At 72.3% G+C, this 54,847-nt stretch carries 63 protein-coding genes, 1 tRNA gene and 1 riboswitch (2 of these 65 running past the window's edge); of the genes, 45 read left to right on the top strand and 19 right to left on the bottom strand.

All coding sequences use genetic code 11. The features are described from left to right. The 39 genes from ACF1BN_RS15945 to ACF1BN_RS15755 form a co-directional block, all read left to right on the top strand. Positions 1 to 989, top strand: the 3' portion of a protein-coding gene (locus ACF1BN_RS15945; RefSeq protein ID WP_392332213.1) for a hypothetical protein. It extends 79 nt beyond the left edge of the window; only the last 989 of its 1,068 coding nucleotides appear in the window; the start codon falls outside the window, past its left edge; the stop codon is at positions 987 to 989. A gap of 34 nt (positions 990 to 1,023) precedes the next feature. Further along, entirely contained in the window at positions 1,024 to 1,344 is a 321-nt protein-coding gene (locus tag ACF1BN_RS15940) for a hypothetical protein (protein ID WP_392332212.1), read from the top strand. Next, entirely contained in the window at positions 1,344 to 1,982 is a 639-nt protein-coding gene (locus ACF1BN_RS15935) for a hypothetical protein (protein WP_392332211.1), read from the top strand. Before ACF1BN_RS15940 ends, ACF1BN_RS15935 begins: the two co-directional genes overlap by 1 nt. A gap of 17 nt (positions 1,983 to 1,999) precedes the next feature. Further along, positions 2,000 to 2,524, top strand: coding sequence for a hypothetical protein (locus tag ACF1BN_RS15930; RefSeq protein WP_392332210.1), 525 nt, complete (start codon positions 2,000 to 2,002; stop codon positions 2,522 to 2,524). Next, positions 2,521 to 3,036: a hypothetical protein gene (locus tag ACF1BN_RS15925; protein WP_392332209.1), complete on the top strand. Its 516-nt coding sequence runs from the start codon at positions 2,521 to 2,523 to the stop codon at positions 3,034 to 3,036. The genes ACF1BN_RS15930 and ACF1BN_RS15925 overlap by 4 nt, the downstream gene beginning before the upstream one ends. Then, positions 3,033 to 3,788, top strand: a complete 756-nt coding sequence (locus ACF1BN_RS15920) for a hypothetical protein (protein WP_392332208.1) — start codon at positions 3,033 to 3,035, stop codon at positions 3,786 to 3,788. Before ACF1BN_RS15925 ends, ACF1BN_RS15920 begins: the two co-directional genes overlap by 4 nt. After that, a complete protein-coding gene (locus tag ACF1BN_RS15915; protein WP_392332207.1) occupies positions 3,785 to 4,267 on the top strand; it encodes a helix-turn-helix domain-containing protein in 483 nt (160 codons plus the stop codon). The genes ACF1BN_RS15920 and ACF1BN_RS15915 overlap by 4 nt, the downstream gene beginning before the upstream one ends. 135 nt (positions 4,268 to 4,402) lie before the next feature. Continuing rightward, on the top strand, positions 4,403 to 4,651 hold the full coding sequence (locus ACF1BN_RS15910; RefSeq protein ID WP_392332206.1) for a MerR family transcriptional regulator: 249 nt from the start codon (positions 4,403 to 4,405) through the stop codon (positions 4,649 to 4,651). Between the two features lie 16 nt (positions 4,652 to 4,667). Continuing rightward, positions 4,668 to 4,823 (top strand): hypothetical protein, encoded by a 156-nt coding sequence (locus tag ACF1BN_RS15905; RefSeq protein ID WP_392332205.1) that lies wholly within the window; start codon positions 4,668 to 4,670, stop codon positions 4,821 to 4,823. Positions 4,824 to 4,825: 2 nt separating this feature from the next. Further along, a complete protein-coding gene (locus ACF1BN_RS15900; protein ID WP_392332204.1) occupies positions 4,826 to 5,107 on the top strand; it encodes a hypothetical protein in 282 nt (93 codons plus the stop codon). A 2-nt stretch (positions 5,108 to 5,109) separates the two neighbouring features. After that, on the top strand, positions 5,110 to 5,364 hold the full coding sequence (locus ACF1BN_RS15895) for a hypothetical protein (RefSeq protein ID WP_392332203.1): 255 nt from the start codon (positions 5,110 to 5,112) through the stop codon (positions 5,362 to 5,364). Positions 5,365 to 5,414: 50 nt separating this feature from the next. Next, entirely contained in the window at positions 5,415 to 5,735 is a 321-nt protein-coding gene (locus ACF1BN_RS15890) for a holin (RefSeq protein WP_392332202.1), read from the top strand. A gap of 160 nt (positions 5,736 to 5,895) precedes the next feature. After that, positions 5,896 to 6,378: a phage terminase small subunit P27 family gene (locus ACF1BN_RS15885; RefSeq protein WP_392332201.1), complete on the top strand. Its 483-nt coding sequence runs from the start codon at positions 5,896 to 5,898 to the stop codon at positions 6,376 to 6,378. 18 nt (positions 6,379 to 6,396) lie between these two features. After that, positions 6,397 to 8,208 carry a terminase large subunit gene (locus ACF1BN_RS15880; protein WP_392332200.1) on the top strand — a complete coding sequence of 604 codons (1,812 nt, stop codon included), beginning with the start codon at positions 6,397 to 6,399 and terminating at the stop codon, positions 8,206 to 8,208. A 10-nt stretch (positions 8,209 to 8,218) separates the two neighbouring features. Then, positions 8,219 to 8,404: a hypothetical protein gene (locus ACF1BN_RS15875; RefSeq protein WP_392332199.1), complete on the top strand. Its 186-nt coding sequence runs from the start codon at positions 8,219 to 8,221 to the stop codon at positions 8,402 to 8,404. Between the two features lie 2 nt (positions 8,405 to 8,406). Continuing rightward, positions 8,407 to 10,425 carry a phage portal protein gene (locus ACF1BN_RS15870; RefSeq protein ID WP_392332198.1) on the top strand — a complete coding sequence of 673 codons (2,019 nt, stop codon included), beginning with the start codon at positions 8,407 to 8,409 and terminating at the stop codon, positions 10,423 to 10,425. A gap of 12 nt (positions 10,426 to 10,437) precedes the next feature. After that, entirely contained in the window at positions 10,438 to 11,163 is a 726-nt protein-coding gene (locus ACF1BN_RS15865) for a hypothetical protein (protein ID WP_392332197.1), read from the top strand. Positions 11,164 to 11,216: 53 nt separating this feature from the next. Next, positions 11,217 to 12,449, top strand: a complete 1,233-nt coding sequence (locus ACF1BN_RS15860; protein WP_392332196.1) for a phage major capsid protein — start codon at positions 11,217 to 11,219, stop codon at positions 12,447 to 12,449. 15 nt (positions 12,450 to 12,464) lie between these two features. Further along, the gene (locus ACF1BN_RS15855) at positions 12,465 to 12,842 is read left to right on the top strand and encodes a hypothetical protein (RefSeq protein ID WP_392332195.1); all 378 of its coding nucleotides are present in this window, start codon (positions 12,465 to 12,467) and stop codon (positions 12,840 to 12,842) included. A 74-nt stretch (positions 12,843 to 12,916) separates the two neighbouring features. Continuing rightward, positions 12,917 to 13,270, top strand: coding sequence for a hypothetical protein (locus ACF1BN_RS15850; protein ID WP_392332194.1), 354 nt, complete (start codon positions 12,917 to 12,919; stop codon positions 13,268 to 13,270). Positions 13,271 to 13,273: 3 nt separating this feature from the next. Further along, positions 13,274 to 13,867, top strand: a complete 594-nt coding sequence (locus ACF1BN_RS15845; RefSeq protein ID WP_392332193.1) for a hypothetical protein — start codon at positions 13,274 to 13,276, stop codon at positions 13,865 to 13,867. Continuing rightward, on the top strand, positions 13,864 to 14,196 hold the full coding sequence (locus ACF1BN_RS15840) for a phage head closure protein (protein ID WP_392332192.1): 333 nt from the start codon (positions 13,864 to 13,866) through the stop codon (positions 14,194 to 14,196). Before ACF1BN_RS15845 ends, ACF1BN_RS15840 begins: the two co-directional genes overlap by 4 nt. 3 nt (positions 14,197 to 14,199) lie before the next feature. After that, entirely contained in the window at positions 14,200 to 14,544 is a 345-nt protein-coding gene (locus tag ACF1BN_RS15835) for a hypothetical protein (RefSeq protein ID WP_392332191.1), read from the top strand. Further along, positions 14,544 to 14,765 carry a hypothetical protein gene (locus tag ACF1BN_RS15830; protein WP_392332190.1) on the top strand — a complete coding sequence of 74 codons (222 nt, stop codon included), beginning with the start codon at positions 14,544 to 14,546 and terminating at the stop codon, positions 14,763 to 14,765. Before ACF1BN_RS15835 ends, ACF1BN_RS15830 begins: the two co-directional genes overlap by 1 nt. Position 14,766: 1 nt before the next feature. Next, complete coding sequence (locus ACF1BN_RS15825; protein WP_392332189.1) at positions 14,767 to 15,159, top strand: HK97-gp10 family putative phage morphogenesis protein; 393 nt, start codon at positions 14,767 to 14,769, stop codon at positions 15,157 to 15,159. Continuing rightward, positions 15,156 to 15,578, top strand: a complete 423-nt coding sequence (locus ACF1BN_RS15820; RefSeq protein WP_392332188.1) for a DUF3168 domain-containing protein — start codon at positions 15,156 to 15,158, stop codon at positions 15,576 to 15,578. The genes ACF1BN_RS15825 and ACF1BN_RS15820 overlap by 4 nt, the downstream gene beginning before the upstream one ends. A 64-nt stretch (positions 15,579 to 15,642) precedes the next feature. Continuing rightward, the gene (locus tag ACF1BN_RS15815) at positions 15,643 to 16,056 is read left to right on the top strand and encodes a phage tail tube protein (RefSeq protein ID WP_392332187.1); all 414 of its coding nucleotides are present in this window, start codon (positions 15,643 to 15,645) and stop codon (positions 16,054 to 16,056) included. 14 nt (positions 16,057 to 16,070) lie between these two features. Further along, positions 16,071 to 16,472, top strand: coding sequence for a hypothetical protein (locus ACF1BN_RS15810; protein WP_392332186.1), 402 nt, complete (start codon positions 16,071 to 16,073; stop codon positions 16,470 to 16,472). 14 nt (positions 16,473 to 16,486) lie between these two features. Then, the gene (locus ACF1BN_RS15805) at positions 16,487 to 16,792 is read left to right on the top strand and encodes a hypothetical protein (RefSeq protein WP_392332185.1); all 306 of its coding nucleotides are present in this window, start codon (positions 16,487 to 16,489) and stop codon (positions 16,790 to 16,792) included. Then, positions 16,776 to 19,040, top strand: coding sequence for a phage tail tape measure protein (locus ACF1BN_RS15800; protein WP_392332184.1), 2,265 nt, complete (start codon positions 16,776 to 16,778; stop codon positions 19,038 to 19,040). The genes ACF1BN_RS15805 and ACF1BN_RS15800 overlap by 17 nt, the downstream gene beginning before the upstream one ends. A 4-nt stretch (positions 19,041 to 19,044) precedes the next feature. Beyond that, positions 19,045 to 22,404 carry a hypothetical protein gene (locus tag ACF1BN_RS15795; RefSeq protein WP_392332183.1) on the top strand — a complete coding sequence of 1,120 codons (3,360 nt, stop codon included), beginning with the start codon at positions 19,045 to 19,047 and terminating at the stop codon, positions 22,402 to 22,404. A gap of 12 nt (positions 22,405 to 22,416) precedes the next feature. Further along, positions 22,417 to 22,857, top strand: coding sequence for a hypothetical protein (locus ACF1BN_RS15790; protein ID WP_392332182.1), 441 nt, complete (start codon positions 22,417 to 22,419; stop codon positions 22,855 to 22,857). Between the two features lie 64 nt (positions 22,858 to 22,921). Next, on the top strand, positions 22,922 to 23,803 hold the full coding sequence (locus ACF1BN_RS15785; protein ID WP_392332181.1) for a peptidoglycan-binding protein: 882 nt from the start codon (positions 22,922 to 22,924) through the stop codon (positions 23,801 to 23,803). 11 nt (positions 23,804 to 23,814) lie between these two features. Further along, a complete protein-coding gene (locus ACF1BN_RS15780; protein WP_392332180.1) occupies positions 23,815 to 24,177 on the top strand; it encodes a hypothetical protein in 363 nt (120 codons plus the stop codon). Next, positions 24,174 to 24,518, top strand: a complete 345-nt coding sequence (locus tag ACF1BN_RS15775; protein WP_392332179.1) for a hypothetical protein — start codon at positions 24,174 to 24,176, stop codon at positions 24,516 to 24,518. Before ACF1BN_RS15780 ends, ACF1BN_RS15775 begins: the two co-directional genes overlap by 4 nt. Before the next feature lie 112 nt (positions 24,519 to 24,630). Beyond that, entirely contained in the window at positions 24,631 to 25,884 is a 1,254-nt protein-coding gene (locus ACF1BN_RS15770) for a helix-turn-helix domain-containing protein (protein WP_392332178.1), read from the top strand. Between the two features lie 87 nt (positions 25,885 to 25,971). Further along, complete coding sequence (locus tag ACF1BN_RS15765) at positions 25,972 to 26,433, top strand: hypothetical protein (RefSeq protein ID WP_392332177.1); 462 nt, start codon at positions 25,972 to 25,974, stop codon at positions 26,431 to 26,433. Positions 26,434 to 26,573: 140 nt separating this feature from the next. After that, the gene (locus tag ACF1BN_RS15760) at positions 26,574 to 27,119 is read left to right on the top strand and encodes a glycine-rich domain-containing protein (RefSeq protein ID WP_392332176.1); all 546 of its coding nucleotides are present in this window, start codon (positions 26,574 to 26,576) and stop codon (positions 27,117 to 27,119) included. 31 nt (positions 27,120 to 27,150) lie between these two features. Further along, positions 27,151 to 27,369 carry a hypothetical protein gene (locus ACF1BN_RS15755; protein WP_392332175.1) on the top strand — a complete coding sequence of 73 codons (219 nt, stop codon included), beginning with the start codon at positions 27,151 to 27,153 and terminating at the stop codon, positions 27,367 to 27,369. Between the two features lie 57 nt (positions 27,370 to 27,426). Here the strand turns inward: ACF1BN_RS15755 and ACF1BN_RS15750 are convergent, their stop codons facing one another. After that, entirely contained in the window at positions 27,427 to 27,669 is a 243-nt protein-coding gene (locus tag ACF1BN_RS15750; protein ID WP_392332174.1) for a helix-turn-helix domain-containing protein, read from the bottom strand. Positions 27,670 to 27,776: 107 nt separating this feature from the next. Next, positions 27,777 to 28,700 (bottom strand): hypothetical protein, encoded by a 924-nt coding sequence (locus ACF1BN_RS15745; RefSeq protein ID WP_392332173.1) that lies wholly within the window; start codon positions 28,698 to 28,700, stop codon positions 27,777 to 27,779. A 178-nt stretch (positions 28,701 to 28,878) separates the two neighbouring features. Between ACF1BN_RS15745 and ACF1BN_RS15740 the strand changes: the two genes are divergently transcribed. Together ACF1BN_RS15740 and ACF1BN_RS15735 are read left to right on the top strand one after the other, a co-directional pair. After that, positions 28,879 to 29,064 (top strand): hypothetical protein, encoded by a 186-nt coding sequence (locus tag ACF1BN_RS15740; protein WP_392332172.1) that lies wholly within the window; start codon positions 28,879 to 28,881, stop codon positions 29,062 to 29,064. A 117-nt stretch (positions 29,065 to 29,181) separates the two neighbouring features. After that, positions 29,182 to 29,442, top strand: a complete 261-nt coding sequence (locus ACF1BN_RS15735; protein ID WP_392332171.1) for a hypothetical protein — start codon at positions 29,182 to 29,184, stop codon at positions 29,440 to 29,442. Between the two features lie 66 nt (positions 29,443 to 29,508). On the opposite strand, the gene ACF1BN_RS15730 is transcribed toward ACF1BN_RS15735, so the two are convergent. Beyond that, positions 29,509 to 30,789 (bottom strand): tyrosine-type recombinase/integrase, encoded by a 1,281-nt coding sequence (locus tag ACF1BN_RS15730; RefSeq protein WP_392332170.1) that lies wholly within the window; start codon positions 30,787 to 30,789, stop codon positions 29,509 to 29,511. A gap of 98 nt (positions 30,790 to 30,887) precedes the next feature. Further along, a tRNA-Leu gene (locus ACF1BN_RS15725) sits at positions 30,888 to 30,973 on the bottom strand. A gap of 381 nt (positions 30,974 to 31,354) precedes the next feature. Here ACF1BN_RS15725 and ACF1BN_RS15720 point away from each other — a divergent pair. Both ACF1BN_RS15720 and ACF1BN_RS15715 read left to right on the top strand, forming a co-directional pair. Next, positions 31,355 to 32,125, top strand: a complete 771-nt coding sequence (locus ACF1BN_RS15720; protein WP_376604375.1) for an ABC transporter ATP-binding protein — start codon at positions 31,355 to 31,357, stop codon at positions 32,123 to 32,125. Between the two features lie 69 nt (positions 32,126 to 32,194). Further along, positions 32,195 to 34,726 (top strand): ABC transporter permease, encoded by a 2,532-nt coding sequence (locus ACF1BN_RS15715; protein ID WP_392332169.1) that lies wholly within the window; start codon positions 32,195 to 32,197, stop codon positions 34,724 to 34,726. Between the two features lie 72 nt (positions 34,727 to 34,798). Here the strand turns inward: ACF1BN_RS15715 and ACF1BN_RS15710 are convergent, their stop codons facing one another. The 9 genes from ACF1BN_RS15710 to ACF1BN_RS15670 form a co-directional block, all read right to left on the bottom strand. Continuing rightward, positions 34,799 to 36,094 carry a class I SAM-dependent methyltransferase gene (locus ACF1BN_RS15710; RefSeq protein ID WP_392332168.1) on the bottom strand — a complete coding sequence of 432 codons (1,296 nt, stop codon included), beginning with the start codon at positions 36,092 to 36,094 and terminating at the stop codon, positions 34,799 to 34,801. Positions 36,095 to 36,278: 184 nt separating this feature from the next. Further along, positions 36,279 to 37,670: an NAD(P)/FAD-dependent oxidoreductase gene (locus tag ACF1BN_RS15705; protein ID WP_392332167.1), complete on the bottom strand. Its 1,392-nt coding sequence runs from the start codon at positions 37,668 to 37,670 to the stop codon at positions 36,279 to 36,281. Between the two features lie 370 nt (positions 37,671 to 38,040). Then, entirely contained in the window at positions 38,041 to 38,955 is a 915-nt protein-coding gene (locus ACF1BN_RS15700; protein ID WP_392332166.1) for an exopolyphosphatase, read from the bottom strand. Next, on the bottom strand, positions 38,952 to 39,494 hold the full coding sequence (locus ACF1BN_RS15695; protein ID WP_392332165.1) for a DUF501 domain-containing protein: 543 nt from the start codon (positions 39,492 to 39,494) through the stop codon (positions 38,952 to 38,954). The genes ACF1BN_RS15700 and ACF1BN_RS15695 overlap by 4 nt, the downstream gene beginning before the upstream one ends. A 22-nt stretch (positions 39,495 to 39,516) precedes the next feature. After that, positions 39,517 to 39,987 carry a septum formation initiator family protein gene (locus ACF1BN_RS15690; protein ID WP_392332164.1) on the bottom strand — a complete coding sequence of 157 codons (471 nt, stop codon included), beginning with the start codon at positions 39,985 to 39,987 and terminating at the stop codon, positions 39,517 to 39,519. A gap of 116 nt (positions 39,988 to 40,103) precedes the next feature. Beyond that, positions 40,104 to 41,390: a phosphopyruvate hydratase gene (gene eno, locus ACF1BN_RS15685; RefSeq protein ID WP_043229812.1), complete on the bottom strand. Its 1,287-nt coding sequence runs from the start codon at positions 41,388 to 41,390 to the stop codon at positions 40,104 to 40,106. 289 nt (positions 41,391 to 41,679) lie between these two features. After that, the gene (locus ACF1BN_RS15680; protein WP_392332163.1) at positions 41,680 to 42,411 is read right to left on the bottom strand and encodes a transglycosylase family protein; all 732 of its coding nucleotides are present in this window, start codon (positions 42,409 to 42,411) and stop codon (positions 41,680 to 41,682) included. A 4-nt stretch (positions 42,412 to 42,415) separates the two neighbouring features. Then, positions 42,416 to 42,592: riboswitch (cyclic di-AMP (ydaO/yuaA leader) on the bottom strand. Positions 42,593 to 42,856: 264 nt separating this feature from the next. After that, positions 42,857 to 43,963 carry a transglycosylase family protein gene (locus tag ACF1BN_RS15675; RefSeq protein WP_392332162.1) on the bottom strand — a complete coding sequence of 369 codons (1,107 nt, stop codon included), beginning with the start codon at positions 43,961 to 43,963 and terminating at the stop codon, positions 42,857 to 42,859. Between the two features lie 208 nt (positions 43,964 to 44,171). After that, positions 44,172 to 45,500 (bottom strand): cytochrome P450, encoded by a 1,329-nt coding sequence (locus ACF1BN_RS15670; protein ID WP_392332161.1) that lies wholly within the window; start codon positions 45,498 to 45,500, stop codon positions 44,172 to 44,174. A 122-nt stretch (positions 45,501 to 45,622) separates the two neighbouring features. Here ACF1BN_RS15670 and ACF1BN_RS15665 point away from each other — a divergent pair, with 122 nt between their 5' ends. Further along, the gene (locus tag ACF1BN_RS15665; RefSeq protein ID WP_392332160.1) at positions 45,623 to 46,879 is read left to right on the top strand and encodes a globin domain-containing protein; all 1,257 of its coding nucleotides are present in this window, start codon (positions 45,623 to 45,625) and stop codon (positions 46,877 to 46,879) included. On the opposite strand, the gene ACF1BN_RS15660 is transcribed toward ACF1BN_RS15665, so the two are convergent. From ACF1BN_RS15660 to ACF1BN_RS15645, 4 genes are all read right to left on the bottom strand, one after another. After that, positions 46,876 to 47,094 carry a hypothetical protein gene (locus ACF1BN_RS15660; RefSeq protein WP_392332159.1) on the bottom strand — a complete coding sequence of 73 codons (219 nt, stop codon included), beginning with the start codon at positions 47,092 to 47,094 and terminating at the stop codon, positions 46,876 to 46,878. The genes ACF1BN_RS15665 and ACF1BN_RS15660 overlap by 4 nt on opposite strands. Continuing rightward, the gene (locus tag ACF1BN_RS15655) at positions 47,091 to 48,050 is read right to left on the bottom strand and encodes a nucleoside triphosphate pyrophosphohydrolase (protein WP_392332158.1); all 960 of its coding nucleotides are present in this window, start codon (positions 48,048 to 48,050) and stop codon (positions 47,091 to 47,093) included. The genes ACF1BN_RS15660 and ACF1BN_RS15655 overlap by 4 nt, the downstream gene beginning before the upstream one ends. 26 nt (positions 48,051 to 48,076) lie before the next feature. Then, a complete protein-coding gene (locus ACF1BN_RS15650) occupies positions 48,077 to 48,769 on the bottom strand; it encodes a SurA N-terminal domain-containing protein (RefSeq protein ID WP_392332157.1) in 693 nt (230 codons plus the stop codon). A 122-nt stretch (positions 48,770 to 48,891) separates the two neighbouring features. After that, the gene (locus ACF1BN_RS15645; RefSeq protein WP_392332156.1) at positions 48,892 to 49,887 is read right to left on the bottom strand and encodes a glycosyltransferase family 2 protein; all 996 of its coding nucleotides are present in this window, start codon (positions 49,885 to 49,887) and stop codon (positions 48,892 to 48,894) included. Between the two features lie 126 nt (positions 49,888 to 50,013). Between ACF1BN_RS15645 and ACF1BN_RS15640 the strand changes: the two genes are divergently transcribed. Then, positions 50,014 to 52,452 (top strand): YfhO family protein, encoded by a 2,439-nt coding sequence (locus ACF1BN_RS15640; protein WP_392332155.1) that lies wholly within the window; start codon positions 50,014 to 50,016, stop codon positions 52,450 to 52,452. On the opposite strand, the gene ACF1BN_RS15635 is transcribed toward ACF1BN_RS15640, so the two are convergent. Together ACF1BN_RS15635 and ACF1BN_RS15630 are read right to left on the bottom strand one after the other, a co-directional pair. Then, positions 52,377 to 53,768, bottom strand: a complete 1,392-nt coding sequence (locus ACF1BN_RS15635) for a collagen-binding domain-containing protein (RefSeq protein ID WP_392332154.1) — start codon at positions 53,766 to 53,768, stop codon at positions 52,377 to 52,379. The genes ACF1BN_RS15640 and ACF1BN_RS15635 overlap by 76 nt on opposite strands. Positions 53,769 to 53,848: 80 nt before the next feature. Continuing rightward, positions 53,849 to 54,847 carry the 3' portion of a hypothetical protein gene (locus ACF1BN_RS15630; protein ID WP_392332153.1) on the bottom strand. The gene runs 189 nt beyond the window's last position, so the window shows 999 of its 1,188 coding nt (coding positions 190–1,188); the start codon falls outside the window, past its right edge; it ends in the stop codon at positions 53,849 to 53,851.

Genomic DNA, 54,847 nt, shown 5'->3' with positions numbered 1-54,847 from the left:
CGCTGCCCCGGCCGCTCACGGGCGGGTTCCTCACGGTCCTCTACGCCCTGAGGGTGCTCGCGAGCGCCGACGGCCGCCTGCGGTACGAGCGCGACGGCAAGGCCATCACGCTCACGCAAATCGCCAAGGCCGCCCGCAGCGATCAGAAGGACGTACGCGACTACCTCGAGGCCGCCGTGGCCGCCGGAGTCGTGGCCATCCTCGACGACGGCCACGGCCGGGGAGGGAAGCGGGGCCGCGCGGTCATGTACTCGCTCGTCCTGTGCCCCGCGCCGGACTGGGAGCGTGCCGCCGGCCTCGTGTGGATCGCTCAGCAGAAGAAGAAGGAGCAGCGCGCGGCCGCCGCCGCCCGCAAGGCGGCGAAGGAGGCCGAGGCGGCCCAGGCCTCGGGGGACAGTGCCCCTACCTCCACCGGGGAGACCTCGGGGGACAGTCCCCCGACCTCACAGGGGGCTACCTCGGGGGACAGTGCCCCGAGGTCCGCCGAAGAGGGGTCGGGGGACAGTGCCCCTACCCGGGTCGGGGGACAGTCCCCCGAGGGGGTCGGGGGACAGTGCCCCGACCACCCAGGAAGTACCCATGTAGTAACCCACGAGATGGCTGAGGTTGTACCTCAGCCACAGGACGCGCAGGGGCGCGCGAGCGAGAAGACGATCCCCCGACAGCAGGACATGCACCGCCGCTGTGCGGCTGGCTGCGGCCAGCGGATCATCCGGCTCGACCGCCTCGTGTGCAGCGGCTGCGAGCGCCGAGCGCAGAAGCCTCCGCCCGCCGCCCCTGGGCCCGTCCAGGGGGCGTTCATGATCGCCGTGCCGTCTGGGAGTCTCCCCGGCCCCCGGGGCGCCACACGGCCCCATCAGGCCCCGCCGGACGCGTTCACGCCGCTGCGCCTGTGCGACTGCGGCCGCGAGTACCACGCCAACACCCCCGGCCGCTGCCCCGACTGCCTCGCCGCCGCCGCTGACGAGCGCGCCGCCGGCACCGGCTGACCCCCTACCCAACCCGCCCCAACCGGAGACCCTCATGCCCGCTGCCCCGTCCGGATCGGCCCCGTGCCCGTCCTGCGGTGAGCCCATCCGCTGGGCCGTCACCGCCGCCGGCAACCGCCAGGCCGTCAACGCCCACCCCGACCCCGCTGGCAACCTCGGCGTCTACGCCGACGGCACCGGCCGCCTGCGCGTCCGCGTCCTCACCACCGAGCGCCCGGCCCTGGAGCACGCCGAGTGGCAGGCCATGCCCCACGCCGCCACCTGCCCCCGCCCCCGGCCCCGCCGCACCGCGCCCCGCCGCGACCGCGAGCGCACCGGCACCCGCCCGGCCCCCTGGCGGGGGTGGACCCGCTGATGCGCCGCGCCCACATCGCCCCGGCCGTCGCGGCCGTCGTCGCCGCTCAGGCCCTCACCCGTCTCGGCCACCGCATCACCACCCAAGAGGCCAGCACCCTCGGGGCCGCGACCGTCGAGGCCCTCACGGCCGAGGGCTGGTCCATCACCGCCGGCACCGTCGGCACCACCCGCCTGTCCTCCGTCGCCCCGGAGTTGTGGAAGCACGACCTGCCGCTCCTCGCCGGCCTCGCCCGCGGCCGGACGTACCGAGAGATCGCCGCCGAGACGCACACCCCCGAGGGCACCACCCGCCACCGCGCCGCCCGCCTCATCAGCCGCGTCGGCGCGGCCAACGCTCCCGAACTGGTCGCCATCGCGTACCGGGCCGGATGGATGAACAGCCTGGCGCCTGAGCCGCGCGGCCGCCTCACCCTCGCCGAGGACGAACAGCGCGCCCTCTACTGCCTCGCCGACGGCCTGGACACCGCCGCTGTCGCCGACGCATTCGGCATCACCCACACGGCCGCCGCCCGGCTCCTGAGCCGCCTGTACGCCGCGCTCGACGCCACCCGCCCCAGCACCCCAGACCGCTCGTCCCGCTGCCGCGCCGTCGCCCTCGGCTACCAGCACGGCCTCCTCCCCCTGCCCGCCAACTGACCTCCTGGAGCAGCCCCATGGACATCCCCGACCGCGTCGACGTCGCCTCGATGCGCACCCACCGCCTGGTCCTCGCTGTCGCCCTCGACGGCACCGCGCACCTCGACACCCGTCTCGGGCCGGAGGGCACCGCCCGGCTCCTGCGCTCCACCGCCGACCACCTGACCGACCGCCCCGGCGAGTGCGTGCATGACCTGCTCACCGGCGGCGCGCCCTGCCCGGTTCACCACACCCCGCCGGCCCCCGCCGCCGAGCCGACCGACGGCGGCCTGTCCGCGCACGTCACGGAGTACCGCGTGCCCGTGCCCGAGGCCGGCGGCATGGTCCTCCTGGTCCGCCGTCAGTCCCCCACCAGCGGCGTCGGATGGGCCGTGAGCACCACCGCCTACGGCGGCGGCCGGGCCTGGACGACCGAGGGATGGCAGAACGCCGTCAGCGCCCTGTCCGTCGGCCGGCTCTTCTGCTGGCCCGACGCCCACACCGCCGTCACCGAAGCCCGCCGTGCGCTCGCCGCTCAGACCGTCCAGGGGAGCGACCAGTGACCGACCGCCGCGCCCTCGCGTTCAACTCCCTGTCCCGCGCTCTCAGGGCCGCGGGTCACTGGGTGCCGCTCAGCGCCCGCCGTACCGCCTCCGATGCCGTACTGGACGCCGTGGACGCCGACAGCCGGACCGCGGAGCACTGCGGCCACCAGCCCCCGCCCCGCATCGGCAGCCGACCCACCGAGTGTGTCCTGCGCCCGGGCCACTGCGGCAGCCACGCCAACCACGACGGCATGCGCTGGTGGAGGTGCGAACTCACCCAGGGCCCTGCCGCCCCGCCCCGGCACACCGCCGACTCCATCACCAGCGACGCCCTGGACGCGCTGTACGCCGAGCGGGACCAGGCGCGCGAGGCCGTCGGCAAGGCCGAATGGCAGCGCGACCGGCTCGCCCAGTTCCTGATCTCCGCGTGCCGCGCGGCCGGAGCCGCCACCTACGCCGACCTGCCCGAGACCGTCCGCGCCCTCGCCACGGAGGCCGCCGCCACCCGCCCGGGAGGGACCCCGTCATGACCCGCTGCGCCGCCTGCCACATCCCGCTCCCTGCCGGCACCGATCTGCACGCCTGCGCCCCCTGCCTCGACCGGCTCCGCGGCATGCTCGCTGAGATTCCCCAGCACCTGCCGCTCCTCGCCCTCCTCCTGGCCCCCACCGCCGCGCAGCGCACGCCCGGAGCCTCCGCCCCGACCGGCCGCGCACACTCCCCCCTGCCGCTGCGCCTCGACGTCGTGAACCTGCTCGGCCCCGGCCACGCCGTGCAGCTGCCCGACCCCCACGGCGACCAGGACACCACCGTGCCCATCCGGTCCCTGCTCCACGGCTGGGCCGCCTACGTCGCGAGCCAGTACCCCACCATCCACTACGACGCGCACGGCACCGTCCACATCACCCTCGGCACCACCGCCCGCAGCCGCTTCGGCACCGGCCCGGCCGCCTGGTGCCACTGGCTCACCGCCTACCTCCCGTTCGCCGCCGGCCACGACTGGATCGGCGACCTGTACCAGCAGATCGACCACGCCGTCCGGCTCCTGCGGTCCAAGACCGACCGACAGCCGCGCCGCGTCCCCCGCTCCGCGCCCTGCCCGGCCTGCGACGTGTTCGGCCTCGTCTCCACCGAGGGTGAGCAGCTGATCGCATGCGAGGCGTGCGGACACCGGCTCACCGCCGACCAGTACCGCGCCCACTCCGCCGCCGTCCTGCCCGCCCTCACCCGCCTCGCCGTCCTCCTCCGCGACGACCGCGACACCACCCGGAAGGCGTCATGACCACCGCCGCCCCTACCGCCGTCGATGTCGCGGCCCGTCGCGCCCGTGTCGCGCAGCTGCTCCGCGAGGGCCGCTCCCAGCGGGCCATAGCCACCGCCCTCGGGGTGAGCAAGGACGTCATCTTCCGCGACGTCCAGGCCCTCGCGCGCGGCACCGCGACGACCCCCGACCAGGACGGCCCGCCGCCGGCCGCGCCTCGGGACCACACCGTCGCGGACGATGCCGCGACCGTGCCCGCGCCCCAGAGCGCGACGAGCGCGACGCCCGCCGCGCCGTGTCTCATGGTGCCGCTCGACGACGCGCTCCTGGCCGACCTCGCCGACCTCACCCGCCCCGGCGTCGCGCCCGAGGCCGCGATCCGCCACGCCGTCGCCCTCGTCGCCTCCACCTACCGCCAGGCATGGGACGCCGGCCTCTACCCCCGCGACCGCTGCCCCGTCGTCGGGCGGCACCAGTTCGTCCCCTACCAGCCCACCTGAGCGGCACTCCCACCCCATCCGACTGGACATGATCGCTACTTAGCGCAACACTGGTGCCAACGCCACACGTGCGTCCACACACCACAACGGCCCCCGCCGACACCGCGGGGGCCGTCGCCGTTCCCGGAGGTGACCGTGGCCGCACCGCTCCTCTACACAGCAACCCAGGCCGCCGAGGCCGCTACCGGGTGGCGCCGCCTCCTCTCCGCCGGCGCCGCCGCCGTCACCCCCGCCACCGTCCGCTCCTGGGCCACCCGAGGACACCTCACCCCCGCTGGCCTCGACACCCGCGGCCGCCCCCTCTACGCCCGCGCCGACGTCGCCCGCGCCGAAGCAGCCACCCGCCGCCGCGCCCTTCGTCTCGTCGGCATCCCCGAGTCCTGACCCACCGGAGGCCGCCATGGACCAGCCCCACACCACCCCGTCCCCGTTCACCAAGCTGGCCGCCGGCGCCATCCAGATTCATGAGCTGTACGTCTCGCTCGTGCACGCCGGCTTCACCGAGGCCCAGGCCCTCGACCTCATCAAGCACATCCTCGTCAACGCGAAGAAGTAGACGTGCACGAGGACGAGGCACCGCGCCCCGACGACTACCCGACCCCCGAGGCGTACGAGCACGCCTGGTTCGCCTGGCGCGCCCAGCAGCGGGACGGCCGGCTCAACCCGCAGGAGTCGGCCGCGCAGTTCGAGGTCATCGAGGAGCGCATCCGCGTGACCTGCCGCAGATACCCGCCCACCCCCGACGGTCCCCCGGCAGACCCGTGCCAGGTCGCGCTCCCGCTCCGTATCTGCCCCATGCCCACCGCCATGGCGGCGTGCACCACCGGCCCCGGAAGGTGACCATGCAGACCGACCACACCGCTGCGCCCCTTCTCCACGACCCCCACCCCGAGACCGATGAGCACCACCTGAGCTGGGAGCAGTCCGCCCGGCGCCTGGACGTGACCTGTGACCCCGGATGGGTGCAGTACCGGACGGAGAGAACCATGCGCATTCGGTGCTGCTGCGGACTCGACACGGACTGGACAGACCGGGACGCTGCCCTGCGCCTCTACAAGGAGCACCTCGCGCCACAGCCGACGTGGCAGGGAGGCTGACCATGCCGAGCCGCGCCCCGCGCCGCTGTACCACCCCCGGGTGCCCTGAGATGGCCCCTCCCCCCGCCTCCAAGTGCGCTGCGCACGACAAGCGCCGGCCCCGCCGCTCGGCCTCGTCCAAGGGCTACAACGCCGAGCACGTGCGCCGCTTCCGCGCCGGCGTCCTGGAACGCGACCGGGTGTGCGTGGTCTGCCGTACGGCCGCAGCCACCCAGGCGGACCACTGGCCGCTGTCCAAGAGGGAGTTGCAGGCGCGCGGACTGGACGAGCACGACCCCCGGCGCGGCCGCGGCCTGTGCGCCTCGTGCCACTCGCGCGAGACCGCCCGCCACCAGCCCGGAGGGTGGAACGCTCCGGGCCCGCGCTACTGACCGTGAGCACCCTCCCGGGGGGAGGGGGCCTCGAATCCCTGGCCCGGGGACCCGCGGAACGCGGGGGGGAGCCCATCAGCGTCTCGCCAGGTTTCGGGATCCGCCGTACCGGGCCGCCCGCCGTAACACACCGTGACTGCAACTGTGACCGGAGGTGATCATGGGGAGGCGTGGACCCGCACCCAAGCCGACCGCGCTGCGCGTGCTGCACGGCGACCGCAAGGACCGGATCAACACCGACGAGCCGCACCCCGACGCCAGCGACGTCGAGCCGCCGGAGTGGCTGAGCGAGGCCGCCCTGGAGGTATGGCACACCCTCGCCGGGCAGCTGACCGTCAAGGGCGTGCTCACCGCGTGGGACGTCGAGGCATACGCGAACTGGTGCGACGCCGTCGCCCGCCGGCGCGAGGCCGCCGAGCACGTCGCCGCCGAGGGCGCCGTCGTCGAGCACCCCGTCTACAACAAGAACGGCGACTTGACCGGCCACCGGCTCGGGAAAAACGCCTGGCTCCTCGCGCTGGACGCCGCTGACGCCCAGGTCCAGCGGTACGGCGCCCGGTTCGGGCTGACGCCGAGCGACCGGGCCCAGCTCAAGATCGGCGGCGAGGAGAGGCCCGGAGGCGCCGAGCGGCTGCTGTCCTGACCGTACGGGGGGTGCACCATGGCCGCCGGGACCACCACGCGACGCCCGGCCCGCAGCAAGGCCAGCACCCGACCGCGCGGCCGGGCCAAGCCCATCACCTTCAACCCGCGCGCCTGGTGGCGGCCCAAGTCGCGCAAGGGCCCCGCCTGTGGGTACACCCTCGACGGCAAGACGTGCACCAGCTCGGGCACGCACTACTGCGAGCCGCGCGCGGACCGGGTCGTAGCGTTCTTCGCCGAGCTGCTCGTCCACCCGGCCGGCGCGCTCGCGGGCACCCGGTTCGTCCTGGCGCCGTGGCAGGAACACGAGATCATCCGGCCGCTCTTCGGAGAGGTCACATGGTCCGAGCAGTGGGGCCGGTACGTCCGCCGCTACTCGCGCGCCACCATCGTGATGGCCCGCAAGAACGGCAAGTCCGCGCTGCTGTCGGGCATCGCCCTGTACATGCTGTGCGGCGACGGCGAGGAGTCCGCCGAGGTCTACGGCGCGGCCGCCATCAAGCGGCAGGCCGGCAAGGTCTTCGAGCCCTGCGTGAAGATGCAGCGCCGCTCACCGATCCTGGCCAAGCGGCTCACGCACGTAAAAGCCGCGATGCGCCTGGTCGACGAGCAGACCGGCAGTCACTACGAGGTCATCGCCTCCGACGCCGACAACGAGTTGGGCCACTCGCCGCACTGCTTCATCCTCGACGAGGTCCTCTCCCAGCCGGACGACACGCTGTGGACAGCGATGCGAACCGGCGCGGGCGCCCGTACGCAGCCGCTCATGCTGGCGATCACCACCGAGACCAGCCAGCAATACAGCTTCGGCGCCGACTTCATCGACGAGGCCGACCGGGTCATGGAGGACCCGGCCCGGGCCCCGCACCACTTCGTGTTCGTACGCAAGATGCCGCGCACGCCCGATGAACTGGAGCGGCTGCACCGGCTGTTCCCCGGCCGGGCCGACCTCCCGGTGTCCCTCGACCCGTGGGACGAGGCGAACTGGCTGTGGCCGAACCCCGCCCTAGGGAGCTTCCTTGCGATCCAGTCCCTGCGGGACGAGGCACACGAGGCCAAGGGAGACCGCAAGGGCGAGAACGCGTTCAGGCAGTTCCGCCTCAACCAGCGAGTCTCGGAGGTTAGCCGCTGGATCGCGATGGACCTGTGGGACATGAACGCGCGCGAGATCGCACCGAGCCCAGGATGGATCGCCGGCCGTCTGGAGGGGCAGCGCTGCTGGGGCGGCCTCGACCTGTCCTCCAAGCTGGACCTCACCGCCTGGGCGCTCTTCTTCCCGAGCGGGGAGATCCTGTGGCGGTTCTGGGCGCCCGAGTCGGTCCGGCCCCTGCTTGACGAGCACACCAACGGCGCGTTCGGGGAGTGGGCCGACGAGGGCTGGGTGACGCTCACCGAGGGCGACACCATCGACTACGACACGATCTACGACGACATCGAGGCTGACCACCACCTCTACAAGATCGTCAACGTCACCTACGACAAGTGGTGCGGCGAGCCGGTCCGGCAGGCCATCGTCAAGCGGACCCGGCTCACCATGGTCGAGTCCGACACCACGTTCACCCGCATGACCCCGCCGATGCAGGAGTTCATGCGCGGCCTCAAGGCGCGGGAGTACGCGCACTTCGGGAACCCGGTCGCCCGCTGGATGGCGGACAACCTGGAGTGCAAGTCCCCGCGCGACGACCCCGACCGCATCCGCCCGGTGAAGCCGGACCGTGGCAAGACCGGCAAGCGGATCGACGGCATGCCCGCAGTCCTGTTCGCCATCGACGGCGGCCTGCGCGGCATGCCCGCCGCGTCCATCTACGAGTCCCAGGGCATGGCCCTCTGACCCTCAGGAGGTGACCGTGGCGGACCTGTGGGACGTCCTCGCGCTGCTCGGCATCGTGCTCCTCGGCATCGGCCTCGGCATGCTCGCGCCCTGGCTCGGCGTCGCATCCGCCGGCCTCGCGCTCCTGGCCCTCGGCCTCGGCGGCGCCCTCGCCACCGAACGCCGCGCCCGGGCCACCGAGCAGAAGGGGGGCTGACCGTGGGGTACCTGCGCAGCGCCCTGTCCGGGCTGGCCACCCCGGAGAAGTGGGTGGAGGACTGGATGCGCGGCGGGTCGACCAACTCGGCCGGCATTCGCGTGGACCAGGACACCGCCCTGACCTACTCGCCGTTCTTCGCCGGCGTGCGTGTGCTCAGCGAGGACACCGCCAGTCTGCCGCTGTTCCTGTACGAACGGATGCGGCCCCGCGGGAAGCAGCGCGCCACCGAGCACCCGCTGTACCGCCTCCTGCACGACCAGCCCAACGACATGATGTCCGCCGCCTGGCTCAAGGAGGTGTTGACGAGCCACGCCGTCACCTGGGGGAACGGTGTCGCCCACGTCATCACCCACCCGCGCACGGGGGTGATCGAGGAAATCTGGCCCTTGCGACCCGACCGGCTCACCATCGGCGTGAAGCGCCTCGGGGCGGGCAAGTTCGTGCGGCTGTACCGGTACGACGACGACGTCAACGGCATCCACACCGTCCTCCTCCCGCACGAGGTGCTGCACATCGCCGGCCTCGGGTTCGACGGCGTGTGCGGGTACCCGGTCGTCGAGCTGGCCGCCAACAGCATCGGCCTCGGCCTGGCGACTGAGCACCACGGCGCCAAGGTGTTCTCCAACGGGGCCGCTCCCGGCGGAGCCTTGAGCCACCCCGGGAACCTCTCCCCCGAGGCCCGGCGGCGCATGGCCGACGACTGGGAGAACATCCACCGCGGCATCGACCGCGCACACCGCGTCGCGATCCTGGAGGAGGGCGTCACCTTCCAACAGGTCGGCCTGCCCAACGACAGCGCCCAGTTCCTGGAGACCCGAAAACTGCAAGTCTCGGAGATGGCCCGGTGGCTGCGGCTCCCGCCCCACAAAGTCGGCGACCTCGACCGGGCCACGTTCTCGAACATCGAGCAGCAGCAACTCGACTACGTCGGCAGTGCTTTGAACGTGTGGCTGGTCCGGTGGGAGCAGGCGGTGCTCACGCAACTGCTGCTGCCCTCGGAGCGACAGCGGTACTACGCGGAGTTCCTCGTCGACAGCCTCCTGCGCGGCGACACCCTCACCCGGTACCAGGCGTACGCGGTCGGGCGTCAGTGGGGCTGGCTTTCCGCCAACGATGTGAGGGACAAGGAGAACATGAACCCCGTGGAGGGCGGCGACGACTACCTCGTCCCGCTCAACATGGTGCCCGCCGGCCGGGCCCGGGACCGGGCGCTGCCCGGCCTGGAGCCCGCGGCCGCCGTCCGGGCCGAGCGCCGCGCGCGGCTCCTCGCCGGACGTGCCGCGGTGCGTGAGTCGACCGCCGAGGTGTGGGCCCGGCGCATCGAGGAGTCGGACCAGGAGGTCGCCGACCTTGAGGCCGAGCAGCTCGGCGCCCTCGTCGACGAGCACCTGCGCCCTGCCCGCGGCCGCCGGTCGCTCGCCGCGTTCCTCGCCGCCCTGTCCGTCCTGTACGCCGACGACGGTCCGATCATGGACCGGCTCGCCGGTCTGTGGGTGCCGCTCATGACCGCGTTCGCCGGCGACGTCGCCGAGGCCGCGGCCGAGGAGGTCGCCTACGAGGAACCGGTGGATCTCACCGTGTGGGCCGCCGCGTACGCCCGCTCCCATGCGGCGTATCAGGTCGCCTCGTCGTACGGACAGATCCGGGCCGTCGTCGACAAGACCGAGGGCACGCCGGAGGACATCGCCGAGGCGGTCGTCGAGCGGTTCACGAAGTGGCAGGAGGAGCGGCCCGTGCAGACCGCCCGGTGGGAGACGTCCCAGTTGCCAAACGCCGCGGCGCGCGAGACGTGGAAAGAGGCCGGCGTGCAGAAGGTGCAGTGGGTCGCGCGCGGCTCGGAGACCTGCCCGTACTGCCGACGCCTCGACGGCGCCGTCCGCGAGATCGAGACCCCGTTCGTCGCCAAGGGCGACGAGGTCGAGGGCGCCGACGGCGAGGCACTCACCGCCAAGCGCAACACCTTCCACCCGCCCGTCCACCCCGGCTGTGACTGCCAGGTCGTGCCGGTCGTCGACTGAGAAGAGGAGCACGTGAAGACACAGCGCCACTACGCGCGCGGCTACGTCCAGCGCGCAGACGGCGACGACGAGGCGGGCAAGCCGCTGTCGATCATCGCCGCGACCGAGGGCCGCAAGGGCGACGGCCTCAACCTGACCATGGCCGGCGCCCGCCTGGAACGCTTCGAGTCCAACCCCGTCGTCGGGTACGGACACTCCTACTGGGGCCGTGACGGCCTGCCGATCGGCCGGTCCGACAAGACGTGGATCGACGGCGACCAGCTCCGCATGGACCTGACCTTCGACCAGGACGACGACTTCGCCGTCAAGGTCGAGCGCAAGTACAGGGGCGGCTACCTCAACGCGTTCTCCATCGGGTTCGACGTGTGGAACATCGGCGACGACGGCGTGCCCGAGGGCTGGGAGCTGTTCGAGGTCTCCGCCGTCCCCCTGCCGATGGACCCCAACGCGATCGTCGAGTCAGGCCGCAGTGCCCTCGACCTCGCCCGCGGCCTCGACGTCCGCGGCACGCCCGACGAGGTCGCCCAGGCGGTGCTCTCCCAGCTGGCCGAGCTCGGCGCCGCGGGCGCCCGAGCGGGCGCGGTGCTGTCCAAGAAGAACAAGGGACTCGTCCAGGCGGCGCGGGACGCGCTCCAGGAGCTCCTCGACGCCGCCGGCGCCACCGACGACGTCGAGGACGACGAGCGGGCCGCGCCCACCATCGACCACGCCCGCCTCCTCCGGCTCGCCGGCATCTGACCCCTCGCGCCGCGCAGCCGCGCGGGGCACACCCACCACAGGAAGGACCCCTGATGACCCACATCCGGGAGCTGCGCACCAAGCGCACCCAGCTCGGCGCCGACGCGCGAGCGATCATGCAGGCCGCCGAGGCCGAGGGCCGGAACATGACCCCCGAGGAGGAGGTCAAGTTCGACAAGCTGATGGACGAGCGCGACGGCGTGGACCGCACGATCGAGCGCGCCGAGAAGCTGGCCGAGGACGAGCGCGCCGAGGCCGAGCGCGAGGGCCTGGAGCGCGGCGGCCGGACGACCGGCGACACCGAGGCCATGGGCGCGCTGCGCGCGTACCTCCTCGGCGGCCGGTCCGTGCTCACCGAGCGGCAGGCCCGCGCGCTCGTCTCGGGCAACGACCCCGAGGGCGGATACCTCAACGCCCCGCAGCAGTTCGTCAAGGACCTGCTCAAGGGCCTGGACGACGCGGTCGCTCTGCGCCGCTTCGCCACCGTCCAGCAGCTCACCCAGGCCGAGTCCCTCGGCGTGCCGACTCTCGACGTCGACCTCGACGACGCCGAGTGGACGAGCGAACTGTCCACCGGCAGCGCCGACGACTCCATGAAGTTCGGTAAGCGTGAGCTGCGCCCGAACCCTGCGGCCAAGCGGGTCAAGGTCTCCCGGAAGCTGATGCGCACCAGCGTGATCAGCCCCGAGGTGCTGGTACGCCAGCGCATGGAGTACAAGTTCGGCATCACCGCCGAGAAGGCGTACATGGTCGGTGACGGGAACAAGAAGCCCCTCGGGCTCTTCACCGCGAGCGCGGACGGCATCCCGGTCTCCCGGGACGTCGACGTGTCCACCTCCGGCACCGGGTTCGTCAACACGGCCAACGGCAACGCCGCCGACGACCTGATCACCGCCAAGTACTCGCTCAAGAGCCAGTACCACCGCAACGCGCGCTGGATCTTCCACCGGCTCATGATCGCGTCGGTGCGCAAGCTCAAGGACGGCGACGGCAACTACATCTGGCGCGCCGGCCTGACCGACGGCGAGCCGGACAAGATCCTCGACTTCCCGTTCCTCATGTCCGAGTTCGCCCCGAGCACCTTCGGCGACGGCGACTACGTCGGTCTGCTCGGCGACCTCTCCTACTACTGGATCGCCGAGGCCCTCGCCTTCGAGGTGCAGCGCCTCAACGAGCTGTACGCCGAGCAGAACCTGGTCGGGTTCATCGGCCGTATGGAGGGCGACGGCATGCCCGTCCTGGGCGAGGCGTTCGTCCGCCTCCAGTCCAACGACATCGTCCCGTAAGAGGAGGAGCCTCACATGCGTAGCGACATCAAGAACAACATCGACGTCGTCACGACCCTCACGCCGGCGGCGCGGACCGACACCGCGACCGGCACCGGCGTGGACCTGGCGAACTACGACGCGGCCGTCATCGTGGTCAGCACGGGCACGGTCGCAAACGGCGCGTTCTCCATCGAGGTGCAGGAGTCCGACGCGCTCGCCTCCGGCTACACCGCCGTGGCGAACGCCGACCTCGACGGCGCCGAGCCGGCCACGCTCACCGCGTCCACCGTGACGACGATCGGCTACCACGGCATCAAGCGGTACATCCGCGTCGTCGCCACCGACGCCGGCACCGGTGACGCCTCGTTCGGCGTCAGCGTCATCCGCGGCCACGGCCGCGTCCGCCCCTGACCCCACCCCGCACGGCCGCCCGGGCCCCGCCACACCGGCGGGGCCCGGCCGCGTCCCGGACCAGGAGGAACCCCATGCGCGTCGAGATGCTGCGCCTCATGGCCAACCCCAAGTACGGCACCGTGCCCGCGGGCGCGATCGTCGACATGGACCCGGCCGACGCCGAACGACGCATCGCCGCCGGCGACTGCAAGGCCGTCGACGTGCCGAAGAAGAAGCGGCCCCCCACCCCGCCCTCGGCCCCCGTGACACCGCCCGCCAGCGGCGACGGCGGCCCGGAGGTGGCGGTCGAGGACATGACCGTCGACCAGCTCAAGGCGTACGCCGCCGCCGAGGGCATCGACCTCGGCACCGCCACCCGCAAGGACGAGATCCGGGCCGCCGTCGTCGCCGCCCTGGAGCAGCGCCGCGACGAGGACGGGGACTGACCCATGCCGTACGCCACCCCCGAACAGCTCCGGCTGTGGCTGCGGCTCCCGGAGCCGTTCACCCCGGACGAGGCCGCAGCCGCCGAGCTGCTCCTGGACCTGGCCCAGGGCGTCATCGACGACGAGACCGGCCAGTCCCTGGAGTCCGCCACCGACACTGTCGTCCTCGACGGCCCGACCCGCAGCGACCCCCACCGGACCGCCACCCGGTCCCACCGCCTGGTCCTGCCCCGTTGGCCGGTCACCGCGGTGGAGTCCGTGACCGTCCACGGCGAGGACGGCCAGGACCAACTCCTCGTGTACGGGCCGGCCGCCGACTACACCTGGTCCGCCGACGGCATCCTCACCCGCATCGGTGACACCTGGCCCGCGCACGACCGGGCCGTCACCGCCGTCGTCACCGCCGGGTTCACCACCCTGCCCGCGGGCCCCACCCGGATCAGCCTCCGCCTGGCGGCCGCCGGCTGGTCCAACCCCGAGGGCCTGTCGGCGGAAACCCTTGGCGACCACTCCCGCTCGTTCTCGGCCGAGGCCCTTGGCATGGAGCTGACGACCGCCGACCGGCGCGCGCTCGGCGCGTACCGGGCCCGGACATGATCGGCCGCCACCTGAACCGGACCCTGGAGGTGTGGCGGGCCACGCTCGCCCCGGACGGCGCCGGCGGGCAGCGCCGGACCATGGTCCGCCAGCCCGAGACCGTCCGCGGCAAGGTCGACCAGCCGTCGGCAACGGACAGGCTGCTCGCGCAGCAGGCCGGCGCCGAGCACACCCACGACGTGTACCTCCTGCCCACGGCCGACGTCGAGCGCGGTGACGAACTGCGCGGCGGCGGGCAGCGGCTCACCGTCCGGTCCGTCGTCGAGCCGTCCAGCACCCGCTACCGCAAGGCCGAGTGCACCCTCACCCAGACCAACCCCGGAGGCTGACACATGGCCGCGCTGAACCCCACCCTCGTGCCCGTCGACGGCGGCCTGCCCGACCTCTCCGCCGTGGCCGTCGCGGCAACGGCCCTCGGCGACACGGCCCCCTGCGGGCCCGGCCGCCTCCTCGCCGTCATCAACGGCGGCGGCGCCGGGCGCACCGTCACCGTCGCCACGCCCGGCACCGTCGACGGCCTCGCCATCGAGGACCTGGCCGTCACCGTCGCCGCCGGCAAGACCGCGCTCATCCCCCTGCCCCGGAGGCCGTTCGCCGGCACCGGCGGCCGGGCCGCAATCACCTACGACGCCGTCACCTCCGTGACCGTCGCCGTTCTCGAACTCGGAGGCCGGTAGTGCCCGACCAGCAACCGCAGCAGCGGCCCGACCCCGTCGGATCCCGCGACGCCCGCCAGCGCGCCGAGCAGCTGCTCAGCCCCCGGACAGGCGAGAGGGTCCAGTGGGTCTTCACCCAGGGGCCGGACGACGGCTCGGCGCAGCAGGCGACCGCGTGGGCGCTGCTCGCGTGCGCGGCCGAGCTGCGGGAGATCCGCCGGCACCTCGAACGCAGGAAGTGACGTGCCGCGCCGCGGCGGCCGCGGCCGCAACCCGGTCCGCGTCCGCATCACTGGTATCGACCGACTCCGCGAGCGCCTCGCCTCCCTGGACGAGGCAGTCGTCCAGGGCCTCACGGACGGCGTCAAGGCGTCGGCCGAGGCCGTCCGTGACGAGACCGCCCGCACCGTCCGTCGCGACTCCGGCAACCTGTCGGAGACCGTCGCCATCCGCTACGAGGAGGGGGGCCTCGTAGCTCAGGTCGGCTGGTTCACCGACCCCGAGTTCTACGCCCACTTCGCCGAGAACGGCACCCGGGCCTTTCCCGCGCAGCCGTCGCTCCGTCCAGCCCTGGAGGCCGAGCGCGGCCGCTACCGGGCCCGCCTCACCGAGGCCGTCCGCAGGGCCCTGCGGTGAGCGCCCCGCTCGCCATGCTGGCCGTGCAGGGCGCGGTGTACGCCGTCCTGTCCGCGGATGCCACGCTCACCGGTGACCTCGGCGTCGGCGTGTACGACGCCGTGCCCGAGGAGGCGTCGTTCCCGTACGTGGTCCTCGGCGAGGCCACCGAGGTACCGGCCAACAGCCAGGACCGGCACGGGCGGGACGTCGTGATCACGCTGCACGTGTGGACCAGGGCCCTCGGCCACACGGAGGGCCTGGAGATCGGGCAGCGTATCCAGGCCCTCCTCGACCACCAGCCGCTCAGCATCCCCGGCCTCGACCACGTGGCCACGCTGTTCGAGTTCGGGCAGACGCTCGTCGACCCCGAGCCGCCGGGCGACATCCGCCACCTGGTGCTGCGCTACAGGGTCCGCACCGAGCAGCCCCCCGCCTGACCCACCCCACCCCTCACCCCGTGCCGCATCCGGCCCGGGGCCCTACGCATGCCCGGAGGTATCCATGGCCGGAGAGAACGCATTCGGCGTCAAGTTCGAAAGGGGCGACGGCGCGGGCCCCGAGGTCTTCACCGCCCTCGCGGCAGTCAACAACGTCGGCGGGCCCTCGATCACCCGCTCCACCATCGACGTCACCGCCCACGACTCGCCGGACGGGTGGATGGAGTTCGTCGGCGGTCTCGTCGACGGCGGCGAGGTCACCATCGACGTCAACTACATGCCGGCCAGCCATGACGCGCTGATCGCCGACTTTGCCGACAAGAACCCGCGGAACTACCGGCTGGTCTTCCCCGACGACGACCAGACGACATGGGGTTTCCCGGCGATCATGACCGGCTTCCAGCCGACGGCCCCCACCGACGACAAGCTCTCCGCCTCGCTGACCTTCAAGGTCGCGGGCAAGCCCACCTTCTCCTGAACGGAACCACCACCATGGCACTGCTCAACCGCGACCAGATCGCCCAGGCCGACGACACCGTCTACGAGGACGTCCCCGTTCCCGAGTGGGGCGGCGAGGTCCGCATCGCCGGCATGTCCGGCACCCAGCGCAACAGCTACCAGACGTCCCTCATCCACTTCGCCCCCAACGGCAAGCCCGCGGGCGTCAACATGGACGACCGGGACGCCCGCCTCCTGGCCCGCTGCCTCGTCGACGAGGACGGCGAGCCGCTGTTCACCCTCAAGGACGTGGCCACCCTCGGAGCGAAGAACGGCGCCGTCCTGGAGCGCCTGGCCGTCGTCGCCCGGCGCCTGTCCGGCCTCGGGGACCGCGCCGTGGAGGAGGCAGAGGGAAACTCCGGGCCCGCCCTGAGCGGGTCTTCCACTTCCGACTAGCGCTCGCCCTCGGCATGCCGGTGCGCGAGATGCTCGCCCGCACCAGCTCGGCGGAACTCACCGAGTGGATGGCGTACGAGCGGATCGCCGGCCCGCTCGGCGCTGAGCGGCTGGACGCGCTCACCGCCCTCCAGACCGCGGTGATCGCGAACGGGACCCGGGGCAAGGGCCAGCGCCCGTTCACCCCGTCCGACTTCATGCCGCAGTGGGCCGGCAAGCCGAAGCAGACGTGGCAGCAGATGCTCGCCGCGGTCAAGACCATGCACGCCCGCCTCGGCGGCACCGACGAGAGGAGGGGGAAGCATGCCGACCGTCCTTGACCAGCTGCTCGTCGAGATCGGCCTGAGCGCCGAGGACCTGTCCGGCGGCGTCCAGGAGGCGTCACGCGACATCGACCTGGCCCTCGCGGGTGTGGGGGACTCCGCCGACACCATGGGCCGCGAGGTCGTCCAGGCCGCCGACCGCGCGGCCGACGCGCTCGCGGAGGTGGGGGCCTCGGCCGACGAGGCCGCCCAGGCCGCCGACCAAGCCGCCACCGACGTCGGTGGCAGCTTCCAGGGCATCGCCGCCGCCGGTGCCGGGGCGGCTGTCGGCGGGGCGTTCGCCGCCGGTCTCGCCAACGCGATGGACAGCAAGGCCGCCACGACCAAGCTGGCCAACCAGCTCGGCCTCACCGCCGAGGAGTCCGAACGGGCGGGCAAGGTGGCCGGCGACGTCTACAGCGCCGGTTTCAGCGACTCCATGGGCGGCGTGAGCGAGGCCCTCGGCGCGGTCACCCAGGCCATGGGCGGCCTGGGAAAGGTGTCGGACGAGCAGCTTTCCGAGCTGACCAAATCCGCCATCATGCTCGGCGACACCTTCGCCATGGATGTCGGCGAATCGGCGACAGCCGCCGGGCGACTCATCGACCTCGGTCTCGCCAAGGACGGAAAGCACGCATTCGACATTCTCACGCGCGCCGCCCAGACACTGCCGACGTCGATGATCGCGGACATTCCCGCGACCGTCACCGAATACGGCAAGCATTTCCAGAGGCTCGGAATTTCCGGTGAGACGGCATTCGGAATGCTCGGGCAATACGCCGCCGCCGGTGGACGCGATATCGACCAGGCCGCGGACGTCATCCACGAATTCGCGAGAATCACCTCCGAGGAAACCGACCGCGCGGCAGAGGGATTCAAAGCGCTCGGGCTCGATTCCTCGGCGATGCTCAAATCCATCGGGGAGGGCGGACCGGCCGCCGAGCAGGCGCTGAGCGCCACCCTCACCGCACTGCGCGGGGTCAAGGATCCCGCGAAACAGGCCGCCCTCGGCGTCCAGCTGTTCGGCGACATGGCGGGCGAGGGGGCTGATGCCCTCTGGGCCATGGACCCCGCGACGGCGGCCGCAGCCACCGGCATGGACGAGGCGGCCGGTGCCGCCGAGCGTGCGACGGGGGCGATGGAGGAGTCGCAGACCATGGAGGCGGTGTGGCGCGAGCTGTCCACCACCCTCGGCGAGGTCCTGCTCCCGGTCCTGTCCGCCCTGTCCGAGTGGGCCTCTGACAATCCCGCGCTGGTCCGGGGCATCATCGCCGGGCTTCTCGCGCTCGCCGTCGTCGTCGGCATCATGACCGTCGCACAGTGGGCCTGGAACACGGCACTCTTCGCATGGCCGGGCACGTGGATCATCGCCGGCATCCTCGCCGTCATCGCCGTCGTCGCCCTCGTGATCGTCTACTGGGACGACATCAAGAAGTTCACCATCGAGACCTGGGACGCGGTCGTCGAGGCCCTCGGCGCCGCCTGGGACTGGATCAAGGACACCTCTGAGAAGACCTGGGCGGCGGTGACCGAGGGGCTCACAGCCGCCTGGGACTGGGTCGAGCGCGTTACCGCCGAAACATGGGCGGCGATCACCAAGGGCCTGTCGGACGCCTGGGAATGGACCAGGCGCACAGCTTCCGAAATCTGGGCCGCCACCGCCAAGGTTTTCTCGGATGGCTGGCAGTGGATGGTGCGAAACGTGTTCAACCCCATCGGACACTTTTTCACCAATACCATTCCAGGCTGGGTTTCCACCGGCGTCGAAGGAGCGAAGTCCCTGTGGGACGGACTCGTCGGGTGGTTCGCCAGCATTCCCGGACGGCTGGCGAGCATCGGCAACAGCCTGTGGGGCTTCATCACCGCCGGACTCAAGGGCGCACTCAACGGCGCAATCTACCTCGTGAACCGATCAATTGAATTCATCAACGGCCTCCTGATCGGCAATGCGAACAGAATTCCCGGCGTCAATATCGGATACATTCCTTTCATTCCCTATCTCGCCGAGGGTGGCGTGACGACCGGCCCGACGCTGGCGATGATCGGCGAGGGCGACGAGCAGGAGGCCGTCCTCCCGCTCAGCGTCCTCGACGGGATGCTCCAGGCCACCGCCGGCCCCGTCGTTCAAGTCGCCGCCAACCGCGGCCCGCAGGAGGTGCGCGTCGTCCTCGACGTCACCGGCGGGTCAGACGCGTTCGTCGCGTTCTTCAAGGAGACCGTCCAGACCCGGGCCGCAGGGTCCGTGATCCGCCTCGGAGAGGGGTGAACCCATGGCGCTCCCGCCGCCGCGCACCGCACAGATCTACCACTCAGGAGCCTGGCACCCCGTCAGCGTCCGCGAGGCCGACTCGGTGACCATCACCCGCGGCCTGTCCGGCGCCGGCACCCGCGCGGAGCCGACTGCCGCCACCATGACCCTCGGCAACCGGAACGGCGAACTGTCCGTGTACGACCCGGCGTCCGCCGTGTACGGGAAGGTCGGCCGGAACACTCCGCTCACCTTCACCGTCGACGCCGGCGGGCCCTGGGCGGTACTCCCGGGTGACGAAACGGCCAGTCTGACCACACCCGACAGCCCCGTCCTGGGAGGCAACGGGGACCTCGACGTGCGGGTGGAAATCGCCTCGGACGACTACTCGGCACCGCAGGAACTCGCCGAACGCTGGGTCATGACGGGCAACCAGCGGTCCTGGACGCTGTCGATGCTCAACACCCGTCAACTCCAGCTGCGTTGGTCCCCTGACGGCACCGGAACCGGCCTCGGGGTCGCCGGGACACTGGCCCGGTTCCCTGCCTACCCGAGGCAGCGCATCGCCCTCCGCGCCACCCTCGACGTCGACAACGGCAAAGGTGGATGGACTGCGAGCTTCTACTGGGCCCGGAGCCTGGACTCCCCGGTCTGGCACCTGATCGAAACCGGGTCGGGAGGCGGCGTCACGAGCATTCACGACGGAACAGCCGGCCTGCGGCTGGGCACCACCACCGCATGGGTCGGCACCGGTCTCAGGGGCAAGGCGTACGGGATGCAGCTGCGGACTGGGATCGGGGGCCCCGCGGCCGTGGACCTGCGTGTCCCCCGTGACGCATCCCTGGGGGACACCTCGTTCATGGACGCCACCGGGCTCACGTGGTCGCTCACCGGGTCCGTGACCTTGTCCAACAGGCACACCCGACTTGAAGGAGAAACGCCCGCGTGGCCGCCGGAACGACACATCTCCGGCGGGGACAGCGTCGTCAAGATCGCCCCGGCAGGCATCCTGCGTCGTCTGGGCACGGGAAAGAAACCACTCCAGTCCGCACTCCGCCGAGCGATCCTCGCGGCGGGCCCCATCGAATGCTGGCCCCTCACCGACGGTCCCGAGGCCGCCTCCGGAGCCCCGCTCGTCGGCACGAACCCGATGCTGGATCAAGGGGGCCCGAACGCTCGGCTGTCCTGGGGCAGAGGCCGGATCGCCGACTGGATCGAGCCCGTCCTCCAGGCCGACACCGGCGGCTCGTCTCGTCTCGATGCGACGTGCCCCGCCTCGGCCACGGCCACGAACGGGTGGGCAGTCGACTGGGTCCGCGTGGGCGGCGGCACTGTGCCGGGCCCCGAGCTCTTCCACTTCGTCGACAGCGGCGCGGAGGGCTCACAGTGGGTGTGGACGGTCGAGACCGACCCGCCGAACGACCGTGTCCGTGTGAACGTCAGCCACGCAGACACGGGCGACGGCCCGGCCATCGTCAACATCACCAACCCCGGCATCTACGACGGCGGCCCGCACCACCTGCGCCTCCAGGTCGAGAACATCGCCGGTGACAGCTACTGGAAACTCCTGATCGACGGCGCCGAGCGAGGGAGCGGCTCCTGGACCGAGCCGACCAAACCGCTGGCCTACATCGCGTGCATGTACATCCTGAACCTGATGGGCGGTGCCCCGCCCGTCAGCACCGGCTACCTGACCTACTGGGGAGCCAACCGGCCGCCGGCCGCAGACCTGTACCGGGCGATGCTCGGGTACTCCGCAGAGACCGCCGGCGAACGCATCGTGCGCGTGGCCACCGAGCAAGGCGTGCCGGTCGGCTGCGACGGGGACCCGGCCGCAACAGAGCCGCTGGGCGCACAGAAGATGGAGACCTTCCTCGACGTCCTGGAGACCGCCTCCGATGCCGACCTGGGGCTGCTCCTGGACCGCCGTGACGACCGCGCGCTCCTGTACCGGACCCGGGCCTCGCTCTACTCGCAGGCCCCCGTCCTCACGCTGGACTACAGCTCGGGGGTGATCAGCGAACTGCGCCCGAAGGACGGCGACCGGCTCGTCCGCAACGAGATCACGGTGACCAGGGACGGCGGGTCAGAACACACCGCCGTCCTGCCCGAGGGACCCATGTCGGTACAGGACCCGCCGGACGGCGCCGGACGGTACGACGAGGGGAAAACCCTGTCCCTGGCATCCGACGGGCAGACCGTAGATCAGGCATGGTGGCGGCTCCACCTCGGCACCGTCGAGGGCCTGCGCTACCCGCAGGTCACCGTCGACTGCGCGAACCCCAGGGCCGCGCCGCTCCTGGCCGACATCCTCGCGGCCGACGTCGGGGACCTGCTCAGGCTCCAGACCCTGCCCCGCGAGAACGGGCCCGACGACATCGACCTACTGATCCGCGGCTACACCGAGACCATCGGCGCGGAGGAATGGAAGATCACGTTCGTCTGCGACCCGGGCGACCCCTGGACCGTGGGCGTCCTCAACGACAACGTCCTCGGCCGCGCGGACACCGCGGGCTGCATCCTCGGCGCCGCCGTCGGCCCGGCCGACACGACAATGACCCTGGTCACCACCAAGGGCCCGCCGTGGATCACCACGGCCCTGCGGCCGGGCCAATTTCCACTCGATCTGCGGATCGGCGGGGAGCGTGTCCGCGTCACCGCCCTCGCGGCCGGCGTGGCTGACAGCTTCACCCGCACCGTGGCCTCGTCCTGGGGGACAGCCGATTCGGGGGGAACGTGGGCGCAAGCCGGCGGCGCAGCCGCGGACTACGCCGTGGCGGGCGGCGTCGGCACCCACACCCTCAGCTCGGTGAACATCTCTCGGCGGACGTCTCTGCCCGGGGTGTACCCGGACGTCGACCTGTCGGCCACGATCTCCGTGTCCGCCACCGCGGCCGGCGGCTCCATCTTCGGCGGCCTCATGATCCGAGCCCTGGACGGCGACAACCTGTATCACGCACGCACGGAATTCACGACGAGCGGGGCCCTCATCCTCGCCCTGCGCGAGCGGGCCGCCGCCGTCGAGAGCACCCTCGCCACCGTGACCCTGCCGTACACCTACACCGCCGGCGCCCAGCTCCGGCTCCGCGTGCAGGCGACCGGGACGACACTGCGGGCCCGCCTGTGGCCCGTAGCCGACATCGAGCCCGGCGTCTGGCACGTCACGGCGACGGACAGCACCCTCACCACGACCGGGTCGGTCGGGTGCCGCTCGATCCTCTCCTCCACCAACACCAACCCTGCGCCTGTCGTCCGCTACGACGACGTCGCCATGTGGACCCCCCAGCGGGCCACCGTCATCCGCTCGGTCAACGGGGTGCAGAAGGGCCATTCCGGCGGCTCCGACGTCCGGCTCTTCCGGCCCATGATCGCCGCTCTCTGAGAGGAGGCCCCCTTGGTCTGGACCCCCTTCCTCGCGGGCGAGGTCGTCGAGGCAGACGCCCTCAACAAGCGCATCATCGAGGTCCTGATGGACTGGACGCCGCTCTCCTCCCTCGGGAGCTTCGCGAGCGGTTTCACCCCCAACCCGGCGATGGCACCGGCCATGCAGATCACCCGTGAAATGGGCGTCGTGCACTGGAGGTACCAGGGCCGCATCAACAACGCGACCCCCGCCAACGTCGTCAACACGACGCAGGTCATGTTCACGTTCACGTCCACCGACCACCGCCCCGCCGTGGAGCGCGGCGGCGAGATGTACGCGGCCAACTCCAGTCACTACCCGGTGCGGTTGGGGCTCATGACCAACGGAACCCTGACCGCGTCCGTGCCGTCGGCTGCGGCCGGCGCCTCGACGATCTGGCTCGACACGCTCTGGATCCCCAACCCCAAGTAGCCCGCCCCGCCCCCAGCCCCGCGCCATCCGGCCCGGGGCTTTGCCATGCCCTGAGGAGGCACCCATGGCCACACCCCTCTCCGCGGACCGGCTCCTCGCCGTGCTCCACGCCGCCGGCGTCACCGTCGTCGAACACCCCGGCTGGCGCACCCACCACCGCAACCACAAGGGCCCCTGGGGCCCGGTTCACGGGGTGATGATCCACCACACCGTCACCAAGGGCACCGCCAACACCGTCCGCATCTGCCACGACGGCTACGCCGGCCTCCCCGGCCCCCTGTGCCACGGCGTGATCGCCAAAGACGGCACCGTGCACCTGCTCTCCGCCGGCCGGGCCAACCACGCAGGCCTCGGTGACGACGACGTGCTCCAGGCCGTCATCGCCGAGCGGCGCCTGCCGCCTGACGACGAGGCCGCTACCGACGGCAACCGGTCCTTCTACGGCTTCGAGTGCGAGAACCTCGGCAACGGTCAAGACCCGTGGCCAGCCGTGCAGCTGCTCGCCATCGAGAAGGTGTCCGCGGCCCTGTGCCGCGCGCACGGCTGGGGCTCGGCCTCCGTCATCGGCCATCTTGAGTGGCAACCCGGCAAGACAGACCCGCGCGGGTTCAGTATGGACACGATGCGCCGCCGGATCGCCGCCGCCATCGACCCGGAGCCGGAGCCGCCGAAGAAGCCCACCCCGCCTCCGCCCGCACCCGTACGGCGGCCGCCGTTCCCCGGCCGCGGCGCGTTCGCCCTGGGCCAGTCCTCCGCCGCCGTCGAACAGCTCGGCAAGCAGCTGGTGAAGCGCGGGTTCGGCAAGCACTACCGCGTCGGGCCGTCCCGCCAGTGGGGCGAGGCCGACCGCCTCAACGTGGCGGCGTTCCAGCGGTCCCACCCGCAGCTGCGCGGCGCCGCCGACGGCTACCCCGGCCCCCTCACCTGGCACCTTCTCTGGAACTGAAAGGCTCCCCCGTGAACGCGCTTCCTTCCATTCTCCGCACCGTCGTACCCGTCCTCGCCGGATGGATCCTGACCGTCACCGGCGCCGTCGGCCTCGAGGTCGACACCGTCACCCTCGCGGGCGGCGTCACCGCCGCGGTGACCGTCGCCTACTACGTGGTCTTCCGCCTGGGCGAGCTGCTCGCCGCCCGGATCGGCTGGGAGCCCGGCCGCATCATCGCCGGCCTGCTCCTCGGTTGGGCCCGACCGCCCGTCTACAGCCCGCCGGCCAAGCCACGGCAGTTGCCCCTCGACCTCGATGGAGACCCGGCCGAGTTCGTTGGCTTCTTCACGAAGGCCACCGCTGTCCCGCGCAACCGTGACGGCATCGAGTGACCGGGATCCCCGCCCTCGACACCGTCGCCCTGTGGGCCGGCATCATCGCCGCCATCGGCGGCGCGCTCGCCGTCCTGTTCCGCTGGGGCCGCAACCTCCGGCGCGGACTGCGACGAGTGGGCCAGGTCCTCACTGACTGGACCGGAGAGCCTGGTCGCCCCGGGGTCCCCGCCCGCCCCGGGGTCATGGAGAGCCTGGAGGACGTCCGCGACCGCCTCGGCGCTCTCGACGATCGGGTCGCCGCCATCGAGCATGAGCTGCACCCCAACAGCGGGTCCAGCCTGAGAGATGCGGTCGACCGGGTCGACCGCCGTACGTCCCACCTCGACAAGAACCCTTAGCCACCGCCCCCTCCTTCGGGAGGGGGCGTATTCGTGCGTTCTGGATCACATGACAATGGCCTTGCCCTCTACGCTGGCAGGTGTCGAGTCTGACCAGAGAAGGGGCAAGGCCGTGTCAGTTGATGGTACCCCGGACCCGTACGCCGACCCGGTGCGATTCGGGCAGAGATTGCAGATCCTGCGTGAGCGACGCGGGATGTCCCGCACCGTTCTGGGCGGCCTCGTCGGAATGTCGGCCGAGTGGGTCAAGCAGGTGGAGAACGGCCGTATCCAGGCCCCCGGCCTCGACATGGTTCTTCGCATCGCCGAGGCACTGCGCGTCCGGGATCTCTCCGACCTCACAGGACGCCGCGACATGCCCGCTCCGCTGTTTCAAGGCCCCGGCCACCCCCGCCTCGGCGCCGTTCGAGCCGCAGTTGACGCGCTTCAGATCGGCACCCCGGTGTCTGCACCACCTCGTCCCGAGCACCTTGCCGCGCGGCTCGCGGTCGCCTGGCAGGCTCGCCACGACGCCCCGAATCATCGAGAGATCATCGGCGGTCTGCTGCCCGCCTTGATCCGGGATGCTCACCTCGCGGTCCATCACGCCGAGACACCGACGGATTGGCGCGCCGCCCAATCGGTGCTGAGCCAGGTCTACTCGTTGTCGCAGTTCTTCCTCGCCTACCAGCCGGACCCCTCCCTTCTGTGGAGGGTCGCTGAGCGCAGCATGGTTGCCGCCTCGCAGTCGGCTGACCCCCATGCCATCGGTGTCTCCGCGTGGCTGATGGCGCAGGCTCACCGCGACTCCGGGCCCGGGCACTACGACGCCGCCGACTCCGTCACGATGCAGGCCATCGAGCACCTCGCCCCGCTGCTGCCCGACGCCGACGCGGATGTGCTCGCCGTTGCTGGAGCGCTCCAGTTCGAGGCCGGCTACACCGCCGCCCGGCGAGGACAGAAGGGAACAGCCTGGAGGCACTGGAACGAGGCACGGAAGATGGCCCGCCAGCTGCCCCAGGGCTACTTCCACCCGGTGACGTCGTTCTCGCAGGCCATCATCGGCGCCCACGCGGTGACGGTCGCGGTCGAACTCCACGCAGGCCCCGAGTCGGTACGGCAGGCCGCCCGGGCTGACGCCTCGATCATCCCGTCCAGGCCGCGGCGTGCCCGCCACCGGATCGAGGAGGCTCGTGGGTATCAGCTCGACGGGCAACCTGACGTGGCCATCGCCACGTTGGAGAAGGCCCACCAAGCCGCGCCGGAGACGATCCGGTACAACGGCTACGCCAAGTCACTGATCTTGGAAGAGTGCCAGGCGCGCGCTGCCAGCCGCCGCCGGCGCGCCTCCGAACTCGCCGTGAGGGTCGGTCTCCTCGCTGCCTGACGAGGGGGGTGGATTCCTACCCTCTCCCTACTTCCCACGCCCCTACCGTCGTTAGTGCCGCAGGTCACACCGACGGTAGGGAGCGAGATGTCCGAGCAGATTCAGCACGCCAGACCGCACGAGACCACGCCGCGGATCCCCATCGGGGACCTCCTCTTGGAGGACGGCGCCTCCGTGGACCGGCGGGTCGAGCACCTCGCTGAGGGCACCATCCGGCGAGTCCTCGCCATGCGGGACCACCCCGGCGAGACCGAGCTGGCGCGCTTCACGGACACGCTGCTCACGTACTGCACTGTCCTGGCCAACGGCCTCCACACCGTCCCCGAGGGCGCCTTGTGCACGCGCGGGCAGGCCGCACTCCTCGTGTGGGCCAAGCTACGGGCGGAAGGCCCCGCCGAGGGCCCGTTCGGAACATGGTCGTACCCCCGGCACCTCGCACACTGCGCCCGGGACATGATGATCGCGATCCGCGAGCACCGGTCGAGCGCCGCGGCCGCTTCCTTCATCGGCCGGGCCGGCCTGCCGCCCGTGCCCACGGATGCCTCATGACCCGCTGGGGCGAGGCCCTGTACTTCCTCACGGTCCTCGCGATCCTCGGCGCCCTCGTCTACGGCATCACCCCCTGACTCCCGCTCCGCGCGTACGGAGTGGGTCCCCGCACCATCGGCATCCACCACCAGGAGGAACCCATGGCCGCCTGCTCGAACGGTCGCCCGACCGTCCCGCCGCCCTGCTCGACCGGCCCGCACGCCGACCGCGCGCCCGACGCCCGGGCGCTCCTCGGCGGCGACGCGTACCACGGCGTCGTGCTCACCGTCCTCGACAACAACCCGAGCTGGACCCGCACCTACGCGGAGCGGATCGTCACCGAGGCGCTCAAGTTCGTGCACGCCGCGTCGCTCTTCCCCACCGTCCCGATCTCCCCGACCGAGGAGGTCGACGAGGGCTGGCACGCACTGATCCTCCACACCCGGGTGTACGCCGCCCTGTGCAGCGGCCTGGGCCGGATGGTCCACCACTACCCCGAGCGCCCCGAGGCGTCCCGCCAGGCCCCGGACGTCCTCACCCGCACCATGGCCCTGATCGAGCAGGCCGGCTACACCCCGGACGCCGAACTCTGGACCGGCCGTCAGCGGGAACTCGTCGGCGTGGTTCGCCACACCCCGATGCCCGGTGGCTGCGGCCCGATCAACCCGGGCAACTGCGCCACGCACGGCGGCGGCGGGGACGACTAAGCTCGGCGTCCCACCGAGGACGGAGGCCGTGATGCACGCACATGACGTAGCGGCGTTGTACGAGGCGATGCGCCGGTACGGGGTCCCCGGGACCCTCGAACCGGCGGACCCTGAGCGCCCTGACGGCCCGTGGCGCGTAGTCGGCGACGACGGCAGAGGCGGCCGCCAGGACATCACCGACGAGGTGCTCGCCACCGTCGCCGCGGCCGAGCGCCGACAGCCCGGGCGTGGATTCGTCATCCCCGCCTAGGCCGCATCACACGCCGACGGCCCCGATCAATTCCGGTCGGGGCCGTCGCATCGCGTTCTACCCAAGGAGGTCGGCGGCTGGCACTCCGATCGCGTCCGCCAGCAAGAAAAGGGTGTCCAGGGTCGGGGACGAACGGCCGGCCTCGACTTCCTGGACTGTCCAGCGGCTGAGCCCGGAGAGTTCACACACCGCCTGTTGCGTCAGGTTCGCGTGCATCCGCGCGTCCCGCACCCTGACGCCGAAAGCCGCCCGTCGGGTGAGGACCCAATCGGGCGGCTGAGCTGATTTCGGGCGGACCACATGCCCAGCCTGGCCACCTGTTGATCATTTGTATGCACGGCTAGCCTGGCTTTTTTCGATCATGAAAGGGGCAGTGCATGACTGCTGCCCAGCTGTCCCCCAGGGGGTCAGGGGATGCCGCGGTCGGCGGACGTCGCCCACCAGAAGAGCAGGGCATAGGTGGAGGCGAGCCCGAGCGCCGTGCGCAGGCTGGTGAGTTCACGACGCAGCTCGCGCTCGCTCACGTCCAGGTTCGCCGCGACGACGGCCTGGGTGCGCCCTTCGGCGAGGCCCCGCAGGATGGCGCGCTGCTGGGTCGTCGTCACGGCCTGCGAGACGGCAGCGAGGGCGGTCTGCCACGGCGTGGCGCGGGCCCAGTGAAGCTCGTACACCGTTCGGGCGAAAGTGACGCCGGCGATGTCCGTGACACACCAGCCGGAATCCGGATCCCCGGGGCCGACGACGTTGTCGACGAAGAGGTGGCGGCCGCACAGGACCATGCGCGGGGGGAGGTCCTGAGCTACTCGCACCTCGGCGCCGCCCTCGAGGAGCGCATCGCAGTACTCCCGCGTGGGGGCGTGCTCCAGGGCGGCTGCGGCGTAGAGGGTACGGACGGGCACGCCGCGGTCCAGGAGGCGTCGGGCCCGCTCGATGCCGTCTCGGTATACCGCCGGGTCTCGGTCCTCGGGGCGCCCGGGTTGCACCGTGAGCAGCTCATCCGTGGCCTCGGCGAGCATCTTGCCGATCTCTGCGTTCATGCCGTCTCGGCTCCGGAGCAGCTCGCTCGCCGGCCCGCCGTAGAGGCGGGTGGGTGCGTAGTGGTCGGAGAGGGCGGTCAGGGTGGGCAGCTGGTCAACCTGACGGAGGGCGCGTTCGAGGGTGGCTCGATGCGCGGCGAAGAGGGCGTGCGCGGCCAGCTGGGGATCGGCGACTCGCAGTTCGTCACCGACCCGGTGAGCCAGACCCAGGCGGGCCAGCCTCCGGCCCTGCTGCGGGCTGACGGGCATGCCCTCGGCGGCTGCGCGGTAGGCCGCCACGTCGTCGTCATTCAAGATCGTTTCGGTATCCGAGATTTCCATACCGGTCTCCTGGTTTCCGTCCGGAATCGGACCTGCCTAATTTGCCTCGCCTATGCCACTGGCATACCACCTGATGGCCATGTCAGCCTAGGGGTCACACAAGGAGCACGCACGCGTGTTCGAATAACGCTGCTAGCACACAGGAGGCACCATGCGACAGCGGGTGATCGTAAGCGTGGCGGGCGCGCTGTTTTCCGCCCTCGGGTTCGCCCTCGCCGGCCAGGCCGTGGCCGACCCGGGCTGGGGCCGACCGGCGCCCGAGCCGACCCCGACCGTGACGTCCACCGTCGACCCGACGCCGCCGGCGACGCCGCTCGCCGACCCCGGCTGGGGCTGACGTACCGGTCGCTCGCTCGTCAGCCCCACATGACGAGCGAGCCCTGCAAGACCCGGGCGCGTGCGCACGGGGGGGATCCGCGATCCGGCCGACCGCCGGGGTAGGTGGGAAAGAACGTTGTCGGACATCGTCCGTGTGGCGCTGCTCGGGGTGATCGCCCTAGGGCTCGCCGGCCTCTGCTACATGTACCGGTCCCTCCGGGGACAGATCGACGCTCTACGCGCCGAGGTGGCGTGCCTGCGCATCGAGCGCGTGATGGGGACGCCCCTGGCTCCTCAAGAGCTGCCAGCTCCCCAACGCATCGCCGCCGGCTTGCTGACCGGCACCGTGATCGGCGCCGCCACCGCCGCCGGCGGCGCCTGGCTGCTGCTCGGGTAGCCTCGCCCCGCGACGCCCCGGCTGCGAGCCCACGCTCGCAGCCGGGGCGTCGACGCGCTCGCGGGCCTACACGGCCCGGAGCGTCGTACGGCCCCCCGCGAGCGCCGTCTCGATCGTGGCCATGGCCGCGTCATCGGTCTCGGGCAGGAGGTGCCCGTACAGGTCGCTCGTCGTCTTGATCGACTCGTGGCCGAGGCGCCTCTGTACATAGGTGGGCGCGTGCCCGGCGCTGATGAGCGCCGCCGCGTGGGAGTGCCTCAGGTCGTGTGGGGTTGGGTGCTTGTAGGACGGCAGGACGCCCTCCTTCTTCGCCTTCTTCACCGCGCGGGCCCATCGGTCGGCGAATGTGCTCGCGTGCAGCCTCTGCCCTTGGTCGCCGGTGAAGTAGAGGTCATCGTCGGCCAGGTGCTGCTCGCGCCTCAGCTCGGCGAGTGCCTCGACGACCGAGGTGCTGATCCGGATGGTGCGCCGGCCCCGCTTGGACTTGGGCATGCCCAGGTAGTAGCCGCCAGCCCCATCCCGCTTCCAGGCCCGGTGGATGCTCAGACGCATGCGCGCGGGGTCGTCGTCGACGAGGAGGTACGGAGCGAGCGCCGTCAACTCCGAGTACCGCGCACCCGTGCCGTAGGCCACCTCCACCATGAGCTGGTCCTGGCGAAGGGTGAGCCGGTCGCGGATCGCCGCCACCTCCTCCGGGGTGAGGAACTCAATGTCCTCGTCGTCAGGACTGCTGCCGCCGTCATCCGTTCGCGGCAGCGCGGTGCGCTCACAGGGGTTTCGGGCGCGCAGCGGGGGTTCTTCCTCCACCGCCTCGGTGAGGATCGACGACAACAGCCCGTGCAAATTCCGGATCGTCTTCGGGGACATCTTCCTGTTGCGGGGGCCCCTCCCCTTGGCCACGTAGGTGTTCTCCAGGCGTCGCACCCAGGAGCGCACAGTCGCCGAGGAGAAGTGGGCCGTCGACCTGACGTCGCACTCCCCGAACGTGGGGAAGATGTGCGTCTCCAGCTCGCGCATGCACGCTCGCCTGTAGTGCTCCTCGATGCCGGTCTTGTTCTCGACGATGGCGGTGGCGTAGGCCCGGAAGCGGTACCGCGCGTCATCGTCGGCGCCGGCCTCCTCGGCCACGATGTACCCCTGTCCCTTGACCCACCCCGCGGGCCATCGCTGGCCGGCCTCGTCGACGGCCGCCTTGAAGATGGCGGCCGCGGCCGCCCCCTCTTCGTCGCCGTCGAACTTCTCCGTGGCCCACAGGGGGTCGCCATCGCGCCGTCCTGCGTCGCGCCATTTCACCTGATAGCTGGTGACCTCGTTGTCGCGGTTCTTCCGCGGATGCACGCTCGCCATGGCAGGACTCTAGGCCCCTGTTCCCATGATGTTCCCATGAGGGGGTTTCTTTCAGGCATCGTGGGCGCGTTTCCCCAGTTGAGAGGCCATTCTCCGTATGGTGCCCGGAACCGGACTTGAACCGGTACGGCCCGAAGGCCAGCGAGGTTTAAGCTCGCCGTGTCTGCTATTCCACCATCCGGGCGTTGTCCGCGTAGCTCCGCGTTGGCACAGGAGCCTATCGGGGCCCCTCCCTCGTTCAGCGGAACGAGCGTCCGATGTTGTCTTATTTTATTGACGCTTGAGGGTGCGTCAGTGCAGGTGAGCGCGGTTTCCGCAAACTGTGACAGGGGTCGCAGGCGCAAAGGATCCACCCCTGGATTGACCAGATCTCGCCGCAGGTGTGTCACGTCCGCCGTCGGGGTCGCCGTCATACCAGAGGAGGAGGCCCGAGCGGCGCGGTCCGACCCAAGGCGGCCCCTCGAACGGGCACGTGGACGGACGACCCGAGCAAGAACGGTCGAGACGATGGAGTGGTTCCCGGGACACCGGGTTCCCGAACAGTCGTCCTGACAGGAGTCCTCTCGTGACCACCACCCCCACCGTGCCCCGCGCCACCGCGGTGGCCGCCCGCGCCACGGAGCTCACGAAGGTCTACGGGCAGGGCGAGACCCAGGTGGTCGCGCTCGACCGGGTCAGCGTGGACTTCCGCCAGGGCGAGTTCACCGCGATCATGGGCCCCTCGGGCTCCGGCAAGTCGACGCTCATGCACTGCGTCGCCGGCCTCGACTCCTTCTCCTCCGGCTCCGTCCGGATCGGCGACACCGAGCTGTCCACCCTCAAGGACAAGCACCTCACCCAGCTCCGCCGGGACAAGATCGGCTTCATCTTCCAGGCCTTCAACCTGCTGCCGACCCTGACCGCCCTGGAGAACATCACGCTCCCCATGGACATCGCCGGCCGCAAGCCCGACCAGGCGTGGGTCCAGAAGGTCATCGACATGCTCGGCCTCTCCGGCCGCCTCAAGCACCGTCCGACCGAGCTCTCCGGCGGCCAGCAGCAGCGCGTCGCCGTCGCCCGCGCCCTCGCCTCCCAGCCGGAGATCATCTTCGGCGACGAGCCCACCGGAAACCTGGACTCGCGCTCCGGCGCCGAGGTCCTCGGCTTCCTCCGCAACTCGGTCCGCGAGCTCGGCCAGACCGTCGTCATGGTCACCCACGACCCCGTCGCAGCCTCCTACGCCGACCGCGTGATCTTCCTGGCCGACGGCCGGATCGTCGACGAGATGCTGCGCCCGTCCGCGGACGGCGTCCTCGACCGCATGAAGGCGTTCGACGCCAAGGGCCGTACGAGCTGACGCGAGGCAGCGCCCCGCGCGCGAGCCCCGCCCCCGACTTCCGTCCCGCCTTCCTCCAGGACCTCACCCATGTTCCGTACCGCCCTGCGCAACGTCCTCGCGCACAAGGCGCGGCTGCTGATGACCGTGCTCGCCGTGATGCTCGGCGTGGCCTTCGTCTCCGGCACCCTCGTCTTCACCGACACCCTCTCCCAGGCCTTCCGCGGCCAGTCCGCGAAGAGCTACGACGACGTGGCCGTCGCCGTCAGCATGCGCCCGAACCCGGAGGAGGCCGCGAAGAACCCCGGCCTCTCCCAGGCCACCGTCGACAAGGTCGCGAAGCTCGACGGCGTCACCGGCGTCCAGCCGCGCGTCGACGGCTTCGCCGGCGTGCCGGACGCGAAGGGCAAGCTGATCGGCAGCGGCTGGTCCAACAAGGGCACCAACTTCGCCCCCGGCCCGGACGGCGAGGACCCGGCCCTCGCGTTCACCTCCGGTACCGGTCCCGCCGCGGCCGGCCAGGTCGCGCTCGACAAGGAGTCCGCCGACAAGGGCGGCTACAAGGTCGGCGACCGGGTCCGCGTCGCCACCAACGGCCCGGTGAAGGAGTACACCCTCTCCGGTGTCTTCACCACCGAGGACGGCGCCGTCAACGCCGGCGGCAGCCTCGTCGTCTTCGACGCCCCGGTCGCCCAGAAGCTGTACCTGAAGCCCGGCTACTACTCCGACCTGAACGTCTCGGCCGCCGCCGGCACCGACGCCGACACGCTCCGCGACGAGGTCCTGAAGGTCGTCCCGAAGGCGGCCACCGCCCAGACCGGCCAGGACCTGGCCGACCAGCAGGCCCGCGACATCGAGTCCGGCCTCGGCGCCCTCAACCAGGTCCTGCTCGGCTTCGCCGGCATCGCGCTCTTCGTCGGCGTCTTCCTGATCTCCAACACCTTCACCATGCTGGTCGCCCAGCGCACGAAGGAACTGGCCCTGATGCGCGCGGTCGGTGCCTCGCGCAAGCAGATCACCCGTTCCGTCCTCACCGAGGCCGGCATCGTCGGCCTGGTCGCCTCCGCCGTCGGCTACGCCCTCGGCGTCGCCCTCGCCATGGGCCTGCGCGCCGGCATGGCGGCCTTCGAGATGAAGCTCCCGGACAGCGATCTGGTCCTGGGCGCCACCCCGGTCCTCGCCGCCTTCGGCGTCGGTGTCGTCATCACCGTGCTGGCCGCCTGGCTGCCGGGCCGCCGCGCCGCGAGGATCCCGCCGGTCGCCGCCATGAACAGCGTCCACGCCACCCCGAACGCCAAGTCGCTCGTGGTGCGGAACTCGATCGGTGCCGCGATCACCGCGATCGGCGCGGTGCTGATCGTGCTCGGCGCCAACAGCGGCGGCGAGACGGGCCGCATGGTCATCGCGGGCGGTGCCTTCACCACCCTCATCGGCGTCATCATCCTCATCCCCTTCCTCTCCCGGCCCGTGATCGCCCTGATCCGCCCCTTCTTCGTGAAGGTCTTCGGGGTCGCCGGGAAGCTCGCCGGCCTCAACGCGGTCCGCAACCCGCGCCGCACCGGCGCCACCGCCTCCGCGCTCGCCATCGGCCTCACCCTGGTCACCGGCCTCACCGTGATCGGCGTCAGCGCCGGCCAGGCCCTGGACCGGATGACGGTCGACCAGATCAAGGCCGACTACATGGTCTCCATGGCCAGCGGCGACGGCCTCTCCCAGGAGGCCCTGACGGCCCTGGAGAAGACCCCGGGCGTCACCGCGGTCTCCCCGCAGCAGGCCGGCGCCCTCGACATCAAGGGCTCGTACGTCTCCGCCTCCGGCGTCACCCCCGGCGACGTCGAGAAGGTCCTGAAGATCGACGTCGTGAACGGCTCCCTCGGCACCCTCGCCGACGGGCAGATCGCGGTGGCCGAGAAGACCGCCGCCAAGCGCGGCCTGAAGGCCGGCTCCTCCGTCCCGGTCGAGTTCCTGGACAAGAAGAAGGGGACGCTGACGGTCGGCGCCGTCTACAAGGACAGCGAGTTCCTCTCCCCCGTCCTCGTCGACACGAAGGTCCTCGACGCGCACGACCCGCAGAAGTACATCCCGCAGATCTTCGTCTCCACCGACGGCGGCCCCAGCGCCGCGAACGAGCAGGCGCTGATCAAGGCCCTGGGCGACAACCCGGCCATCTCCGTCATGGACGAGAAGGACATCCGCGACACCTTCGGCGGCCAGATCAACCTGCTGCTGAACATCATGTACGGCCTGCTCGCGATGGCCCTGATCATCGCCGTCCTCGGCGTCGTCAACACCCTCGCGATGTCCGTCTTCGAGCGCCAGCAGGAGATCGGCATGATCCGGGCGATCGGCCTCGACCGGCGCCGGGTGAAGCGGATGGTCCGCCTGGAGGCCGTCGTGATCTCGATCTTCGGCGCGATCGTCGGCATCGGCCTCGGCACCTTCCTCGCCTGGGCGATCGGCAAGACCTTCGAGTCGAGCATGCCGGAGTACGCCCTCGTCCTGCCCTGGGGCCGGATCGGGATCTTCCTGCTCCTCGCCGCCCTGGTGGGCGTGCTGGCCTCGCTCTGGCCGGCCCGCAGCGCCGCCCGGCTGAACATGCTCAGCGCCATCAAGGCCGAGTAGGGCCCGCGGCACGAGCGGAGAGGGCCGGGGTTCCCGCGGGAACCCCGGCCCTCTCCTCTTCTCCTCGTCCGTCTACTCCGTCCACTCCCGCGTCCGCAGCGGCAGCCCGCTCGGCCCCGGGGACGGCGTCCGCACCGCCAGGAACTGGTTCACGCCGATCCTGTTGCGCTCGAAGGAGACCGCGGAGGCCGCCATGTAGAGCCGCCAGATGCGGGCCCGGCCCGGGGAGGTCAGCCGGACCGCCCGGCCCCACTCCCGCTCCAGGTTGGCCACCCAGCGGCGCAGCGTCAGCGCGTAGTGCTCCCGGATCGCCTCCACGTCCCGGACCTCGAAGCCCGCGTCCTCCAGGGTCGTCAGGGTGCGGCCCATCGGGGCCAGTTCGCCGTCCGGGAAGACGTACGCGTCGATGAAGGGGTCGATCCGGTACCCCTCCTCGTCGGGCTCGGGGCGGCGCGAGATCTGGTGGTTCAGGAGCCGTCCGCCGGGCTTCAGCAGGCCGTACAGGAGGTCGGCGTACTCCCGGTACCGCTCCGCCCCCACGTGCTCGGCCATGCCGATGGAGGAGATCGCGTCGAAGGGCCCGTCGGGCACGTCACGGTAGTCCTGGACCCGGATCTCGATCCGGTCGGTGAGCCCCTCCTCGGCGATCCGCTTGCGGGCGAAGGCGGCCTGCTCGCGGGAGAGGGTGATGCCGACGACCCGGGCGCCGTACTCGCGGGCCGCGTGGATCGCCATCGAGCCCCAGCCGCAGCCCACGTCGAGCAGCCGGTCGCCCTCGCGCAGGGCGAGCTTGCGGGCGATGAGGTCGAGCTTGTCCCGCTGGGCGTCCTCCAGTGTGCCGCCGTCCGTCCAGTAGGCGCACGAGTAGACCATCGACGGGCCGAGCACCAGCGCGTAGAAGTCGTTGCCCACGTCGTAGTGGTGGCTGATCGCCCGCTTGTCGCGGCGCCTGCTGTGCCGTCCGCCGCTGCGGCCCCTGGCCTCCTCGGCCGGCGGCTTCGGCGGCGGCAGCGGGCCGGCCAGCCGGACCAGGCTCGCGGCCGCGGCCCGGATCCGCGGATCCCGTGCGGAGGCGAGCAGGCCGGCCGGCTCCCCGGCGCGCTCCCAGAGGAGCCCGGAGAGGCGGTCGAGGGCCTCGTACAGGTCCCCCTCGACGTCGATCTCGCCGGCCACCCAGGCGCGGGCCAGGCCCAGTTCGCCGGGCTTCCACATCATGCGGCGCAGTGCCCTGCGGTCCCGGATCACCAGCACGGGGCCGCTGCCCGGCGGGCCGGCCTCGCTGCCGTCCCAGGCGCGCAGCCGCACCGGGAGGGGAGTGCCCAGCAGTTCCTCGGCGAGAGTCGCGAGCCGCGTCGCGGCGTCGGCCATGGTGACACACCTCCGTGGTCCTTGCCCCAGACTTGTCCGTCACCAAGGGAACACCGTCGGTGGGGATTTCCCATCCCGCCGCGACGCAAGACGTGCGCAAAACACGCCGAAGGGCCGTCCGCACCACGGATGACGGACGGCCCTTCGGCGTTGCCGAGGTACTGCTGAGCTCCTGGCGGAGGTGTTACGACGCCTTGGCCTTCTCCGGGGCCGGCTTGGCCGCGGCGGGGGCCGGGGCGGGCTTGGCGGCCTCGTAGAACTCCTCGCGCGGCGTCTCCATGGCGCCGAGCGAGACGACCTCGCGCTTGAGGAACATGCCGAGGGTCCAGTCGGCGAAGACGCGGATCTTGCGGTTGAAGGTCGGCATCGCCATGCCGTGGTAGCCACGGTGCATGTACCAGGCGAGACGGCCCTTGAGCTTGATCTTGACCTTGCCCATGACGATCATGGCCACGCCCTTGTGGAGGCCGAGGCCGGCCACGGCGCCCTTGTTGGCGTGGCTGTACGGGCGCTGCTCGAAGCCGCGCATGCCCGACACCACGTTGTCGCCGAGGACCTTGGCCTGGCGCAGGGCGTGCTGGGCGTTCGGCGGGCACCAGGCGCGCTCGGCCGGGACGCCGGCCTTGATCGCGGCGAGGTCCGGGACCTGGGCGTTGTCGCCGGCGGCCCAGGCGTAGTCCATGCCGTTGATCTGGAGCTTCTCGTTGCAGTCCACGTGGCCGCGGGGGCCGAGCGGCAGACCGAAGCGGGCGAGGGCCGGGTTCGGCTTGACGCCGGCGGTCCACACGATGGTGTTGGAGTCGACCTCGAGGCCGTTCTTGAGCACGACGTGGCCGTCCACGCAGGAGTCCATGGAGGTCTCCAGGTAGATCTCGATGCCGCGGGACTCCAGGTGCTCCTTGCCGTACTGGCCGAGCTTGGGGCCCACCTCGGGGAGGATCTTGTCGGCCGCGTCCACCAGGACGAAGCGCATGTCCTCGCGCGAGACGTTCGAGTAGTACTTCGCGGCGTCGCGGGCCATGTCCTCGACCTCGCCGATGGTCTCGGCGCCGGCGAAGCCACCGCCGACGAAGACGAAGGTCAGGGCCTTGCGGCGGACCTCCTCGTCGGTGGTCGAGTCGGCCTTGTCCAGCTGCTCCAGGACGTGGTTGCGCAGCCCGATGGCCTCCTCGATGCCCTTCATGCCGATGCCCTGCTCGGCGAGGCCGGGGATCGGGAAGGTGCGGGAGACGGCACCCATCGAGATGACCAGGTAGTCGAAGGGCAGCTCGTACGCCTCGCCGACGAGCGGCGCGATCGTGGCGACCTTGCGGTCCTGGTCGATGGTGGTGACCCGGCCGGTGAGCACCTCGGCTCCGCGCACGACGCGTCGCAGCGGGACGACGACGTGGCGCGGCGAGATGCTGCCGGCGGCGGCTTCGGGGAGGAAGGGCTGGTAGGTCATGTACGACCGGGGGTCGACGACCGTGACGGTCGCCTCGGCATAGCGCATCTTCTTGAGGATGCGCCGCGCGGCGTACAGGCCAACGTACCCGCCGCCTACGATGAGGATCCTGGGACGCTCCGTGGTGCTCATGCCATCGAGTATCCACCCACCCCGGGGGGTCACCTCGTGCGCCCCTTCACAAGCTTCCCGGGGTGCTCTGCTACACTCCGCCGCCCACGTGATCCACGTCATGGTCGTGCAAAGGAACCGGAATGCACTGGTGAACGTTGTTCACCGCCGCTGAACTGGCCTGGAGAGCCCCCGTTAACGCTGAACCAAGGGGCCCGTTCACACGATGGAAACTTCGAGCGAAGTGCCCTCCGCGCCTGCGAAAGGGCCCTGATGACCCCCTCGGAAGGCCCAAAGACCCTCCTCCGGCACCATCAGGGCCCTTTTCCTTGTGAAGAACTTCACGAAGCTTTTCCGACGGGCTGTCGCCGACCCCCTCGATAGGGGGCTTCTATGCGACGGATAGGGCGATCCCATCGAGGATGTCGTGCTCGCTGACCACGACCTCGGCGGCTCCGACCCGCTCGACGATCTCCTGGAGGACGATCGCGCCGGCCACGATGACGTCCACCCGGCCGGGGTGGATGACGGGGATCGCGGCCCGCTCGTCGTGGGTCGAGGAGAGCAGCCGGCTCGTGACCGCGGCGACCTGGCCGGCGGTGATCCGGGCGTGGTGGATCTTCCCGGAGTCGTACGCGGGGAGCCCGAGGGCGATGGCGGCGACGGTGGTGACCGAGCCGGCCAGGCCGACGAGGGTCCGGCCGGCGGCGAGCGGGACGGTCTCGGCGGCGAGGTCGAGGGCGGCGCGGACGTCGGCGCGGATCGCCTCGGCCTCCTCGGCGGTCGGCGGGTCGTGGCGGACGTGCCGCTCGGTGAGCCGGACGCAGCCGATGTCCACGGAGCGGGCGGCCTCGACGTGCCGGTTGCCGGTGACGAACTCGGTGGAGCCGCCGCCGATGTCGACGACGAGGTACGACTCCGAGTCCGGCAGCTCGCCGGTGGCCCCGGTGAAGGAGAACGCGGCCTCCTGGTCGCCGGTGATCACCTCGGGCTCGACGCCCAGGATCGCGACGACCCCGTCGACGAACTCCTGCCGGTTCTCGGCGTCCCGGGAGGCGGAGGTGGCGACGAAGCGGATCCGCTCGGCGCCGAGCTCCCGGATGACCTCCGCGTAGGCGCGGCAGGCGGCGAAGGTCCGCTCCAGCGCCTCGGGGGCGAGCCGGCCGGTCCTGTCGACGCCCTGGCCGAGCCGGACGATCGTCATCCGCCGGTCCAGCTCGACGAGCTCCCCGGTCTCCGGGTGGACGTCGGCGACGAGGAGGCGGATGGAGTTGGTGCCGCAGTCGATTCCGGCGACCCGGGTCACTCGCCCTTCTCCTCTTCCTTGTCGGCGCACGGCGTCACGCACGGGCCCTTGGCCCACCACTCGGGGAGCATCGCGAGGGCCTCGTCGCCGAAGGGGTTGACGCCCGGGCCGGCCACCAGCGAGTGGCCGACGAGGACGTGCAGGCACTTCACGCGGTCGGGCATGCCGCCGGCGCTGGGGAAGCCCTCCAGGACCTCGATGGCGTCGCGGCGGGCGAGGTAGTCCTCGTGGGCGGCGCGGTAGGCGTCGGCGAGCTCCGGGTCGGTGGCGAGCCGGGCCTGCATCTCCCTCATGACCCCGTTGGCCTCCAGGGTGCCGATGGCCGAGGCCGCCCGGGGGCAGGTGAGGTAGTACGTGGTGGGGAAGGGGGTGCCGTCGGGCAGCCGGGGCGCGGTCTCGACGACGTCCGGGTTGCCGCAGGGGCAGCGGTGCGCGATGGCGCGGAGGCCGCGGGGCGGCCGGCCGAGCTGGGCCTCGAACGCGGCGACGTCCGCCTCGGTGGGCTCGGTGCGTTCGGTCTGCGGAGGGGGCGTTTCCATCGTGGATCCTGAGTCGGGTCGGTCAGTGGCGGTCGGCGTGGTCGACGCCGTCCCAGAGGTTGTCGTACCAGGGTCGGTCCGCCGTGCCCTGGTCGGCGCGGGGGCGGTCGGCCGCCCCGGGGTCGTTCACGGTGAAGCCGGTCTCGCCGGGGAGCACGTAGTGGAGGTGCTCGCGGGCGAGGCGGCGGACGTAGGCGGGGTCCTGGAGGCGGGCCTTCTCGTCCCGCAGTTCCTCGACCCGCCGGGCGGCCTCGGCGGCCTTGCGCTCCTGGTCGGCGATCTCGCCCTGCTGGGAGACGTAGCTCCTTATCGGGTAGGCGAGGGCGACGACGAGGGAGCAGACGACGAGGGCGAGGAAGGCGGCGCGGCCGGTGAGCCGGGAGCGCCGGGCCTGGCGCCGGGTCTGGGAGCGGTAGACACGGGCGGCGGTCTGCTCGCCGAGCAGCCTGATCCGGGTCGCGGTGGAGAACCGGTCCCGGTCCTTGACGGCCATGCCGTGTCGCCTCCCCTGTTCTCCGGTGTCCCTCAAACGTGCGTCCCCGCACACGGTACGGGACCGGGTGCGGGGACGGACGGAACTGCGGTGCCGGGGCTGGTCGGCCCCCGCGATCAGCCCTTGAAGCGCGGGAAGGCGCTGCGGCCGGCGTAGACGGCGGCGTCGTCGAGGATCTCCTCGATGCGCAGCAGCTGGTTGTACTTGGCGACGCGCTCGGAGCGGGCCGGGGCGCCGGTCTTGATCTGGCCGCAGTTGGTGGCGACGGCGAGGTCGGCGATGGTGACGTCCTCGGTCTCGCCGGAGCGGTGGGACATCATGCACTTGAAGCCGCTGCGCTGGGCGAGCTCGACGGCGTCGAGGGTCTCGGTCAGCGAGCCGATCTGGTTGACCTTCACCAGGAGGGCGTTGGCGGACTTCTCCTCGATGCCGCGGGCGAGGCGCTCGGGGTTGGTGACGAACAGGTCGTCGCCGACGAGCTGGACCTTCTCGCCGAGGCGCTCGGTGATGACGTTCCAGCCGGCCCAGTCGTCCTCGAAGAGCGGGTCCTCGATGGAGACGAGCGGGTACGCGGAGACGAGCTCCTCGTAGTACTCCGTCATCTCGGCGGCGGAGCGCTCCTTGCCCTCGAAGAGGTACTTGCCGTCCTTGTAGAACTCGGAGGCGGCGACGTCCAGGGCGAGGGCGACGTCCTTGCCGGGCACGTAGCCGGCCTGCTTGATGGCCTCCAGGATGAGGTCGAGCGCCTCACGGTTGGAGCCGAGGTTCGGGGCGAAGCCGCCCTCGTCGCCGAGGCCGGTGGAGAGGCCCTTGGTCTTCAGGACGGACTTGAGGGTGTGGTAGACCTCGGTGCCCCAGCGCAGGGCCTCGGAGAAGGACTCCGCGCCGATCGGGGCGATCATGAACTCCTGGATGTCGACGTTGGAGTCGGCGTGCGACCCACCGTTGAGGATGTTCATCATCGGAACGGGCAGCAGGTGCGCGTTCGGGCCGCCGAGGTAGCGGAAGAGGGGGAGGTCGCTGGCCTCGGAGGCGGCGTGCGCGACGGCGAGGGAGACGCCGAGGATGGCGTTGGCGCCGAGCGAGGACTTGTCCGGGGTGGCGTCCAGGTCGAACATGGCCTGGTCGATCAGGCGCTGCTCGGTGGCGTCGTAGCCGACGAGCTCCGGGCCGATCTGCTCGATGACGGCGAGGACGGCCTTCTCGACACCCTTGCCGAGGTAGCGGTTCTGGTCACCGTCGCGAAGCTCCAGGGCCTCGAACGCACCGGTGGAGGCACCGGACGGCACGGCAGCACGGCCGGTGCTGCCGTCGTCGAGGCCGACCTCGACCTCGACCGTGGGGTTGCCTCGGGAGTCCAGGATTTCCCGGGCTACGACGACGTCGATGGACGGCACGAGCATCTCCTTCTGGGATGTGACGCTAGATGTGACGCATGGGTCGCAAGGTCTCGTTCGCCTTGCGACAAGAGCCTAACCGGCTCCGGCGCTCCAGCCCGCCGACCGCCCGTCCCCTGGGACGAAAAAGGGCCCAAGAGCACGCATCGGGGGACGAAAGACCCGGGATCTACTGGACAGTAACGGCAGAACCCCGGTCCCGAGCCACCGGGAAAGGGGGCTCGGGACCGGGGTGGTCACCGCGGGAGGGTCGTCGGGCACCGGGAAGCCGCCGGACTCACCGGTGCCGCGGGCCTCACTTCAGGTGGAGCTGCTGGCCCGGGTAGATCAGGTCGGCGTCCTCGACGACGTCCTTGTTGAGCTCGAAGAGCTCGGCCCAGCCGCCGTCGACGCCACGGGCGTCGGCGATCTTGCTGAGGGTGTCGCCGGCCACGACCTTGTACTCGCCGTCGCCCTTCTTGACCTTCTTGCCGGTCGGGGTGGTGACGGTCTTCTTGGCGGCGGCCTGCGGCGCGGGCTGGGCCTTCGGGGCCTGGCGCTGCTCGCTGCGGTTGGCCGGCTGCTCGGCGGAGCGCTTCGGGGCGCTCTGCTGGGTGCTCTGCTTCGGGGCGCTCTGCTGCTGCGGAGCCGCCTCGGCGGAGCCGCCGTCGTAGGAGGCGGAGGAGAGGCCCACGCCGCAGCTCGGCCACGCGCCCTTGCCCTGGCCCGCGAGGACCTTCTCGGCGACGGCGATCTGCTGCGACTTGCTGGCCTGGTTCGCGGTGGAGGCGTAGGCGGTGCCGCCGTACGCGGCCCAGGTGGAGGCCGAGAACTGGAGGCCGCCGTAGTAGCCGTTGCCGGTGTTGATGGACCAGTTGCCACCGGACTCGCACTGGGCGACGCGGTCCCACTCGGAGGCGGTGGCGGCCGAGGCGGTGCCGGCGGCCATCAGCGGGGCGGCGACGGCCGCACCGGTGACGCCGACGAGGGCGACGACGCGAGTGGCCTTGGAGGGACGACGGCGCTTGCCCGTGCCGGAGAACAGCATGGAGTTTCCTCTTCACCGACGCCTGTGAGGTGAGCTGTCGGGTTCGGGCTTGAAGAGTTCGCCCGGCCACGCGTCCTAGCGCGCGGCTTCACCCCTAGCCGGTCGATCGGCCGTCGTGGTCGACGGCCGGGACCGGCACGAACCTTGGGTCCCCCACTCCTGCCTGCGGCGCTTTCGCGACGACAATTCCCGGCGGCCGACGGCAGGACTCGGCGTTTCGGTCGACGGGGCCCGCGGTGGCGAGCGGTGATGACCGTAGACATACACCTGCTCGAAGTTCAAAGGGCCTTACGACGGACAAATCGCCCTTACTTGCACTCCGTCAGACCTCGTTTGCCCAGGTGAGAGCTGACGGAAGCAAAGTTTGCGGACGTGACACGCCAGTTGGGGCGAAGAGACCCATGTCTCACTTTCCCAAAAGCGGACATAAAGTCCCGAAACGGCGTCACTTCTCCGACGAGGGATTCGTCAGCTCAAGGCTCTGACCAGGGAGGATGAGATCCGGATCGGTGCCGACCGTATGACGGTTGGCGTCATAGAGGGCGTCCCAGCCGCCGGCGAGATCGTTCTCCTGCGCAATCTCCGACAGGCTGTCACCCGGCCGCACGGTGTAGGCGTCACTTGCGTCCGAATTGACGGGGATTGAGGTGACCTTGTCCTCAGCTGCGGCATGACGACCGGATTCCTGCGAAGTGTCCGTCTTGCCGGTTTCCTCCGGAGCGGCCTCGCCCCGGTGCTTGCCCGTCCCGGGCGTGGCCGACGACTCGTCAGCCCCCTCCGCACCGGGGGTCGACGGGGTGGTGGACCCCTCGGGGGCGACCGGGGTCCCGGGGGTCTCCGAGCCGTCCGGGGGCGTGACCGGCGTCCCGGGCGCGGTGGTGCCGGGGGCACCCGTGGACGCGTCCGGGGTGCCCGTGGAGGCGTCCGGGGCGGTCGTCGACGGCGGCGGGGTGGCGGTCCCCTCGGGGGCCGGCGTGGTGGGCGCGGCGGGCGTCGTCGGGGCCGTGGGCTTCGCGGGCGCGGCCGGGGCGGTGGCGGTGTCCGCCGCCTCGGTGGCCCGCTCCGCCCGCTCGGCCCGCTCGGTGGCCGTCGCGGCCCTCTCGGGCGCGGCGGGCCGCTCCGCCTTCTTCTGCGCGTCGGCGCTCGCGGCCGTGTCCGTGCCGCCGGTCCAGTTCGACTCGGGGGCCAGGCCGCCCTCGTCCTCCTGCGGAACGGCCGGGCCCGGCTGCACGCCGGTCGCCCTGCCGTCGTCGGTCAGCCCGGCGATGGGGGCGCAGGTGGCCCAGTCGGTGCTGCCGGAGGAGAGCGCCTTGTCGGCCACGGTGATCTGCTGCGCGCGGCTGGCGAGGTCGGGGCTGGGGGCGTAGGCGAGTCCGCCGTGCCGCTCCCACGCCTCCTGCGTCATCTGGAGGCCGCCGTACAGGCCGTTGCCGAAGTTGGCGCTCCACTGGCCGGCGGACTCGCAGGCGGCGACCCGGTCCCAGGTGGCCGCGTCGGCGGCGGAGGCGGAGCCGGCGGCGAGCAGCGGCAGCGCCATGGCGGATCCGGTCACTCCTGCGGTGACGACGATCGCGGGAGCCTGACGGGGTCGACGGTGTCGTCCGTTTCCGGAAAGCATGTCGGGGCCTTTCGCGTGACGGCGGGGACGGCAGGGACGGCCGGGTTCCGGCCGAACGCTGGCGCGAAGGTAGCCGCATTCGAACGTCCGTCACAAGTCGATGGCTTCCCGATCACGTGAAGATCACATTTCTGACACGCCGTCACCCGTCCTGCGGGGGTGCGGATGGGGTGAACTCCACCGGAAGCGTGCGCAACCCCCTCATGATGAGTCCTCCGCGCCACCGCAGTTCCTCCGGATCGACCCCAAGTCGCAGGTCCGGAAGGCGGGTCAGGAGGGTGGCGAGCGCGGTCTGTCCCTCCAGGCGGGCGAGCGGCGCGCCCAGGCAGTAGTGGATGCCGTGGCCGTACCCGAGGTGCTGGTTGTCCTTGCGGGCGAGGTCGAGGGTGTCCGGCGCGCCGAAGCGGTCCGGGTCGCGGTCGGCCGCCGCGAGGACGACGAGGACCGGGTCGCCGGCCGGGATCGCCCGCCCGCCGAGGGTCAGACCGGTCGTCGCGTACCGCCAGGTCGCCAGTTCCACCGGGCCGTCGTACCGCAGCAGCTCCTCGACGCCGGTCTCCAGGAGCCCGGTCTCCCCGGCGGCGAGCGAGGACTGGAGGAGGGCGCGCTGCTCCGGGTTCCGCAGCAGGGCGTAGGTGCCGTTGCCGATGAGGTTGATGGTGGTCTCGAAGCCGGCGAAGAGAAGGACGAAGCACATCGCGACGGCCTCGGCCTCGGTGAGGTGGTCGCCGTGGTCGGAGGCGCGGATGAGCCCGGAGATGAGGTCGTCGTCCCCGTCCTCCCGCAGGCCCTCCCGCTTCCGGTGGATCAGCTCCGCGAGGTATCCGCGGATCTTCTTCACCGACCGCGCGACCCCGCCGCGCGGCCCCCCGCCGTGCCGGATCATCATCCCGGCCCAGTCCCGGAAGTCGTCCTGGTCCTCGGCGGGGACGCCGAGCATGTCGCAGATGGCGTAGATGGGCAGCGGGAAGGCGAACTCGTGGATGAGGTCCGCGCTCCCCCGCGCGGCGAAGTCGTCGATCAGCCGGTCCGTCAGCTCCTGCACCCGCGGCGCGAAGGCGGCGACGCGGCGCGGGGTGAACGCCTTCGACACGAGCCGCCTCAGCCGGGTGTGGTCCGGCGGGTCGATGTTGAGGAGATGGGTCATGAGACCGGCGCTGCGCTCGCCCGGAATCCCCGTCTTGCCCGGCTCGGCGTGGTGCACCGGGTTCTTCGAGAGCCGCTGGTCGGCGAGGGCCTGGCGGGCGTCCGCGTACCGGGTGACGAGCCACGCCTCGACCCCGCTGGGGAGGGTGGTCCGGTGCACCGGGGCGTGCTCCCGCAGCCAGGCGTACGCCGGGTAGGGGTCGCTCGCGAACTCCCAGCTGAACAGCTCGGGCACCGGCCCGCCGCCGGCCCCGGACGCGGCGCCGCCGACGGGGCAGGAGGCCGGCGCGGGGCTCGTACCGGAGGTTCCAGGCGTATCGGGCATCGGGGCGGGTCCTTCACTCACCCCGAGACCGTACCGTCCGGCCCCCCGCGCCCCGCCCGCCGACCTGACGTGATCACCGGCCGGTGATCACGTCGTGACGGCCCGTGCCCTACATTTCCCGCGTGGACCTCCCCTTGCTCAGAAGCACGTTCGCGGTCGTCGAGAGACGGGCCGAACACGCCGTCACGTACTTCTACTCGCACCTCTTCTGGCGCAACCCCGGCGTGCGCGCGCTCTTCCCCGAGGACATGGTCCCGCAGCGCGACCGGCTGTTCGCCGCGCTCACCCACGTGGTGACCTCGCTGGACGACCCCGGGCTCGCCGCCTATCTGGGCCGCCTCGGCCGCGACCACCGCAAGTTCCTCGCCTCCCCCGCCCTCTACGCGGCGGTCGGCGAGAGCCTGCTCGCCGCCTTCGCGCACACCGCGGGGGCGGTGTGGACGATCGAGGCGGAGAAGGCGTGGTCGGAGGCGTACGGGCGGGTCGCCGACCTGATGCTGGCGGGCGCCGAGGAGTCCACGGCCGCCGGGGAGCCGCCCTGGTGGGACGCGGACGTCGTCGGCCACGAGCGGCACGGCGACGACCTGGCCGTGCTCACCCTCCGCCCCCGCAGGCCGTACCCCTTCCTCCCCGGCCAGTACGCCGGCGTCAGCTCGCTCCGGGTCCCGCGGGTGTGGCGCACGTACTCCCTCGGCAACGCGCCCCGCGAGGACGGCACGCTCGACCTGCACGTGAGCCGCATCCCCGGCGGGGCGATGAGCACGGCCCTGGTGGACGAGGTCCGCCCGGGCGAGACGCTGCGGCTGAGCGCCTCCGGCGGCACGACGGTCTCCCGCACCGCGCCGGGCGCGCTCCGCACCTATATATGCGCCGGTACGGGCTGGGCGCCGGTCAGGGCGCTCCTGGAGGAGGCGGCCGGCTCCGACCCGGACGCCGAGGGCCGGATCTTCGCGGTCGCCCGCTCCCGCGACCACCTGTACGGGCGCGAGGAGCTGGACCGGCTGGCCGCCCGGCTCCCCGGCCTGAGCGTCACCTACATCGCCTCGGCCCCCCGCCACCCCCGCGACCAGGCCACCGAGCGCCTGCTCACCGCGCTGCGGTCCTGCGGCCGCTGGCCGGACCACGACGTCTACCTGGCCGGCCCGCCCGGCTTCCTCACCGAGGTCTGCGAGGTCCTGGCGGAGCTGGGCGCCGACCCGGCCCGCACCCGCCACGACACCCTCCCGCCGGTCGGCCGCTTCGCCACCCGCCCGGCCACCCGCGCCGAATGGCTCCTGGGCCCCCCGGCGATCCGCTGGCACGACCCGGCCGCCCGCTCCCCGCGCGGGGAGCGGGGCCTGCCGTCGGACTTCCGTCCGCCGCGCGACGACTGGCTCTAGGAGACGGCCGCGCGGCGCGCCCTGCGCCGCCAGACGGCCCTGCGGATCAGCTCCTCGGCGGACCAGAGCGCCGCCAGCCAGGCGAGCGGCCGCAGCCAGTCCCACAGATCGCCCTCGAGCGACAGCATCATCGCCATGCCGAAGTAGAGGAACACCTCGATGTCCCGCTCCTTCGACGGCGGTCTGCGCAGCCTCTTCAGGAAGCGGTCCCTCACAGCCCCTCCGCCCCTCTGATCGCGTCCCGGTACGCCCGGGCCGCCGCCCGCAGCGCCGCCTCGGGGTCGACGCCCTCGGCCTCCGCGCGGGCCGCGAGGGCCAGCAGCTCGTAGCCGACGCCGGGGCCCTCCGGGAGCGGCACGTCGAGGCCGGCCGTGCGCGCCCGGCTCGCGAGCTTCGCGGTGAGCGCGAGACCGGGCTGGCCGACGGGCACCCCGTCGGTCACGGACTCCCGGCCCTTCTCGACGGCCTTGGCGCGCAGCCAGTGCGCGCGGACGTCCTCGGGTGTCTCGGCGGTCTCGTCGCCGAAGATGTGCGGGTGGCGCTGGACCAGCTTCTCGACGAGGGCGCCGGCCACGTCGTCGACGGAGAAGGGCTCCTCGGCGTCCTCCTCCGCGATCCGCGCGTGGAAGACGACCTGGAGGAGGACGTCGCCGAGCTCCTCGCGCAGCTCGTGCCGGTCGCCGGCCTCGATCGCCTCGACCAGTTCGTACGCCTCCTCGATGGCGTACCTGGCGAGGCCCTGGTGCGTCTGGAGCGAGGACCAGGGGCACGCGCGCCGGATGAGGTCCATGACCTGGACGAGGTCGAGCAGGCGGGCGCCGGGCAGGTCGTACGAGCCGGGCAGCAGCTCCAGGTCGGGCATGGCCGTGCGGCCGGAGCCGGCGAGCCGGGCGAGCCCGTCGGTGAGGGCGCGGTCGCCCTCGCCGGAGGGCAGCACCAGGACGGTGCCGCCGCCGGCGCAGGCCGCGACCAGCTCCTCCGCGGTGGGGCGGACGTGCTCGACGGAGACGCCCGCCTCCCGCAGGTACGGCAGCTGGGGGTGGTGCTCGTCGGGGCAGAGGACCCGGTCGGCCCCGCGCAGCGCCTGCCAGGCGGGCCAGGACAGCAGTCCGGGCGCCACCCGGTGGCTGGCGGTGAGCAGGACGATCCTGCCGGGGTTCACGGAGTTCACCCCCCGAACCTACCCCGGGGTCCGGGTCAGCCCGGAAGCTGCTCCGCGCCGGCGGCGGCCTGGTCCGGGGTGACCCTGACCAGCCAGGGTGCGGTGTCGGCGCCGGCGTCGAGCTGGACCTTGGTGTCGTCCCAGGCGCCGTACCGCGGGTTCACGTCGATGTCGAGGGACTTCGACGCGGCGGCGAAGAGCTCCTGGAGCTTCTGCTGGCCCTCGGGGGTCTCGGTGATCCCCAGCTTCTCGACGATCTTCGTCATGAGGACGTTGCGCCGGACGACGTCGTCGATCTGGCCGGGGGCCACCCCCTGCTGCTGGAGCAGGACGGCCTCCAGGCCCTCCTCGCCGCCGTTGTCGCGGACGAAGGCCTCGCGGGTCTGCTGGAGCTCGGCGCGGCTGGCGCCGACGCCCTGGTCGGCGGCGACCCGGCCGAGGATCCGGTCGAAGATCATGCCGTTGAGCTTCTGCCGGCCGAGGTCCCCGGTGGCGGCGATCAGCTGGGCGGACTGCGGGGACGAGGACTGCGCCTCCCTGGCCGCCCTCACCTGGGCCTGGAGGCTGGAGACGTCGATGCGCTCACCCCCGACGACGGCCGCCGCCCCCGGATGGGCGTCGCCGCCGCACGCGGTGAGCAGCGGGGCCGCGGCGAGGAGCGCGGCGGAGAGGGCAAGCGCGGTGCGGCGGCGTGCGGGGCGGTCGTGGCGGCGGTCGCGGCGGTGCAAAGGAGCCTCCCGGGCTGGTCGTGCGTCAGTTGGACGACCTTGCGGTGATCGATGGTAGGGAGTCGCCGGGACCGTAGCCACTACTTCGCAGCGACAACTTGCCCGTCACCGCGTCACGGGGGTCACTTCCGGACGACCGTCTCCCACAACGAGGCACCCGCCGCCGGGGTGTCGGTCCGCGCGGCGTCCCTGTCGCGGCCCGCGTGCGTCTCGGCGACCAGGTAGTGGGGCCGGCGCTTCACCTCGTAGTAGATGCGGCCGACGTACTCGCCGATCAGGCCCACCATGACCATCTGGACGCCGGCGAGGGCGGTGACGGCGACGAGGAGGGTGACGTAGCCGGGCGTGTCGACGCCGTGGGCGAGGGCGTCGGCGACGATCCAGCCGGCGTAGGCGAGGGCGAGGGAGACGAGCAGCAGGCCGAGGTAGACGGCGGCGCGCAGCGGCTTGTTGTTGAAGGAGAGGAGGCCGTCGAGGCCGTAGTTGAGGAGCTTGCCGAAGGTCCACTTGGACCGGCCCTCCTCGCGCACCGCGTTCTCGTAGGCGAAGGTCGTCGTCCGGAAACCGACCCAGGAGAACAGCCCCTTGGAGAAGCGGTTGTACTCGCCGAGGCCGAGGACCGCGTCGACCGTGCGCCGGGAGAGCAGCCGGAAGTCGCCCACGCCGTCGACGAGTTCGACGTCGACGAGCCGGTTGATCGCCCGGTAGTAGAGACGAGCGGTGAGGGTACGGGTGACCCGGTCGCCCTCGCGGGTGCGGCGGGCGACGACCTGGTCGTACCCCTCGGCGTGCAGCGCGACCATGCGGTGCACCAGCTCCGGCGGGTGCTGGAGGTCGGCGTCCATGATCACGACGGCGTCGCCGGCCGCGTGCCGGAGCCCGGCGAGCATCGCGGCCTCCTTGCCGAAGTTGCGGCTGAAGGAGACGAAGCGGACCCGCGCGGGGTCGGCGGCGGCGAGGTCCCGCAGGATCGGGAGGGTCCGGTCGCGGCTTCCGTCGTCCACATAGACGATCTCGAAGTCGCCCTCCAGGGCGTCGAGTTCCTTCGTCACATGGGCGTGGAAGCGGGCGAGGACGTCCTCCTCGTTGAAGCAGGGGACGACGAGAGAGAGCAGCACATCCGACACCCAAGGGCAGGCCGGTGACCCGCCCGCCCCGCCGGGGTGACGACCGGGCGACCATTGCGTGAACTGCCCCGCGACGGCCGCCTTCCGCCGCTCCGGCGCTGCGATATTCGAACCGCCATGCGCACCGCCCAGCGAACCGCCCCGCCCCCCGCGCCCCCGCCGGACCAGGCCCCGAGGCCCCCGCGCCGCGCCACGGCCACCGCCTGCGCCCTGGCCGGGCTGCTCGCCGTCGCCGCGGTCTGCGCCGGGGACGCGGCGGCCCGGATCTTCCCCTTCGGTCCGCGCCACCGGTCGGTGAACGACCTGGCGAACCAGTTCGTCCCCTTCCACGCCCACCTGTGGGACCTGCTGCACGGCCGCGCCGACGGCGGGATCCTGCTCGACTGGGGCGCGGGCGGGGGCACCAGCTTCCTCCCCGACCACGGCACCTACCTGTCGAGCCCGCTGGCCCCGCTGGTGGCGCTGGCCCCGCGCGCGGACATCGAGTACGCCGTCCACGCCCTGACCCTCCTGAAGACGGCGCTCGCGGCGGCCGCGACCGCGTACCTCCTCCGCCGGATCTCCACCGCCCCCGCCCGGTGGTGGCCGCCCGTGCTCGGCGCCGCGTACGCCCTGTGCGGCTGGTCGCTGGTGGAAGGCGCGTACAACCCGATGTGGCTGGACGGCCTGATCGCCTTCCCGCTGCTGTGCCTGGTCGCGGAGTGGGCCCGCGAGGGCACCCGCCCCCTGCTGTCCGTCCTGACCGTGGCCGTCTGCTGGACCGCGAACTTCTACACCGCGTACATGGCCACCCTCGGCGCCGGCCTCTTCCTCCTCGCGCGCCTCGCGACGACCGGCCCCCTCCGGCCCCGGGCGCCGCTCCGGGCCACCGGCTCGGTGGTGCTCGGGGTGGGCCTGGCCGCGCCCGTCCTCGTCCCGGTCCTCCTCTCCACCCGGCAGGCGCACCCGGGCGTCGTCCGGGACTTCGAGGCGGCGGGCGCGGCGGACGTGCTGGCCCGGCTGCTGCCGGGGACGTACGGCTTCTCCACCCCGGCCGCGTTCGTCGCCACCCCGGTGCTGCTGCTCGCGGCGACGCTCGTCTTCCGGCGGGACGTGCCGGGCCGGGAGCGGTGGGTGTGGACCGGACTCGTCCTCGCCGCGGCCGTCTCCTTCCAGTGGGGCCCGACGCATCTGGTGTGGCACCTCTTCGCCACGCCGAACGGCAGCCCGTACCGCCAGACCTTCGTCCTCGCCGGCCTCCTGGTGATCGCCGCCCACGCCGGCCTCGCCCACGGGCGACCCGGCCGGCGCCCGCTCGCGGCCGGCTGCGCGGTGGTCCTCGCGCTCACCGCCGCCGCCCTCCCCAGCCGGCTCGCCACCCACCCCGCGCTCCTCCTCGCCGTCGCCGGCCTCGGCGCCGCGGCCTGCGCGCTCGCACTCCCCCGCCGCCGCGGGTACGCCGTCCTCGCCGCGCTCCTCGTCACCGGCACGCTGCTCGGCCAGGCCGCCGCGACGACGGCGTACGCGGACCGCCGCCGCCTGGCACACCTCGACGACTACCCGCCCTACGGCCCCGCGCAGGAGCGCCGGGCGGCGGCCCTCGCGGCGGCCGACGGCTGGCCCGCGTACCGCACCGACCCCGGCCTCCCGCGCGTCGCGGGCAACGACCCGCTGCTCCTCGGCGGCCAGGGCGCCGCCTACTACAGCAGCCACACCCCCGCCGTCCTCACCGGACTCCTCACCGCCCTCGGCGGCGGCTGGACCTCCCGGGGGCGCAACCTCCAGAGCCTCGACAACCCGGTCACGGACGCCCTGTTCGCGGTCGGGGCACGGTGGCGGGACGGCGAGGTGGTGCGCACGGCGACGCGGCTGCCGCTCGTGACGGTACGGCCGCCGGGCGCCCCGCCCGTCCTCGGCCGGGACCCCTTCCGCAACCAGGAACTCCTCCTCGGCGCCCGGGTGTACACCCGCGCGACGGGATCCGCGTCCTGCCCGGTGGGCACCGAGGTCTTCCTCTGGGCCCCGGAGCGCACGGGCGAGGCCCGCACCGGGACCGGGGCCCCGGTCAGGCTCCTCGGGGGCGGCCCGGGGCGCCGCGCGGCGATGGCGTCCCTGGGCGTCCAGACCGCTCCCGACGCCCGCGCCGAGGTCCCGGCCGGCCGGGGCCCGGCCGAGGTCCGCTGCCTCGACCACACCCGTCTGCGGGCAGCGGTGGCGGCCCTGCGGGCCCGGGCCGCCGTCTCCGTCGAGACCACCTCCACGGGCCTCACCGCCCGCCTGCCGGACGGAGCGGCCGGCACCGCGGTGGTCGCCGCCCCCGCGATCCCCGGCTGGACCTGCCAGGGCCGCGCGCCGGAGTCCTACGCGGGCCTGCTCGCCGTACGGACCACGGGGACGGCCACGGTGAGCTGCGCCTTCCGCCCGCCGGGGCTCACCGTCGGTCTCGCCGCGGCGGGGGTGTCGGTCCTGGTCCTGTCGGGGGCCGGGTGGGCGGCGCGGGCTCAGCGCCTCCGGAAGCGCCGCACCAGGAGCAGACCGCCCGCCGCGCACAGCACGGCGAGCAGGGCCGAGGCGTAGACGACGGGGCTCGTACCGCTGTCGGCCAGTTCGTCGTCGCCGTAGCCGCCCGGCTCGGTCGTGGAGGGCTCGGGGGACGGCTCGGTGGTGGAGGGTTCCGGGGCCGGCTCCGTCGAGGGCTCCGTCGTGGACGGCTCGGGGGACGGTTCCGTCGTGGACGGGGCGGGGGTGGGCTCGCTGGTGGAGGGGGAGGGCGTGGGCTCGCTCGTGGACGGCGACGGGGTGGGCTCGCTCGTGGAAGGGGACGGGGTGGGGGTCGGGGAGGTGCCGTCGTCGCAGCTCAGGTCGGCCGCGAAGGGGAAGTGGTGGATCTCGCCCGCGTTCACGTCGGCCGCCCTCGTCGCGTCCAGCGGGCCGGCCGTGAGCGCCTTGGCGACGATGTCGCCCTCGATGTTGGACGGGTCGAGGTCCGTGACGTGGGCGCGGGGGGCGTAGATCGTGCCCTCGACGGAGTCTCCGGTGGCGATCGTGATCGCGGTCGCGTCGGAGAAGTTCCAGAGGATGTAGGGCGCGTCCTCGCCGCTCACCCCCGCCAGGTTGGGCACGTCCCAGGTGAACACCCCGCCCGTGGCCGTCGTGTCCACGTCGATGACGAGGGGGCCGGAGGCGGTCGGGCGGTTCAGGAAGGTGAGCTCGGACAGGGCGTTCAGCTCGGCGCCGGTGAGCTTGAGGACGTTGGTGCGGGCCCCGTCGAGGGTGATCCGGCCCGGGTCCTGGACCTCGACGTTCGCGACGCAGCTCGCCAGCGCGTCGGCGCGGTCCCGGTAGGAGGCGAAGAGGCCGGTGAAGTCCATCAGCCCCGGGTGGGGGCCGACGGAGAGGGCGGGCTGCTCGACGGTCAGCTCGACGCGGGGCGTGGAGTCGTGTCCCTGCCCGGTGGCGACGACCCGGGTCTTCACGGTGGCGCTGTTGGAGTCCTGGGTGACGACCTGGCTGCCGGTGAGGTCGCCGACCTTCGCATAGCCGTTCTGGAGGACCTTGAGCACCCCGACGGGGCTGCTGCCGGCGTAGTCGATCCTGCCGCCGACGAGGAGCGCGGTGGGCTGCGCGTCGGTGCCGACCCTGAAGGTGCCGGGGGTGTGGAGGGAGACGTTGTACCCGGCGCCGTACGCGAGGTCGCCGCCGATCGCGACGGGCCCCTCGGACTCGGTGGAGCCGAGCAGCGCGTCGGTCTCGACCACGACGCCGAAGCCGTTGTTGCCGGAGACGGGGTTGCCGACGTCGACCGTGGCGGCGACGGCGGGGTGGACGCCGGTGGCCAGTGTGGCGGCGACGGTGCAGGCGGCGATCCCGAGGAGCGTGTACGGCTTCGTCATACGAGCAGATTGCGCCGGACAGGCGCCCTGTCCCCCCTGACACGCCCGGCCCCCTCTTCGAATGCAGTAGCGACACGCCGTCAGGCGGCCCGCCGGGCCCGAGCCGCGGCGCAGTCGCGGCAGAGCCCGGGCGCGGAGGACCGGATGGCCCGGTCGCAGTCGTCGCAGCTCTCGAAGACGGGCACGTCGTGGATGACCATGCCCCAGCGTGGGGCGCCTGGCATCGGCGGCGGGGCCGTCGGGGCGGGCGGACGCGACGGGGCCGGCAGGGGCGGCGGGGCCGGAGTGGGCGGCGGGGGGAGCAGTTGCCTCAGCCGGTGGGCGAGCAGACCGCCGGGGTGGGTCAGCGGTTCCGGCAGACGGGCCGTGAGCACACCGGTGATCGCCTCGTCGCTCAGCCCCCGCTCGAACCACCCGGCGAGGGCGGGCGCCAGCCGATGGACCTCCTGCGGCGAGAGGGTCAGCCGGAGGTCGACGAGGCAGAGGGAGCGGAGGAGCTGGGCGCCCCGGTCGTCGGGCGCGGACGGCGGGTGCGGGTGCGGCTCCGGCTGGCGTGGCGACGGGGGCTGGGGGTGCGGGTCCGGCTGTCGTGATGACTGCGGCTGCGGCTGCGGCTGCGGCTGCGGGACGGAAGCGCGGCCGACCTGCCGGTGGGGCGCGGGGGCGGGCTCGTGGACGGCGGCGGAGGGAGTCGGCGGCACCGGGGCGGGTGCGATGGCGGGCGCGGGGGCCGGGGCGGGCGCGGCGGCGGGCACGGGTGCCGGGGCGGGCGCGGGAGCGGGTTCGCGGTCTCGCTCGGGGTCCGGGACCGGCGCGGGGTCCGGATCGGGCTCCGGGTCCAGGTCGGGCCCGGGGTCGGGCTTCGGGTCCCGACGGGGCTTCGGACCGGGCTTCGGGTCGGGGTCGGGGGTGGGCCGCTCGGCCGTCGGCGCGTCGGGGACGCGGTGCCAGGACGTGTGGGTCACCAGACGGCCGTCCGGGAGCCGTACGCGGCGCCGTGCGAGGTACCCCTGGGACTCCAGTTCGCGCAGGGCGCCGGCCACCCGGATCTCGCCCTCGCGGGCTTTGCTCGCGAGGGC

This window comes from Streptomyces sp. NPDC014861 (assembly GCF_043081625.1).
Classification (GTDB): Bacteria; Actinomycetota; Actinomycetes; order Streptomycetales; family Streptomycetaceae; genus Streptomyces.
The sequence above is the reverse complement of the archived record's forward strand: the minus strand, read 5'-3'. Positions and strand labels throughout refer to the sequence as shown.

Bases quoted from the DNA above. Each gene is read 5' to 3' on its own strand.
- ACF1BN_RS15940 (WP_392332212.1), top strand. From the start codon at position 1,024: ATGCCCGCTGCCCCGTCCGGATCGGCCCCGTGCCCGTCCTGCGGTGAG.
- ACF1BN_RS15935 (WP_392332211.1), top strand. From the start codon at position 1,344: ATGCGCCGCGCCCACATCGCCCCGGCCGTCGCGGCCGTCGTCGCCGCT.
- ACF1BN_RS15930 (WP_392332210.1), top strand. From the start codon at position 2,000: ATGGACATCCCCGACCGCGTCGACGTCGCCTCGATGCGCACCCACCGC.
- ACF1BN_RS15920 (WP_392332208.1), top strand. From the start codon at position 3,033: ATGACCCGCTGCGCCGCCTGCCACATCCCGCTCCCTGCCGGCACCGAT.
- ACF1BN_RS15915 (WP_392332207.1), top strand. From the start codon at position 3,785: ATGACCACCGCCGCCCCTACCGCCGTCGATGTCGCGGCCCGTCGCGCC.
- ACF1BN_RS15905 (WP_392332205.1), top strand. From the start codon at position 4,668: ATGGACCAGCCCCACACCACCCCGTCCCCGTTCACCAAGCTGGCCGCC.
- ACF1BN_RS15895 (WP_392332203.1), top strand. From the start codon at position 5,110: ATGCAGACCGACCACACCGCTGCGCCCCTTCTCCACGACCCCCACCCC.
- ACF1BN_RS15890 (WP_392332202.1), top strand. From the start codon at position 5,415: ATGGCCCCTCCCCCCGCCTCCAAGTGCGCTGCGCACGACAAGCGCCGG.
- ACF1BN_RS15885 (WP_392332201.1), top strand. From the start codon at position 5,896: ATGGGGAGGCGTGGACCCGCACCCAAGCCGACCGCGCTGCGCGTGCTG.
- ACF1BN_RS15880 (WP_392332200.1), top strand. From the start codon at position 6,397: ATGGCCGCCGGGACCACCACGCGACGCCCGGCCCGCAGCAAGGCCAGC.
- ACF1BN_RS15860 (WP_392332196.1), top strand. From the start codon at position 11,217: ATGACCCACATCCGGGAGCTGCGCACCAAGCGCACCCAGCTCGGCGCC.
- ACF1BN_RS15855 (WP_392332195.1), top strand. From the start codon at position 12,465: ATGCGTAGCGACATCAAGAACAACATCGACGTCGTCACGACCCTCACG.
- ACF1BN_RS15850 (WP_392332194.1), top strand. From the start codon at position 12,917: ATGCGCGTCGAGATGCTGCGCCTCATGGCCAACCCCAAGTACGGCACC.
- ACF1BN_RS15845 (WP_392332193.1), top strand. From the start codon at position 13,274: ATGCCGTACGCCACCCCCGAACAGCTCCGGCTGTGGCTGCGGCTCCCG.
- ACF1BN_RS15840 (WP_392332192.1), top strand. From the start codon at position 13,864: ATGATCGGCCGCCACCTGAACCGGACCCTGGAGGTGTGGCGGGCCACG.
- ACF1BN_RS15835 (WP_392332191.1), top strand. From the start codon at position 14,200: ATGGCCGCGCTGAACCCCACCCTCGTGCCCGTCGACGGCGGCCTGCCC.
- ACF1BN_RS15815 (WP_392332187.1), top strand. From the start codon at position 15,643: ATGGCCGGAGAGAACGCATTCGGCGTCAAGTTCGAAAGGGGCGACGGC.
- ACF1BN_RS15810 (WP_392332186.1), top strand. From the start codon at position 16,071: ATGGCACTGCTCAACCGCGACCAGATCGCCCAGGCCGACGACACCGTC.
- ACF1BN_RS15805 (WP_392332185.1), top strand. From the start codon at position 16,487: ATGCCGGTGCGCGAGATGCTCGCCCGCACCAGCTCGGCGGAACTCACC.
- ACF1BN_RS15800 (WP_392332184.1), top strand. From the start codon at position 16,776: ATGCCGACCGTCCTTGACCAGCTGCTCGTCGAGATCGGCCTGAGCGCC.
- ACF1BN_RS15795 (WP_392332183.1), top strand. From the start codon at position 19,045: ATGGCGCTCCCGCCGCCGCGCACCGCACAGATCTACCACTCAGGAGCC.
- ACF1BN_RS15785 (WP_392332181.1), top strand. From the start codon at position 22,922: ATGGCCACACCCCTCTCCGCGGACCGGCTCCTCGCCGTGCTCCACGCC.
- ACF1BN_RS15765 (WP_392332177.1), top strand. From the start codon at position 25,972: ATGTCCGAGCAGATTCAGCACGCCAGACCGCACGAGACCACGCCGCGG.
- ACF1BN_RS15760 (WP_392332176.1), top strand. From the start codon at position 26,574: ATGGCCGCCTGCTCGAACGGTCGCCCGACCGTCCCGCCGCCCTGCTCG.
- ACF1BN_RS15755 (WP_392332175.1), top strand. From the start codon at position 27,151: ATGCACGCACATGACGTAGCGGCGTTGTACGAGGCGATGCGCCGGTAC.
- ACF1BN_RS15740 (WP_392332172.1), top strand. From the start codon at position 28,879: ATGCGACAGCGGGTGATCGTAAGCGTGGCGGGCGCGCTGTTTTCCGCC.
- ACF1BN_RS15730 (WP_392332170.1), bottom strand. From the start codon at position 30,789: ATGGCGAGCGTGCATCCGCGGAAGAACCGCGACAACGAGGTCACCAGC.
- ACF1BN_RS15715 (WP_392332169.1), top strand. From the start codon at position 32,195: ATGTTCCGTACCGCCCTGCGCAACGTCCTCGCGCACAAGGCGCGGCTG.
- ACF1BN_RS15710 (WP_392332168.1), bottom strand. From the start codon at position 36,094: ATGGCCGACGCCGCGACGCGGCTCGCGACTCTCGCCGAGGAACTGCTG.
- ACF1BN_RS15705 (WP_392332167.1), bottom strand. From the start codon at position 37,670: ATGAGCACCACGGAGCGTCCCAGGATCCTCATCGTAGGCGGCGGGTAC.
- ACF1BN_RS15695 (WP_392332165.1), bottom strand. From the start codon at position 39,494: ATGGAAACGCCCCCTCCGCAGACCGAACGCACCGAGCCCACCGAGGCG.
- ACF1BN_RS15690 (WP_392332164.1), bottom strand. From the start codon at position 39,987: ATGGCCGTCAAGGACCGGGACCGGTTCTCCACCGCGACCCGGATCAGG.
- eno (WP_043229812.1), bottom strand. From the start codon at position 41,390: ATGCTCGTGCCGTCCATCGACGTCGTCGTAGCCCGGGAAATCCTGGAC.
- ACF1BN_RS15680 (WP_392332163.1), bottom strand. From the start codon at position 42,411: ATGCTGTTCTCCGGCACGGGCAAGCGCCGTCGTCCCTCCAAGGCCACT.
- ACF1BN_RS15670 (WP_392332161.1), bottom strand. From the start codon at position 45,500: ATGCCCGATACGCCTGGAACCTCCGGTACGAGCCCCGCGCCGGCCTCC.
- ACF1BN_RS15640 (WP_392332155.1), top strand. From the start codon at position 50,014: ATGCGCACCGCCCAGCGAACCGCCCCGCCCCCCGCGCCCCCGCCGGAC.
- ACF1BN_RS15635 (WP_392332154.1), bottom strand. From the start codon at position 53,768: ATGACGAAGCCGTACACGCTCCTCGGGATCGCCGCCTGCACCGTCGCC.